The sequence below is a fragment of the Gemmatimonadota bacterium genome (assembly GCA_016712265.1).
GTDB lineage: Bacteria > Gemmatimonadota > Gemmatimonadetes > Gemmatimonadales > Gemmatimonadaceae > RBC101.
In genome coordinates, this window is sequence record JADJRJ010000031.1 from 864788 (window position 1) to 922237 (window position 57450).

The following is a 57450-nucleotide window of genomic DNA, read 5'->3' on the forward strand; positions in this document are numbered from 1 at the left end:
CAGCCATCTCGCGGATCAACCGCTCCCATCGCGAGACGCTGGCCGGGCCCGGTGTTTCATCCTGACGCGGATGTGCACCACGCGCGGGTGTTGCCGCCGAGACGAAGATCAGCTCCGCGTCGCCCAGGGCCGCGATCGTGGCCGAGAGCGAGTGCCAGGCGTCCTCGCAGATCAGCATGGCGGCGCGCCCCCACGGCGTGTCGAAGGAGCGCACCTCATGCCCACGCTCGACGAAACGCTCCTCGTCGAACAAGCCGTACGTCGGCAGGAACGCCTTACGGTGCACGTGCAGCACCCGCGGCGCACCGTCACCGATGCGTACGTAGGCCGCGCTGTTGTGGAGGGTCTCACGCCACCGTTCGTAGAATCCAACGACCACGTCGATCGGACGGGTGCCATGCGGCGCCGCCGCCCGTACCGCGGCGTCGAGGTCCCGCGCGAGCTGGCCCGCCGTCACGGCCACCTCCCGCACCCCGCCCTCCACGAAGTAGCCGGACAGGACCGTCTCCGGGAAATGCACCACCTGCGGACGCGGGGTCGCGCCGTCCAACTCGGCGATCACTTGGCCGAGTCGACGCATGTTGCCGGGGTAATCCCCCTTTCGGGGGTGCAGTTGCGCGGTGGCCAGGACGAGGGTGCGGGACATGAGCGAAAGCTGGCGTCCCCCACCCTCACCAGCAACCGGACCTACCAGCGATGCCGGAGTCCCATGAGCAGGACGTGCTGGTCGATGTTTCGCGTGGGATCGTTCGAGCGACGCCATTCCGGTTCGTAACTGAGCTCCAGCTGCACCGGTCCCATCTGCCAGCTGAACGCCGCGCCCGGCTGCAAGCGGTGGTCGCGTCGGAGGACGTCCTCGTCCTCGATCTCGACCAGTCGGTTCGAGTACGCCTGTAACCGGTACTGCATTTCGACTTCGAGTGTCGCCCCGCGCCACAGTGGCGTGGTGTAGGTCGAGTTCCAGGTGGTCCGGCGATAGTCGAACCGGGTGACGTGAGCCTGGTTGCGCTCGACGCGGAACTCGCTTTCCCACGAGGCACCATCCGGAAGGCGGTGCCGAAATTCCGCCGCCGCGTATTGGTTGATCGCATCCTGGTCCGGGCTCTCTGGATACCGCCGCCAGCGATGCGACGCCGTGAAGCGGACCCGTCGGGCATCGCCGAGCTTGAACTCGGTGCGCGGTTGCAGTGTGACCTGGTCGCTCACGTCGCGATCCTCGAACGATCCCTTGAGCGATCCCTCGGAGACCATCTCGAGGGTCCACCAGCGCGTCAGCCGGCCCCCCACCGTCAGGCGTCCGCGCTGGGAGACCCGGTTGAACCGGTTGGTGGCGGTGTAGCGGTGGAAGGCGGCGTCGTACTCGGCCACCAACCAGGGTCGCACGGGACCGCTCACGAGTTGGGCCCCAAGGCCGGAGATCACCCCGACCGACGCCACGCGCAGGGTATCCCGGTTGACGTTGTCATCCAGTCGTGAGAGGACGAAGGATTGCAGCTGCAGGTGACGGAACCCGGGCACGTCCATGCGGGACGAGGTCCGGGCCTGACCGCTGTCGGCGGCGACGGTTGCCGTTGCCGGACGAGCGGCAATGACCCGATCCTGTGCACCGCACACGGCGGCGAGACCAAACGCCAAAAAGACGACCGATTTCATCAGGCGACCTCCAGGGCCAACAGCGCCGGTGGGGTGACGCTCGCGCCGCGCGTACGCGCGGGGAGCCAGTGCAGTAGCCGCTCCAGGAACTCCGGCACACTCGGGCGGCGACTGTCATGGTGCAGGGCGATCTCGAGCAGCCGGGCAAGCGCGAGTCCCGTCCAGCGCGCCACCGCGTCGCGTTCGTCGTCGGCGGCATCCCGGGTGTAGTCATCTAGCAACGACTGAATCACCGCCGCGGCCTCGGGCCCGGGATACGCCCCGCGCCACGCTCCCTCGATCAGGTGCGCAGCGAAGTTCCCCACGTCGATCGCCGGGTCACCGCGGGCGGCGCAATCGAGGTCCAGGATCCAGGTGCGCTCGCCATCGAACAGCAGCTGGTCATGGTAGAAGTCGCGGTGGACGAGGGCGACACGCGAGCGGGTGCGCAGCGGGGTCGCCAGGGGCACCAGCCGGTGCCAGAGTCGCGCGACTCCGGCGGCCAACGCGGGGCGCGCGGCGGCGAGGGTGGTGAGTCGTCCTTCCAACATGCCGAGTTCGTCGTCAATTGTCCAACGACGCGCAACATGAACGGGCGCGCCATGCAGCACCTCGAGGGCACGCGCGATGCGCCGGCCGGCGACGGCCGGCCGGCACCCGTTGGCGAGGGCCGCATGGAGCGGGACGCCACTTACCCAGCGGTGCACCACAGTGTGGTGCGGCTCGAGGACACCGAGCAGGGCGGGTACCGAAACCCCATGTGATGATCCGCTATGGAGCCCGGCATCCCACAAGGACTGCTGGAGGGCGGCGGTGCGATGATCGGTGCCCCGGGAGCGCGCCTTCGCCAGCCATCGCTCTTCTGGCGCACCAGGGGTTGCGCGCACCAGGAATGACAGCAACGTGCGTCGCCCCGCCTTGTGCCGCTCGACCTGAACGCGCGTCACCTCGGCGGTGGGATACCCCGGCACCCCGGCCCGTACGGCGGCGGTTGCATGCCGGCAATCCAGCAACGGGGCCGCTACATCCACGACGCATGGGTGCGGCAGGGGCGTGAGCGGCGCATGACGCCGGGCGAGCAGGAATCGCACATGCTCGACCAAGGTGCGCGTCTCGCCAGCCCAATCCGGGGCGCGGTGCCGGAACGGATGATGCACAAATCCCAGCAGGTGTTCCGCCACGGAGAGGTCCAGCGATCCGCGACGGCGTCCATACCCGTCCAGGAACGCATCCTCGATCACGCGGGCCTGCGCGGCGGTGATTGTGCCACGCGCGACGTCGCGTTCGATGTGGGCCACGAACACCGCAAGGTCATCGGTCGCGTCGCCCATCGCCGCTTCATCGAAGTCCAGACAGGCGAGGCCACGCCCGGTATCGACGAGCTGCTTCACGTAGAAGTCGCCATGGGTCGGCACCGTGGGGCCGGCCGGCGGCCGCCGGCGTTCGATCTCTGCGAGCGCACTCTGGGCCGTAGCGTGAACGTCTGGCAAGATCATCGTGAGGGCGGCCACGGAGTCGCGCAGTCGCTGGTGTCGTTCCCTGGGGTCGCGGACCCCGAGGGTGAGGGCGCCTGCCGCGTGCAGGGCGGCGAGTAAGCGACCTGCCTCTTCGCCATACCCTGGCGACAGGCTGGTGTGGGTGAGGGTCGTGCCGGCAATCCAGTCGTAGGAGAGGACGCCACGCCGCGTCGATCGTCCGCGCAGGTTGGGGGTGGCGAACGGCAGTCCCCGGAAGGCGCGCGCCGTCTCCTCCGCCTGGCGCGCGGCGCCCGCCGCATGGCACTTGATGAGGGCGACCGGCGCACCGGCCACCGCGACCCGATACACGGCGCGTCGCTCCGGCTTCCACGCGAGCAGCTCCACGCCGCACGCGCTGGGGGACGGTAGCCTGAGGCGGCGGTGCGCACGATCTCGCGACGCGTCGTCCAGCAGCCAGCGCGACCCTCGCACCCTCGCATCATCGGGAAACGCCGTCACGGTGATCGCACGGGTGGCGTCAGCCACAGGGTAGGCTGCCATCGCGGGGTCGGCCGGCCGCCACGCCTTCACGAGGTACCGCGAGCCGCCGACCACGACCCCTGCCAGGCAGCTCTGCCCGGGTTTGTACTTCACATACGCCACCACCGGATCACCGAGTGCCGTCGGGGCCACCCGTCGCCACCAGTCGCTGTCCCGGGTTGGGGTGAGCACGTCGGCCAGCCCCGGGAGGGCACCATCCCGGTCGGCGAGGTCGTGATCGGCGCTATCCGGCATGGGACACCGGCAGCGGTACGACAGCCCCACTCATCCGCGCCGACTGATCGCGATACCAATTCGCGAACGCACCTCCGCGGCGCAGCAGGTCGGCCGGCGTGCCATCCTCCACGAGGCGGCCCGCCCCAAGCACCAGCACCCGGTCCGCGCGCGCCGCGAGGTGCAAGGCATGGGTCACGAGGAAGGTGGTGCGACCCCGGGCCAGTCGCAGGAGCGCTTCGCACACGTCCCGCTCGTTCTCTTCATCGAGGCCGACCGTGGGTTCGTCGAGCACCAGGACCGGCGGGTCGCGTAACACCGCGCGCGCGATCGACAAACGTTGCCGCTGCCCGTTCGACACGGTTGCGCCGCGTTCGCCGAGCACCGTGTCCAGTCCCTGCGGGAGGGCGGCGACAAACCCCGCCGCGTTGGCGAGGCGGAGGGCGGCCAGCACCTGGGCCTCACTGCGCCCCGTCGTGCCTAACGTCAGATTGTCGCGGACGGTGCCTGCAAAGAGCACGGTGTCCTGGAGCACGACCCCGACCTGGCTGCGCCAGGAGGTCAGGGTCAGCATATCGACGTCGTGATCGTCCACGACGATCCGGCCACGGCTCGGCGCGTACAGCCGCAACAGCAGGTGGACCAACGTCGACTTGCCGGCCCCCGAGGCTCCAACAATCGCGACCAGCTCACCGGGGCGGATGTGCGCCGTCACCCCGGCCAGCACGGGCGCGTCGGCGTGGTAGGCGAAGTGCAGGTCGTCCAACCGGATCTCGCCGCGCAGCGGTGGTGCGGTGATGGCCTGTGGGGGATCCACGACGCCAGGCGTGCGGTCGAGCACGTCCAGCACGCGCTCCGCCGCCGCCGAGGCCTTGCCGAGTCGGCTCGTGTACTTGGCAAACGACTGCAGCGGCTTGAACGCCGTCTTCAGGTACGCGGCGAACACCAGCAGGTCACCTGCGGTCATCTGCTGGCGTAGGACAAGGCGCGTCCCGTACCAGAGCAGGAGGGCCGTGCTCAGGGCGATCGCCACATCGACGCTGCGCTCGAGCCCCGCGGAGAGGCGCTTGGCCTTCACCCCCTGCGAGGCGGTGCGTTGGTTCTCCCGGCTGAAGCTCTCGCCGATGACCTCCGTGAGCGATAGGGCCTGCACCGTGCGAATCGCGCTGAGGGATTCGCTCGCGGTCGCCGCCATGGCCCCTTCCCGGCGTCGCTGAACACGCGCCGCGTCACGAATGCGCCGATGCGTCCCGCGCCATCGCAGGAGGAACAGGGGCATGGGGAGCAGCGCGACCAGGGTGAGGACCGGCTGCTGCCAGGCCATCAACGACACCATGCCGATGAGGATGCCGGCATCCGCGAGCAGCGGCAGGGCGGCCGTCAGCGTCACGTCCTGCAACATGCCGACGTCGCTCGTCAGGCGAACGGTCAGGTCGCCGGCGCGCGATGTCTGGTGGTAGGTCAGCGGCAGGAGCTGGAGTCGGTGGAACAGCGCGCCACGCAGTCGCGTCAGCACGCGATTCGCCGCCAGCGCGAGGGCAATCGTCTCCACGTACGCCGCGCCCGCGCGGAGTCCAACGATGGTCAGCAGGGCGGCGCCGCACACGGCGGCGAGGGCCGACGGCGTGAGCGCTATCGGGAGCCAGTCCGGACGGGCCGCCGATCCGAGCACATGGTCGATGAGCACTTTGACCGGCCACGGTTCCGCCACGCGCAGGGCTACTTCCGCGAGCAGTGCCACCACGGCCAGCGCGATGGGGCGGCGTTCACGGGCGAGGTCGGGACCTACGTGGCGTGCGAGGCGACGCCAGGAAGAGGCGCCGCTCATATGGCCACCAGCTGCTGAGGTCCGCGGGTGACCGGTCTCCGCACGGCGGCGGCCTGCGCCCGGGTGAGGATCCGGTCCACGACTGCGTCCCAGGAGCGTTCGGCCAGGACCTCCGCGCGCGCCACATTCGCCATGGTGGCGGCCTGCGCCGGCGCGGCGTGGATGGCCAGGCACGCGAGCGCCATCGCGCGCGCACTGCCGGGCGGTACCAGCCATCCCGTCTCTCGATGACGGATGAGGCTGCGCAGTTGCCCGACCTCACTGGCGACGACCGGGACTCCTGCGGCCTGACACTCGACCACCTTGAGTGGGGAGAAGTAGAACGGCCCGCGTGCGGGATATGGGGCCAGCGCCACGTGCATGCGGGCGAGCTCGGCTCCCACGTGTTCTGCCGGGACGGCTCCGGTGAACGTCACGGCCTCCGCAACGCCACGCCACACCAGCCGCGCAGTGAGCGTCTCCCGTCCGGGGCCGTCGCCAACGATCAAGAGCCGAGCCTCGGGGACCCGGCGCTTGACCAGCGCAAAGGTATCGGCCAGCTGGTCCAGGCCGTGCCAGGGCTTGAGCGTCCCGATGAACCCGACGGTGAATGGGGCGCCGGCTGCCGGGCGTTGCGCCGTAAAGCGCGCGGGGTCCACGCCGTTCGGTTCCACGACCACCGGCCCGGTCGTGCAGGGATTGGCCTTGGCCCACGCGGCCACTTCCTCCGACACGGCGATGACCTGGCTGGCCGCCGCGAGCGATCGGGCGACGGCCCGATCTGCTGTCGCGCGATCCGCCAGCCCGCGGTGTGTCACCGCCTCGTCCACGAGGGGGGCGTTCACTTCCAGGCATCCCGGGACGCCCAGGTGGCGCGCCTGCTCCATGGCCCCAAAACTCCACAGCGACAATCGTTCGTACACCAGGTCGACGGGGCCCACCTGGGTCAGGGCCGCTGCAATCGCGTGGTTGTGTGCGGTCACGGCCGTGGGATCCGGGGCGTCGCCCCCCAGGCGCGGGAGCATCGTGACGCCGAGGTCGGCCGCCCACGCGGGGGGAACGTCACCCGTCCGCGCAGCCAGGACGACCACGTCGTGCCCCGCCCGTCGCATGGCGCGCAGGACGCCCTGCACGTGGATCGACGCGCCCTTCGACCCGTAGATCGGGATGCCGGCGTCGGCGCAGACATAGGCGATCCGCATCAGGAGGCCCTCGCCAAGTGTCGCGCGGGCCGCCCGGCCGCGAAGACGTCCCGCAGCGCGGCCGCATTGGTGACGACGTCGAACGACTGCTCCATGAGCGCCCGCGCGCCCGTGGAAAGCCGCAGCCGAAGGGACGGGGTCACGAGCAGCTGGGTCAGCGCGACGGCCAGGGCGTCGGCGTCTCGCTCCGGGACCAACAGTCCCGTCTCTCCGTGGCGCACGACTTCGGGGATCCCCACCACGTCGGTCGCCACCACGGGCGTGCCTAACGCCATCGCCTCCAGCAACACCGTCGGGAGTCCGTCGCGGTCCCCGTCCTGAGCGACACGGCAGGGGGCGGCGAACACCGCCGCCTGCCCAACCATCGCGATGACCTCGGCTTGCGGCCGTGGGCCGGCAAAATGCACGGTATCGCCCAGGCCTCGCGCCTCAACCAGCGCCCGCAAGGTGGATTCGAGCGGTCCGCCCCCAACCAGCGTGCACCGGTGGTCCACGCCGCGCGCGCGCAGCACGGCACAGGCCTCGATGAGGTCGGGCAGCCCCTTCTTCTCTACGAACCGGCCCACGAAGATGATGTGCGGCGGCCCGCCAGGCGCTGGCGCCTGCCACGCGAAGCGCGCGAGGTCGATGCCGTTGTAGAGGCGGCGGACGGAGCGCGCGTCCAGCCCCACGTCGCTCGTCAGGTACTCGACGTTGTGGTCACTCACCGTCACGACGTGCGCGGCATCGCCCAGCACGCGCCGCAGCCCCACTGCGGTCACGCTCTCGTGGAAGATGTCCTTGGCGTGGGCGGTGACGGTGTAGGGTATGCCAGACCATCCCGCGGCGAGGCGCGCTACCTCGGCGGCGACCGTGGCGAAGTGGGCATGCAGGTTGGTGATTCCCCGGCGGCGCACCTCCCGTGCCAACAGCGCTCCCTGGTAGACCGCGCGTGCCTCGCTCCCGCGCGCGAGTTCGAGGCGGGACCAGAGTCCGGGGACGTCGGCACCCGCCTGCTGGATGGCGCCCCAGAGATCGGCAGCGCGCAGGCCGTCTGCGGTGAGGTAGGTGACCGGCGCGCGGACGCGGGCGATCGCATCCTGGAAGTGAGTATCGTTCGGCGGGTACAATGCGAACACCTCGAGATCCAGTCCCGCGGCCTCGTGGGCGAGGATCTCGTTCACGATGAAGGTCTCCGAGAAGCGAGGGTATCGCTTCACGACGTAGCCGATACGTGGCGACTCAGCTCGCATGGCGCACCTCGGCCGTGCCCGCGGGGACGAGTGCGTGCAGCAGGGCGCCGATCGCCGGCCCCTCGTGGAGGCGTACGGGACGCCGTGGCGGCCGCACGGGCGGCGTGCAGACCCAGGATCGCAGCGCGTCTGGGGTCAGCGCGTCCGGATGAAGCATCTCCAGCAGGCCGCGCTCGGCGAGGCGCGACGCCCGGATCAGCTGCTCCGTGCGGGGGACCACGCGCGGCACGACGAGGGCCCGGACGCCGTGCGAGAGCACATCGCACACCGTGTTGTACCCACCCATGGTGATCACCGCGCGCGCGTCCCGCATCAGTGCCGCCGGGTCGTCGACAAACTCCAGGATGCGTTTGTCCGGAGCCAGCGCGGCCAGGCGTTCGACCTCGGTGCGCGCCACCACAGACATCATCGGGCCCGTGACGAGCAGGGGTTGCCACGGCGCGGGGAAGTCGGCTTGCAGGAAGGCGCGGGCCAGCGGCAATCCGTCCTGCCCGCCGCCCAGCAGGCAAACCACGTCGTGGGACGCGCCCTCCGGCGTGGTCGCGCGCGATGGGGTACGCCGGCGCTGGTCGAGGTACCCGGTGTAATGCATCCGGCGCCGGACGTCCGCCGGCAGGTCGTATTCCAGGGCGACATCGAGTACCGACTCATCCCCGTACACCCATACCGCATCGTAGTACTGGCGAATCGTCGCCACGTTGCCGGCCCGGTTCCACTCCGCGCGCACGTGCGTGGGATCGTCGAGTATGTCGCGCAACCCAAGCACACAGCGCGTGCGTCCGTCGCGCCGCAGCATGCGCAGCGTCGGCTCCAATTCGCCCAGCGCGCCACGTGGGACGTTGTCGACGATGAACACATCGGGCGCGAAGGTCTCGATGGCGCCCTGGATGATGGCGCTTCGCAAGGCAATGATCTCGTCCAGGGCCACGTTGAGCGTCCGCGCGTGGTATTGCGACGTGGCGTCCTTGTAGAGCGCCGGCAGACTCAACAGGTCAACGCCCCGTGGCAACGAGAAGCGGGCGATCTCCCGTGTCCCGGTGATCAGGAGCGTCGAGGGGTGCGGGGCCATGGTCGCCAGCTCGCCTGCGAGAAGCAGGTTGCGACGCATGTGGCCCAATCCCATGGTATCATGGGAGTAGAACGCGACGCGGGGAACGCGGACGGAGCTGGCGGACATCGGCGACGGGTTGAGGTCTGCCGTTCCTCCAAGGCAAGCGCGGGACCGAAGGGCGCGGGCGCGGGTATATCGTCCATCTGGTTGCTGTACAACGACTTATGCGATCTTGCCGAACCTTCGCCGTTTCCGGATCGTGACACGACCTGATACAATGACCGTCATTTCGTTACAGTCCGGGCGTCGGCTGCACACGTTAGGCGCGCGGTGCCGGGGCCTCGCCCTCGCGGCCTGCACGGCGGTGGGCGGTTCTCTCGGTGCCCAGCAGGCCGTGACCCAGGTCACAAACGAACCGTGGCGGATCGTCCCTCCCGCGCAGTCGTCGCTGGTCCTTGCGCGTGATGGGGCCTACATCGGGGAAGTTGGCGCCGAGTGGCGCACGGTGGTTTCCCTCAAGGCGCTGCCGAAGTACGTCCCACAGGCATTCATCGCCGTCGAGGACCAGCGCTTCTACCAGCATGACGGGGTCGACCTGGTCGGCGTCGCGGCCGCGATCAAGGATGCCGCGCGTGGTCGCCCGCGGGGCGCCAGCACCATCACGCAGCTGCTTGTCGGCAACATGCATCCCGACATCATCGACCGCAGGGACCGGTCGATCAGCCGCAAGCTGCGCGAACAGCAGGCGGCCCGGGAAATGGAGCGTCACTACACCAAGGACCAGATCCTCGAAGCCTTCCTCAACCAGTTGCACTTCGGGCGGCGGTACTACGGAATCGAGAGCGCGGCGCGACACTACTTCGGAAAGCCCGCGGCCCGGCTGACGTTGGCCGAAGCCGCGTCGCTCGCCGCGATGCCCAAGGGGCCGGCCATCTATGATCCCGTGCGCCGACCGGATCGTAATCGGGAGCGACGGAACACCGTGCTCGCGCTCATGGCGCAGCAGGGCTACATCACCCGCGCCGAAGCGACGCGGGCGCAGGCGGAACCGCTGGTGACGGTGACCGACGAGGGCTTCGCCGCGCAGGCTCCGTGGTACGTGGATGTCGTGCGCGTACAGGCCGCACGACTGTATCCCCCGGTATCCAGTGGCCCACACCGCATCTATACCACGCTGGATCCCTTCCTGCAGCGTGCGGCGGTGGAGGCGCTTGCCGAAGGGGTCACCGCGGTCGAGCAGCGCCCGGGGTATGCGTTGCCAAAGGCCTCGACCGGGGGCAGGGACTCCACACGAATCCTGCAGGGCCTCGTGGTGGCCATGGATCCGTTCACCGGGGATGTCCGCGCCCTGGTGGGTGGACGAGACTACGCGACCTCCCCGTTCAATCGCGCTGTGAACGGAATGCGGCAGCCCGGCTCGGCCTTCAAGCCCTTTGTGTACGCCACGGCCGTCGCGGAGAGCCTGGCGGCCAACACCATGGTGGGTGACACGGCCATCGCCATCCCCCTCTCGAACCGGACGGTGTACCGGCCGAAGAACTCCGACGGCGAGTTCCTCGGCGTAGTGACGATGCGCGAGGCACTGACGCGGTCGCGCAACCCGGTGGCGGTTACCCTGGCGCAGCAGGTGGGGATGGATTCCGTCATCGCGACAGCACGCGCGTTAGGCATCACGTCGCCGATTGCCCCCTATCCATCCAGCGCGATCGGCGCCTCGGTGGTGCAGCCCCTCGACCTGGTCGCCGCGTACGCCACCTTCGCCAACCTTGGCGCACGCGTGGAGGCCCGCTTCATCACGCGCATCGAGGACGCGCAAGGCAAGGTCGTGTGGCAGAACCGGCTGCAAACACCAGTGCCAGCGCTGGATCCCCGGGTGGCGTTTATCGTGCGCGATATGCTGCGTGATGCGGTGGATCGTGGCACGGCCACGAGTGTCCGCCGGTACCTGCCCGCCTCGCTCCCGGTCGCAGGGAAGACCGGGACGACCGACGACAACACCGACGTCTGGTTTGTGGGGATGACGCCGGATCTCGTGGCGGGCGTCTGGCTCGGCACGGACAAGCCGACGAGTATCGCCCCCGGTGCTGCGGGCGGCACGTTGGCCGCACCGATCTTCGGACGGATGCTCCAACTGGCGGGAACGACCCGCGCGGCCTTGCCATGGACCCCACCCCCGGGATTGGTGATCGCCGAGCTGGATCGTGCCACCGGTCAGCTGGCCACCGCGGCGACTCCCCCCGAACGGCGCTACACGGAGTACTTCCTCGATGGCACCGAGCCTCCCGTCCTCCGGATGGACCTCTGGCGCCTGGTACGCGGTGGCGCCCCGGCGTTCTGAGAGCCTAACCCCTGGGCGGCATGCCCCCCATCAGCGTGGGACCCGCACGGCGTTCATCTGGTCGATCACCGCCTGCAGCCGCGAGGGCGGAGGATCAAGCGCCGCCGCCGCCTTGAGGTAGGCCAGCGGGTCCCCGCCTAACGGGAGGTCGAGAACCGTGCCCCGGTGGAGGGCGAACGCCTTGCCGCCCTCGATGATCAGGGCGGCCGGCGGCCCCTGGTATGCGGCCGCGAGGCCCACGTCGATCAGGACGACCTTGCCGTCAAACCTGGGAAAGATGGCCCCCGGGGAAACCGAGTGCCCGATGGCGATATGGCGCACGTTGAGGTGTGCGAGGACCTGCTCGACATGCGCCGCCAGCGAGTCCTCGGCTCCCGTGGCAAGCCCGCGGTACCAGAGCGGACCCTCGGGATCCTCCGCCATGTTCCCGTCCGGGGGAGGCTGCGTCGGGTCCAGTGCACGGCGCACGCCATCGTTCAGGGCCGCAAGGGTGTGGTCCACGTACTTCGGTCCGATCCCCCCGTGCAGGAACAGCCAGTCGTTGATTCGCACCACGGCCGGGTTGCCGCGGATCCAGCTCGCGTATTTCCCGTTTGCCTCAAAGGCCATGCGGTGCTCGACCCAGCCCAGGGGGTGGGCCGCCAACCATTCCGCTCGATACGCGGCATCCTTCCGGCGGGTCGAGTCCGATAGCACCTCAAAGGCGCGCTGCTGCAGGGACTTCGCATTGTTGGAGCGGAAGGCGGCGTACTCCCCGGGATGGACGTACCGGAGGTCACCGAGCACGTTCATGACCTCGTGGTTCCCGATGAGCGCATGGACCCTGCCGCCGGCGCGCTCCGCCTCGGGGGCCAGTGCCATCAACAGGTCCATCACCTTTCGCGAATCGGGCCCGCGATCGGGGACGTCCCCGGTCTGCACCAGGTGCGTCCGCCCCCCGATCCACCGCGCCTTGTCGTCGAGAACCCGCGCCTGGCGCAGCAGCGAAACAAACCGTTCGTAGTCACCGTGGACATCCCCCACGGCGACAATGCGATCGACCCCCGCAAACGTGTCCTGGGCGACGAGGGAACTCCCGAGCAGGAAGCCAAGGGAGGAAGCGAGGAGGCAAGGTCGCATGGAGGCGATGCGGCGGAGGATGTCGCCAAGTTACGTTTGCGGTGGCGTCCGGTGAGAGGGTACCACGATTGTCGTCCCACGTTCCCATGTCGGCGGAATTCGACTTCGTCCCGGTCACCGCGGCGGACCTCCCACTCCTCCTGCGGTGGATCTCGCAACCGCACGTGGCCGAGTGGTGGGATTGTGAGCCGACTCTCGAGGAGGTGCGTGAGGACTTCCTGCCCGAGCCCCCGGATCCCGGGGATTGTCGCTATGTCGTGCGCCATCACGGCCAGCCGATCGGCTACATCCAGTCCTATATCGCGGTCGACACGGGAGGCGGGTGGTGGACGGGGTTCACTGATCCGACGGTGCGTGGAATCGACCAGTTTATCGGGGAACCGGACCTGGTGAATCGTGGTCTGGGTACGGCGATGGTTCGCGCCTTCTGCAAGCGGCTCTTCTCCGATCCGACGGTCACGGCCATCCAGCTCGACCCCGATCCGACGAACGCCCGGGCCATTCGCTGCTACGAGAAGGCGGGATTTCTGCCGATTGGCCTCGTCGAGACGCCTGACGGCACCGCGTACCTCATGCGCCTGCCGCGCCCCCCCGCCTGAAGGACCTGCTCCCGTTACCACCGGTGGGCACCGGAGTACAGATTTCCCCCACTCTCACCGACGTCTCCGATGCGCTGCTCCCGATTCGCTGTCTGGCTCTTTTCCTTCGCCCCGCTCGCCGTTGTCGCGCAGGGAGGGAGGGGGAATGCCGGGACCCAGATCAAGCCCGGTGAGCAGTGCCCGCCGGGGATGACGGAAGTTCGTCCCCGCAACTGCCAGGCGCCGACGATGCCCGCGCCCAGCATCGTGGACTACCGGCCTCGCAACACGCTCAAGGTGCCCGAACACACGGTGCCAAAGGCGAAATTTCCGGCCATTGACTACCACGGGCACCCCACGAGTCAGCTCAACTCCGCGGAAGGCCTGGAACAGCTGCGCGCGGACCTTGATGCGATCAACGTCCGGGTCATGGTCGCGGCGAACAACACGTCTGGCGAGAACCTCAAGCGACAAGTCGAGCTGATCAAGGCGTCGCCCGGCATGAAGGACCGCGTGCGCATCCTCACCGGGATCAACTTCCAGGCGGTGGGGCCCGGGTGGGCCGCGAAGGCGATTGCCCAACTCGAGGCGGATGCGGCTGCCGGTGCCGTCGGGGTGGGCGAGATCGGGAAGGGGTTGGGCCTGTCCACCAAGAAGGCGGATGGCACACGGCTGAAGATCGATGATCCGGATCTGGATCCCGTCTGGCAGGCGGCCGCGCGGCTCAAGCTCCCGGTGTTCATCCACACCGCCGATCCGCAGGAATTTTGGCAAACGATTGACAACAACAACGAACGCTGGCTGGAATTGGCGCTGTTCCCCGGGCGGCGCTACGGGGATGACTTTCCCAGCTTCGAGATGCTGATGCAGGAGCGGGACAACATGCTCCGCCGAAACCCGAAGACCACCTTTGTCATCGCCCACCTCGGGTGGCATGCCAATGACCTCGGGCGCCTGGGCAAGATGTTCGACGAGATGCCGAACCTGCACGCCGAGGTGGGGGCGGTCCTGTACGACATTGGGCGTCAGCCACGGGCGGCGCACGACTTCTTCGTGAAGTACCAGGACCGCATCCTGTTCGGCAAGGACTCGTTTCAGCCGGAGGAATACCCGTACTACTGGCGCGTCTTCGAGACCCGAGACGACTACTTCGACTACTATCGCGACTACCACGCCTTCTGGAAGCTCTACGGGATCGACTTGCCGGACGCGGTCCTGAAGAAGGTGTACTTTGGCAATGCGCTGCGCATCACCGCCGGGATCCCGCAGTCGGGGTGGCCGCGTTAGGCATGCGCGGCTGAGCTCACCGAGTCGCGGCCACCCCGGCGGCCGCAAGTAATGCTGGCCACCGCGGGTGGCCGGTGAGTTCCCTGAACAGCGGGCTCTGCACCGGCTCACTCGCAAAGAACCCGTCGCGTTGCGCCAGCGCGGACTCCAGCGCCGCCATGGCACCGTCCCGGTCGCCGAGGGCCACCAGGATCTTGGCGATCGCGGGCTGGACCCCCGGGGCGTTCGGCGTGCGTCGCAGCTCGCCCAGCAGGGTGCGCGCGATGGCGCCCTCCCCGGAGCGGGCGTGCGCCTGCCCGAGGGTGCCAATGACCGCGAGCACCCCCGGCGCAAGGCGGCGGGCCTCGCTCAACTCCTCGATCGCTTCGCGGTGGCGACCGGCCCAGCTCAACACCGTGCCCAGCATAAAGCGCGGAACGGCTTGCGAGGGATGCGCATCGACGACCCGGCGGCCGAGCTGGACGCCCGCGTCCACGTCTCCGCCTAACGCGGCGGCAACCGCTTCGAGCGCCGCAGGGATCGGAGACGATGGGTCCAGGCGCGATGCCGCGGCGAACGTGCGGCGTGCCGCGTCCGGACGCCCCGTGAGCAGGTAGTTCTCGGCGAGCCACTGCAGGGCCGTCACGTCCGAGGAATCCATCGCCACCGCGCGCTCGAGCGAGCGGCGGCCATCCGCCCATCGCCACGCGGCGTTGTGCAGGTAGCCCTGCGCCGCGTGCGCCGGGGCGAGGGTGCTGTCGAGCGACAACGCCCGCTCCGCCGCAGCCTGCGCACGGGCCAGCAGCTCGGTGCCCCCTCCGGTGTACAGGGGAAGCACGGCGAGTGCCTGCGCGAGCTCGGCATGAGCTGGGGCAAAGGACGGGTCGCGGGCGATCGTCCGCTCAAATCGTGTGATGGCCTCCTGGATGGTGGCCGGGCTGCGCCGGGCGAGGAGGAAGTGTCCCCGCAGGTACTCGTCGTAGGCGACGGCGTCGCGCGATGCGACGGCACCGCGTGGCGCGTCCCGTACGACATCGGCGCGGACGACGGCGGCGACACTGGACGCGATCTCGCCCTGCAGGGCGTACAGCTCGTGCCCGGGTCGATCATAGGTCTCGGACCAGGTCGTGGCGCCGGTGACCGGGTCGGCGAGCTGCGCCGTGACGCGCACGCGGTCACCTCGTCGCTGCACGCTTCCCTCCAGGACCAGTGTCACGCCCGCACCCTGTGCCGCGTCCGCTGGCGTCGCGGAGGCGGCGATGGCGCGCGTCGCCAGGCGTGAGGCCACGCGGATCCCTGGCACTCGTCCGAGGGCGCCGAGCACCTCATCGGCGATGCCCTGGGCGAGGTAGGCGTCACTGGTGTCCGCTGAGGCCAGGTCGAGCGGGAGGACGGCGATCATCGGCGTCGCGGCCGGGGCGGCCTCTCGTCGGGAGACAAACCACCAGGTGCCCGCAGCGGCCAGGGCCGCGACGCCGAGGCCCGCCAGCGGGCGCCAGCGGGGGCGCGGGCGTGTGGGCGCCGCCATGGCGGCCAGGGACGGAACCGCTCCGCTGACCACGGCCGGGTCGTCGAGCAGGCGCAGAAAGGCGTCCGCCCCAGCCGGTCGTTGTGCCGGGTCCTTGGCAAGGCACTGCTGCACAATCGAGACCAGGGCCGTGGGCGTTCCAGGACGCGCGACCTCCAGACGCTCAGGCGCCTGGGTGAGGTGGGCAGACATCACCTCCTGCAGCGATCCACCGGCAAAGGGCACGCGCCCGGTCAACATCTCGAATGCGGTGATCCCCAGCGCGTACAGGTCCACCTGTTGTGAGGCGGACGGGTCCGCGACCACCTGTTCTGGTGCCATGTACGCCGGGGTGCCTAACGACATCCCGACGCGAGTCAACGTGCGCCCGGCAGGCGCTCCCGTCGGGCTTCCCGCATCCGCGACCGCCTTGGCCACGCCAAAGTCGACGACAACGGCCGCTCCACCAGTCAGGAGGATGTTGTCCGGCTTGATGTCGCGGTGGATGATCCCGCGCGCATGCGCATAGGCCAGGGCACGGCCCACATCGCGGAGCACGGCGACCGCCTCGGGGATGAGCATCGGGCCTCGCGTGACTCGGGCCCGCAGCGATTCCCCCTCGACGTATGGCATCACGAACCACGGCAAGCCCCCCGCATCCCCCGCCGCGATCACCGGCACGATGTTGGGATGTTGCAGCCCGGCTGCGAGGAGGATCTCGCGCCGGAACCGATCCACGGAGAGGCCTTCCGCCAACGCCTCCGGGAGGACCTTGATGACGACACGCCGATCCAGGGCGCGTTCGCGCGCGAGGAAGACGCGGGACATCCCGCCGCCGCCCAGCTCCCGCTCAAAGTGATACGTGCTCCCCAGTGCGTCGTAGAGTCGCTCGACCAAGGGATCCAGTACCGGCTGCGGGGAGTCGACCATGCAGGGAGTCTAGGGGTCTTGTCTCCTCTTCGACAATCCGATGGGACGTGCCGTTGCACGGACTGGTCGGGTCGCGATGCAAGCGGGCAGGTCCGGCTTGTCACCAGAGCCAGGACGATATATTCTGGTTTCCAGAAGAAATACTGAGGATCGTGTCATGGCGTTGGGCGACCTGGAACAACTGGTAATGCTGGCCCTGCTGCAACTCGGGGACGAGGGCTTCGGGGCGGCGGTGCAACGGGTGATCGCCGAGCAGGCGGGACGGGACGTGACGATGGGTGCCGTGTATACCGCGCTCGCACGACTGGAGGAGAAGGGGTTCGTCACGTCGCGCGTTGGTGAGCCGCTGCCACAGCGCGGTGGTCGCCGGCGTCGGTTGTACCTCGTAGAGCCGGCCGGCCGCGCGGCGATCGCGGAGGCGTGGCAGGCGATGCGCGCCCTCGCGCGCGGCCTTCAGGCGACCCTCGGGGGCTGACGTGATCGGGCGCGAACCTGGGCCGCCGCGGCTGGCTCTGTGGCTCCTTGAGCGGTGCGTACCGGAGGCCGAACGCGAGTTCCTCGTCGGCGACCTCCTGGAGTCGTTTGCCGAACGCGTCGCGACCGGTACGCCGCTTCGCGTCGCGCGCAGCCGTTTCTGGCGAGAAACGGTCGCGGTTGCCCTGCGCCGCAATCGCGACCTGGCATCTACCCCGTTCTCACGTGGCCTCATGACCGACCTCTCCCTGGATGTCACGTTGGCCCTCCGTCGCTTGCGACGCGCCCCCGGGTTTACCCTGGCGGCGAGCCTGACACTCGCGTTAGGCATCGGCGCGGCCAGCCTCGTGCTCGCCGTGGCGCGGCCGTCGCTGTGGGGGACGCTGCCGTTTCGGGAGGCGGATCGCATCGTGACGCTGCGTGAGCGTTTCGGGGACGGCAGCTTGGGGCGCGTCGGATTTGCCACCATCGGCGACCTTGCGCAGCGGGTGCCGGCGTTCGAGGCGGTGGCCGCATCTTCATCCGTCTACGCCACGCTCTCCCGCCCGGAGGGCGCCGTGCGACTGGCTGGCGCGGCGGTCTCGGCACCGTGGTTCCAGGTGATGGGAGTGACCGTCGCGCAGGGAAGGACCTTCCTTCCAGAGGAGGATCGACCGGAAGCAGCACGCGCGGTGATCCTGACCGACGAGACGTGGCGCCGGCACTTCGGGGCTGACTCCGGGCTCATCGGCCGAACCATTGAGCTGACGGGGACCATGCACCAGGTCGTGGGCATCCTGCCGGCCCGCTTTGAGCCGTTGCTGGATCCCGGGGCGCAATACCTGCGGCCCCTCCGATATGTGGAGACGCAGGGGTCGGCCTGCCGCGATTGCCGGCATCTGCAGGCCATGGCGCGGCTGCGCGCCGGCGCCGACCGCACCGAGGTCCAGCGACAGGTTGAGGTAGCGTTCGAGGCGATGCGCGCGGCGTATCCGCAGGTGTATGGGCAGAACGGGATGGTGGTGACGGGGTTGCGCGACCAGGTCGTGGAAGGAGTGCGGCGGCCCCTGCTTGCCCTTGTTGGCGCCGCCACGCTCTTGCTGCTGATTGCCCTCGCCAACACGACGAACCTCTTCCTCGCCCGCGCGGTGCAGCGCACGGGGGAGTTGACGGTCCGGGCGGCGTTAGGCGCCAGTACCTGGCGCCTGGCCCGTGGGCTCGCGCTGGAGGCGCTAGTCGTGGCTGCACTCGGTGTCCTCTTTGGCGTCGCCCTCGCGCACGCCGCGGTGGGGACTCTCGTGGCGATCGCGCCGGCGTCGCTTCCGCGGCTCGACCAAGTCCGCGTGGATGCACTGTCGATGGCGCTCGCGTCCGGGATGGCCCTTCTGTCGGGCCTCGTCAGCGGGTTGGTGCCCAGCGCGGTCGTCCGGGTCCGCGGCATGCGCGCGCGGCTGGCTGGTGCGTCGCGAGCCGTCGTTCGCGGAGGACACGATCGTCTGCGCCGTGCCCTGGTGGTGCTCGAGATGGCCATGGCGCTCCTGCTCCTCGGTGGGGCCGGGGTCCTCGTGCGAAGTGTGCAACGCCTGTTGTCGGTGGATGTGGGGTTTGTCGAGCAGGATCGCGTCTCGATGGCGTTAGGCGTTGGGGGACTCCGCTACGCGGAGAACGCCACGGTCTGGGCGCTCTGGCGGTCAGTCCATGAAGCGGTGCAGGCGATCCCCGGAGTCACCACCGCGTCCCTGACGAGCCAGCTGCCGCTCTCCAGTGACTTCGATGCGTATGGCCTGCGCTGGGAGTCGAAGCCGACGGTGGCGCCCGCGGAGGACGGCGATGCCTTTCGGTACGCCGTCACGCCGGACTATGCGCGCACCATGGGGTTGCGGCTGCACCGGGGACGTTTTCTGGACAGCCTGGACCGTGCCGGTGGCGACCCGGTGGTGGTCATCAGTGCAGGGCTGGCGCGCCGCACCTTCGGGGAGCAGGACCCCCTCGGCGCGCGTGTGCGTATGGGTGGAGGGGACCCGCCCCTGCGCACGGTGGTTGGTGTGGTCAACGACGTGCAACACCCGACCCTCGATGGCGCGCGCGGCGCTGCCATTTACCTGCCGCTGGACCAGAACGCGTTCGCCGATGCACACGTTCGACTCGTGGTCCAGACGGCGATGACATCGGCGGCGGCCGAAGCCGCGGTGCGCAGCGTCCTGCGTCGCATCGATCCCGCCATTTCCATCGCTGAGGTGTCCCCGCTCTCGGAGGTCGTCGCACAGGGCGCGCGCCAGCGGCTGTTCGCTCGGCTGCTGTTCCAGGTGTTCTCGGTGGCGGCCATGATCCTGGCTGCGGTCGGGATCTTCGGCGTGATGTCGGGAATGGTGAATGAGCGCACGCGCGAAATCGGGGTACGCACGGCGCTTGGTGCGACGCCGGCCCGTATCCTCACCGACTTCGTGCGCACCGGGGCGTCCCTGGCGGCGATGGGCATCATGATCGGCGCGACAGGCTCGCTCTTGTTGGCGGGAGCCCTGCGCTCCCTCGTCTTCGGCGTCTCTCCCCGGGACCCGGTGACGTTGGTTTTCGTGTCCCTTGGCGTTGGGGTGGTCGCCATCGCTGCCACCTGGTGGCCGGCTCGACGCGCCACGCGGTTGGAGGCCTCCGTCGCCTTGCGGAGCGACTAGGCGACACGGACCGGGATGCGCACCGTGCTTCCCTCTCGGGTGACAGGCGGCTACGATCACCGTACCACCCTGGCAGAGAGGAACCATGAGCACGTGGCGCGAGCGCATTGACGCGATGATGACCGAGCTCCAGCAGGAGCGTGATGAACTTCGGGTGAAGATGTCGCTGGGGAAGGCCGAGTTGCGGGACGAACTCGCCGAGCTGGACGGCAAGCTCGACGATCTCCGCTCCAAGGCCGCTGCGTGGGCCGACAAGGCCGACGACCAACTGGACGACGTGGTCGCCGATGCGAAGGAGAAGGCCGCGGATTGGTTGGGCGACCTCAAGGTCGGCTACCAGAAACTCCGCGACCGCATGACGGATGACGACGCGGCACCGCCGGCTCCGCCCGCGCCGTAAAGGAGCTGTCCGATGAAACTCGCCGCTGCTTGGATCTGCGTCACCCTGGCCCTGCCCCTGTCGGGCCAGGGCCTCCGCGCCGACGCAGATCCCCGGATCGTCAAGTTGGTCGCTGCCGTATCGCCCGATCGCCTTCGGCAGCTGTCCGAGCGCCTGGTGTCCTTCGGAACCCGGTCCACCTTGTCCGATACGTTGTCGGCGACGCGTGGCGTCGGCGCGGCGCGCCGATGGATTCACCGTGAGCTGAGCCAGTATCGGCGCCTGCAGGTCAGCTTTGACAGCCATCGCCTTGTGCCGACGGGTCGGATCACCCGCGAAGTCGAGCTGCGCAACGTGGTGGCGATCCTGCCGGGGCGCTCGCCGCGGCGGGTCTACATCAGCGGGCACTACGACACCGTGAACCTCGGCCCGGGCGGCCAGACACGGTTGAACACCGGTGGCGCGAACCCGCAGGCCAGTTCGGCGTTCAACCATGACAACGATGCGCCCGGCGCCAACGATGATGGCAGCGGGACGATCCTCACGATGGAGCTGGCCCGGGTCTTCGCCGAGAGCGACGTCGAGTTCGACGCGACCCTCGTGTTCATCCTGTGGGCGGGGGAAGAGCAGGGGTTGTTCGGGTCGATGGCGCACGCCCAGAACCTGGCGGCGGCCAAGGTCGAGGTGACGGCCAACTTCAACAACGACATTGTCGGGAACTCACTCGGCGGCAACGGCGTGATCGATGCGGAGACGGTGCGGGTGTACTCGTTAGGCCCCGAGGATTCGCCGCACCGGCAGCTGGCGCGATACATTCACCGGTTGGCGGCGACGTACGTGCCATCGCACCGGATCCGCCTGATGGCGCGCGAGGATCGGTTCGGCCGCGGGAGCGATCACTCGTCCTTCACCGCCTTCGATTTCCCGGCCGTGGTCTTCCGCGAGGCCAACGAGAACTTTGCGCGCCAGCACACGGCCGAGGACAAGATCGAGGGAGTGGACTTCCGCTACCTCGCCCAGAACGCGCGCGTGAACGCGGCGGGAGCCGCGACGGTGGCCCTCGCCCCGCCGGCACCGATCGTGGCGGGAGACCGAGGGGCGAGCGTCAGCCGGATTCCGTCGGGGTACGACGCCACCCTCACGTGGCGCGCCGCGCCCGGTGCGGCCGCGTATCGGGTCTACTGGCGCGATACGTGGACCAACGATTGGCAGCATTCGCAGGTCGTGGGCAACGTCACGACGTTCACCTTGCCGAACGTCAACATCGACGACTGGGTGTTTGGCGTGTCAGCCATCGGCGCGGACGGACACGAGAGCCTCGTGAGCGCCTATGTCTCACCGCCGCGCCGGATGCAGGAAGTGAAGGTGGTCAAGCCGTGACGAAGAGTCGGGGACAAGGGTTGCCACGCTGACCAGCGGCCGCTACTCTCCTCCCCACAACTGAACCAACCGCGCGCGGGATACGGAAACCGGTGTGATGCCGGTGCGGCCCCGCCACTGTAACAGGAGCAACACGTCGTCCACTTGCCACTGGTCCTCGCGACCGGGAAGGCGGGCAACGGTCCCTGAAGCCAGGAGACGACCCACGCGCGGTCCACTCACCATCCTCGGGGGAGGAGACGGTGGAGCCCGCGCACTTGCGCGTCGCTTCGCACGGTCCTGCCCACGGGGATTTCCGAGGGACGGCCCGTGCGCTTTTTGTTAATGCGCGAGGGCCCCCGCAACCGGACGCGCCGTGGGGCGCGTCGGGAGGTCGCTGATGCATCGCCGCCGTTCCATGCTCCTGATCGCCTCGTGCGCGTTGGGGCACCGCGCTCTCGTCGCGCAGGAGCGCGACACCACACGCCTTGTGCCGGTCGTCGTCACGGCAACGCGCACCGACCATCAACATGGACGGGGGGTCGCAAGCACCAATGTGCTCGACGCCCAGGTGCTGCGCGCCGCCGGGGTCTCGGATGTGGCGGATGCCCTGCGCGCGCTCCCCGGGCTTCACCTCGTTCGCAGCGGAGGCCCCGGGACACAGGTGTCGCTCTTCGTGCGCGGCGCCGAAAGCGACTATGTCCGCGTGTTGGTCGATGGTGTTCCCGTCAACGAGCCGGGCGGGGCGATCGACCTTTCCGCATGGACCCTCGATGGGCTCGATCGCATCGAAGTTGTCCGCGGGCCAGCGAGTGTCCTGTACGGGTCTGACGCGCTGGCCGGGGTGGTGCAGCTTTTCACTCGGCGCGCGACGGGCCGGATGCAGGGCACTGTGCGCGCGTCCGGTGGTACGTACGACACCCGGAGCGTGGAAAGTTCGTTAGGCGGTGGCTTGGCGTCGTGGAACGCGACGGTCAATGCCGGACGTCGACAGAGCGCTGGGATCCAGCCCTTCAACAGCGGGTGGTGGAATGAGGCGCTCGCCGCTCGGGCCAGCTGGACCGGAGGCCGTTCCACGTTGGCCGTCACTGCCCAGCAGCGCCGCGACGAAACGCAGGTGCCTACGGACGGCGCCGGCCGCGTCACGGACCACAACGCCTTTCGCCGCGGACGGCGCGCGACGGTTGGGATGGACGGCACGCTTCGGTTGACTGATCGAGTGCGCCTTCATGCCGGGGCAAGCGCGCTTGAAGGTCGCGGGGTAACTGACGACCGGCCGGACGGGCCGGCGGACTCGGTCGGCCTCCATACCTACCTCAACCGGGGCTCCGTGCGGCGTCGCGTGGTCGAGTCGCGGCTGGAGCTTCAGCCGCGCGAGGAGCTGCTGGCGATCGTTGGTGCTGAGTGGGCGCTAGAGGCCCAACACAGCCGCGACAGTTCCAACTTTGGGGGCAATCCCGCCTTCGGCGCTCACCGGACGACGCGCGCCGCCTGGGCACAGGTGGCCGGTGGTTCGGATCCCCTGCAGTTCACCATGGGGGCGCGGCACGACGACAACTCCGTCTTCGGAGGCTTCACGACCGCGCGTGTCGGGGTCGGGGCGCGCCTCGGCGAGGGTTGGCGCCTGCGCGGGTCGATCGGGACGTCGTTCAAGGCACCGACCTTTCTTGAGCAATTCAACACGGCCTTCACTACAGGAAATCCCAACCTGACGCCGGAGCGAGGTCGCGTGGCCGAGCTCGGCCTGGTCCACGCGCTGCGCTCGGGGCTGGGGGAGGTGAGCGCCACGGCCTTCCGGCAACGGTTCGCCAACCTGATCCAGTACGCCTATCTTGAGACCGGGCCGCACTTCTTTAATGTGGCGCGCGCGGCGTCGGATGGGGTCGAGTTGGACGGTCACCTGCGCCTGGGAGCGCAGTGGCAGCTTAACGCGGCCTCGACCTGGCTGGAGACCGAAGTGCTCGATGCCGGGCTTGAGGAAGGGGCGGGGGCGGTGTTTGTCAACGGTGAACGATTGCTGCGGCGTCCTGCGCACACCGTAACCCTTGGAGCGACGGTGACTCCGCACTCGCGTCTGGTCGTGCATGCGACGGCGGTGCGCATCGGCGATCGCACCGATCGCGATTTCAGCACCTTCCCGGCGCGTCCGGTGCGGCTTGCGCCATGGACGCGAACGGACCTCGCCCTCACGTGGGCAGCCACGGCGCCCGTGCGGCTTCTGTTGCGAGCCGACAACCTCGGGGGTGCGCGCTACGTCGAGGCGTTCGGGTTTCCGGCTCCCGGCCGGCAGCTCACGGTTGGTGCCGAATGGCGGTTCGGTGCGTCGGGAGCGCTTGCTCGGGAGTGAAGGAGCGCCGGGTCCCCCGATGTCGCGCAGTGCCCCCGCGTGGCCCTGCGCCGTGTGACGTGAGGCGGAAGAACCGAACGCGCCCTATCGTGAGCTCGCGTTCAGCGCATCCAGCAGCCGATCCGCGATGCCTCGGGCGTCCGCTCCTTCATCGTTGGTCAGCACCAGGATGGTGATCTCGCGCGAGGGAATCCGTACGAAGGCGCTGCGCCGGCCATTGGTGGTGGCGAAGGCCCGAAAACGCGCCGCACCACTGACGTCGTCAGTCTCCCAGCCCCGTGTCGCGTCGATCGGCCGACGCGGCACGCCGGGCTCGTTGGATCCGGCCCGTGCGTAGCTGCCCTGCTGGAGTGCCAAGGCCACGCGGTACAGTTCGTCGACGTTCGACTTCACCTCGCCGGACGCGGTGGCCATCGTCTTGCGCAAGCCGACCGGGGCACCCGCACGCTGCGAGACGCAACGTTGGAACGGGGTCATGGGAGCGGCCGCCGTGGTGTCAGCGCCTTGGCGGGCCGGCGGTTCGGGCAGTTGGTCACAGATGCCCTGAAAGATCCCGGCGATCGCGCCTAACGTGAATACGGGCACCGTCGTGCGTGGGGTGTACTTCGGCTGTGCGGGGATCCCGAACGCCCGGTTCACGAGCACGCGTCCCTCGTGGGCGACCAACACGGCCGCTCCTCCGGCGATGGGGTCCGCGTACTTGCGAAACAGGTCGCCCACGAACTCGGCGGTCAGGGCCGTCCCTTCGTTGGCGCGGCGCAGCACGCGTCGCGCGCCGAGGTCATAGCGGTCACCGGGATGCAGGGTGAGGAGCGGCGCATCCGCGTCGTTCGGGTCCTTGCCGCCGTAGACAAAGCCCTTGCTCTTGCCGATAATCGTTCCGGTGTCGCCGCGGATGACCCACGCGGTGCCCTCATCTTCCGAGATGCCGAGGAGGTTCGGGAACTTCGGGAGAAGCGAATCCGCGAAGTCCGCGAGTCGGTCGCGCGCGACGACATGCTGGTCGACCCCGGTGTTCTTGAGGTAGGCAAAGCCCTTCTCGTATCCCGGAAAATGCATGATGAAGTTGTTGTTCGACGGCGCGCCGCGCACCAGGAAGTCGCCGAGGATCGACGCTCCGGCGGAGGAACCTCCGACCACGCCGCCGCGGGCCAGGACCTCCCGGAACGCCACTTCGGTCTTCGTCCCGGCGTAGGCATCCACCAGACGGAACTGGCGTCCTCCCTCAAACCAGACCCCACCGGCCCGCTTGAGCACGGCGACAAAGGTATCGCTGTCGGCAACCTTCCGGTCTTTCGTGAAGTAGGTGTAAAGGTTGCGGGCTCCCGCGGCCTTCCATCCGCGCGTGCCCGGGCCGTCCTGTGGGTAGCTTTCTGCGCCGCCGGCGTTAGGCACGATCACGATCAGGGCCTCGGGGCCACCAGCCGCCGTAATGAAGGCCTGGTAGATCTCGGGACCCATCGTACCGCCGCCGACCACCACCACGGTGCCCCGAGGTGGACCGACCCGGGGTGCCTGGGCGGACAAGACAGCCGGGAGCAATGCGAACGCCAGTGCGACGCACGCAGGGGAAACTGATCGACGATGCATGGACAGGTGGGGCAGAAGGTCCCCGGGATCTTACGCTGGGGCCCGTGCATCGGTGAGGGGCGAGCCGAGGGCCTGGCAGCGAATCCGTCGGGGTCTGCGGGCTAGCCAGGCGTGAGGGATTGACGATTCGCGGTGTCCCCGTCACCTTGCACCCAACATGACGGGCCGACTGAATCTCTCGAGCTGGCGCTGGACCTGGCGCGGTATACACCGCGGTGGGTCCTCGTGCACGTGAGCTAACCACTCAGTTGCCTTGTCGAGCCCACCGCCTGTGCGGTGGGCTTTCTTGTTTTGTCGACGCCTGCCGCCGGATGGTCTCACCACTCCCCGGAGGCGTTTGTGTTATCCGTACTGCCCGAAGCTCCCGCGTCGATTATCGACGTCGAGGCGCATAACCTGCTTGACGCGCTCGCGCATCGGTCACTCCGGTGCGACGAGAGTTACCGCGCGTTCCGCGGGATCATCGCTGGCGCCTTCAGCGAAGTGGAGATCGCCGCGTTGCTCGCGGCCCTCAAGACTCGCGGTGAGTCGCCGGCGGAGATTGCGGGTGCCGCGCGTGCCATGCGCGAGTGTGCGGTTCCGTTTCCGCGGCCGGGGTACCCACTGGCCGACACCTGCGGCACCGGTGGCGACGGGGCGGGCACGATCAACATCTCGACGGCGGCGGCCTTCGTGGTCGCCGCGGCGGGCCTGCCCGTCGTCAAGCACGGCAATCGTGCGATCTCGTCGCGGTGCGGATCAGCGGACATCCTGGAAGCCGCCGGCGTGTCGATTGACGTCGAGCCTGAGCGCGCCCGAGCGTGCCTCGACGCTGTCGGTGTCTGCTTCCTCTTTGCGCCACGCTACCACCCCGGGATGCGCCATGCTGCCGGGGTCCGCCGATCGTTGCGCACGCGCACGGTCTTCAACCTGCTCGGCCCGCTGGCGAATCCGGCCGCTCCCGAGATCCAGCTGGTCGGTGTGTATGCGCCGCACCTGGTCCGCCCGGCCGCCGAAACCCTTTCCCAGCTCGGGTGCACGTCCGCGCTCGTGGTGCACGGCAGTGGGCTTGATGAGATCGCCCTGCATGGGGAGACCACGGCCGTTCGCGTGACCAACGGGCAACTGCAAATGCTGACACTGACGCCAGAAGATGCTGGCGTCGGGCGCTCCCCACGCTCGGCACTGCGTCCGACCGACGGACAACACCCTGGCGAATGGCTGCGGCACCTCCTGTCAGGTCGTGGTTCCGAGGCACACGGCGCTGCGGTCGCCGTGAACGCCGGGGCGGTGTTGTGGATCGCCGGGCTGGCCCCTACGCTGGCGGCCGGGACCGCGCATGCCCAGCGGTTGCTTAACGATGGGGAACCCGCCCGACGACTCGAGCGCATGATCGAGGTGACCCGTGGCGCTTGAACGCATCCTGGCGTGCACCCGCGCTCGACTCGAGGAACGACGCGCTCGGCGTCCGCTCGCGGACCTGTTCGAGGGGCTCGCGCCGTCGGGGCGTTCCTTCGAGCGCGCCCTGCGCCAGGCGCCGCCGGCTTTCATCCTCGAGGTCAAGCCGCGTTCACCGTCCCGAGGCGCGTTGCGCGCCACTGACCAGCTGGTGCCCGTGCTCGACGCCTACGCGCGACATGCGAGCGCCATATCGGTCCTCACGGAGCCGGAATTCTTCGGTGGATCCTACGACCTCCTGCGGCAGGTGCGTGGTGCCGTGCGGCAGCCCGTCCTGGCGAAAGACTTCATCCTGGATCCCTACCAGGTCGTGGAAGCGCGGTATCACGGGGCCGACGCGGTCCTGCTCATGCTCTCGGTTCTTGACGACGCGGCCTACGCGTCGTGTGCAGCCGTCGCCAGGGAGCTGCAGATGGGGGTGCTCACCGAGGTGCACACGGCGACGGAGATGCGACGTGCCCGCACGCATGGTGCCCAGGTCATCGGGATCAACAATCGCGACCTCGGCACGTTGAAGGTCGACGTGGCCACGACCCTCACGTTGGCCCCACTGGTTCCGCCGGGTGCCCTGTGCATCGCGGAATCCGGGATCGACACGCGCGCCACGTTCGAGCGCCTGCTCCCGCTGGTGGACGGTGCCTTGGTGGGATCCTCCCTCATGCAGGCGCAGGACGTGGATCGCGCCGTGCGCCACCTGGTCTTTGGCACCACCAAGATCTGCGGGCTCACCAGGCCAGACGACGCGCGCGCCGCTCACGGTGCCGGCGCGACGCACGGGGGGCTCGTGTTTCATGCGCCGTCACCACGCGCCGTGTCGCTGTCTCAGGCGGACACCGTCCGCCGCGCGGCACCGCTGGATTGGGTGGGCGTCTTCGTCGACGCGCATCCCGCCACGGTGGCGAAGGTCGCGGGCACCCTGTCGCTGGCCGGCGTTCAGCTGCACGGGTGCGAGCGCGCGGACGACATCGCCGAGCTCCGGGAATGCCTCGATCCCTCGTGCGAGATTTGGCAGGCTGTCACGGTGCGGGACCGCCTCCCCGACGCCGCCACGCCGGGAGTCGACCTGACCATGTTCGACGGATATGCGGAGGGGCGACGCGGGGGGACCGGGCGCACCTTCAACTGGAGCCTCCTGGAGGGGGGCGGGGTTCCCTATCCGTACGGACTCGCCGGCGGCCTCTCGCCGCAGAACGTGGCGCATGCCGCGCAGTATGGGGCACGCATCCTGGATGTCAGCAGTGGAGTGGAGTCGTCGCCCGGCTGCAAGGAGGCCGGTCTGGTCAACGCCTTTCTGCGTGCGCGACGCAGCACGATTCGCCATGCGAGCCTGAACGAGTCGAGTGACATGGAGCGCGTCGCATGATCACCAGCACACGGTTCGGCGAGTTCGGTGGAGTGTTCGTCCCCGAGATCCTCGTGCCCGCCCTCGAGGAACTCGAGGCGGCCTGGCTGGACGCCATGACCGACGAACCCTTCTGCGCCGAACTGCGCCACCTGTTGCGTCACTGGGCGGGTCGGCCGACTCCACTGTACCGCTGCGGCAGGTTTGGTGCGGCGTTGGGGGGTGAGGTGTGGCTCAAGCGCGAGGACCTGCTTCACGGTGGGGCACACAAAACCAACCAGGCACTGGGTCAGGCCCTGCTCGCCCGACGCCTCGGGAAGCGCCGGCTCATCGCCGAGACCGGCGCTGGACAACATGGCGTCGCCACGGCGATGGCCGGCGCGGCACTCGGGCTTGACGTCGTGGTCTATATGGGCGCGCGGGATATCGAGCGGCAAGCGCCCAACGTGGGACGTATGCGGTTGTTCGGTGCGACCGTGGTGGCCGTCCACACCGGGTCGGCGACGCTCAAGGACGCCATCAACGAGGCGCTGCGTGATTGGTCCGCGCGCTACGAGGACACGCACTACCTGCTGGGGACCGCTGCCGGCCCCCATCCGTTTCCGCGCATGGTCCGCGACTTCCAACGGGTCATCGGCGACGAGGCCCGGGCACAATACCTCGCTGCCGTGGAGAGCCTCCCTGACGCCGTTGTCGCCTGCGTCGGGGGAGGCTCGAACGCCATCGGGATGTTCACGGCATTCCTCGACGACCCCGTGCCCCTCGTCGGCGTGGAGCCGGCGGGGCGCGGCCTCGACTCCGGGGCGCACGGGGCCACGCTGCAACGTGGGCGACCAGGCATTCTCCACGGCGCCCACACCATGATCCTTGAGGACGAGGACGGGTTGGTGATTGAGTCGCACTCCATCTCCGCCGGGCTGGACTATCCTGCGGTAGGGCCTGAACACGCATGGTTGCAGGCCACCGGACGGGCGCGGTATGTGGGTTGCACGGACGCCGATGCGATCGCAGCGGCCCTGGAGCTCGCGCGCTGTGAGGGGATCCTCCCCGCGTTGGAGTCTGCCCACGCCCTGGCCGCCGCATGCGTGCTCCTCCGCGATGGCGAGGCGCGGTCGGTGCTGGTGAACCTGTCGGGCCGCGGGGACAAGGACCTCGCCACCCTGGCGGCAGGCACCAGCACCCGCGGAGGCGCCCCATGACGGCGCGATACGCGGCGATGTTCGAGCGCCTGTCCCTCCGCGGCGAAAGCGCGCTGATCCCCTTCGTCACGTTAGGCGACCCCGATCGCGCGCGCTCGCGGGACGTCCTGGCGGCGATGGTCGAGCAGCCGATTGACGGTGTGGAGCTGGGGGTGCCGTTCAGTGACCCCGTGGCCGACGGTCCCGTCCTCCAGGCCGCCGCGACCCGTGCGGTCGCCTCGGGCATCCGCGTGCGCGAGTGCCTGGACCTCGTCCACGAGCTCCGCGAGCTGGCGCCACACCTGCCGATCGGGTTGCTCGTGTATGCGAACACGGTCACCGCACGTGGGGTCGCCCGCTTCTATCGCGAGGCGGCCGCGGTCGGTGTCGACTCGGTCCTGGTCGCTGACCTGCCGCTCGACGAGGGTGGCCCGTTCGACGTGGCGGCGGTGGCCGCGGGGGTATCGCCGATCTACGTCGCGGCACCCAACCTTTCGGAAGCGCGGGTTGCCGAACTGGCACGGCGAACGCGAGGCTACACCTATGTCACGAGTCGCCCCGGCGTGACCGGCGATGACCGCCACGCGGACGGGGCCGCACTCGCCGGTCGCATCGCCGCCCTGCAGCGCTCGGCTGCTCCACCCGCCGTGGTCGGTTTTGGCATCTCAACGCCCTCCGATGTACGGCGGGCATGCGACGCCGGTGCGCGTGGCGTCATCGTGGGGTCCGCCCTGGTCCGCCGGATCCACGAGGACGGCACGGTCCCGTCCTCGTACCTGTGGGAGCTGAAGGCTGCTACCGCCGGAGTGCGCTGAGACGGTCGCGGAGGGCCGCGTTGCCGGCGTTCAGCCGCAGACTCTCCTCCCACGCGCGTCGAGCCCCCACCGTGTCCTTCGCTGCGAGGGCGGCCACCCCAAGGTTGTCCCAGGCGCGCCAGCTCCGCGGGTACAGTTCCGTCGCCATCCGATGGAACTCGGCGGACTTCGTCGCGTCCTGGCCCATGGCCACTGAACCCAGGAGGCGCAGGGCGCCCTCGGATGGTGTGAACGTCACCCCAAGTTTGGCGGAGACGTCCTGGAAATGCGTCACGACCGTGCGCGGCGCGGCCAGGGTACGCGGCAGGTTGAGCTTGTACCCGTCAAAGATAAAGCGCAGGGCATCGTATTCCGCCACCAGCGGAACCGAGCCATGGTCGTCGTGCTCATAGTACTTGAAGGCGTAGCGAAACCCGGCCGGCTTGTATGCCTTGAGCTGCGCATCGAACTGGGTGATCGCGCCAAAATGCGGGTTGGTCACGGAGTCATCGGGGCTCAACGTGTTGGCCTGCGCCACGTACAGGGCACGGCCGGCCCAGTTGGCCGCAGCCATCCGGGCCTTGGCCTGGCGCAGCAGGAGGGTGTTGTCCCACCACAGGCTGGGATCGATCGCGACGTACGCGTGAAACAGCTCCGGCATGGTGTACAGCGCCTGGATCGCCGTGATCCCTCCCAGCGAGTGTCCGACAAAGACCCGGAACGGGAGGGTGCGATAGCCGCGCTCCACCTGGGGGATCAGCTCATCGCGGATGAACGACAGGAAGGCCGGCATTCCGCCGCTGGTCTCGAGCCCGGGCATCGCGGTGCCGCCGAACCCGACCGTCGTGCGCGTGGGCGTCATGTCGCGCAGGCGGTCCCGCGTATTGGGAATCGCCACGACGATCATCTCCGGAAGGACATAGGTCCCATTTACCCCCGTGCCGAGGATCTGGATCAGCCCGGTCACGGAATGGAAGTGTGCGTCGCCGTCGAGCAGGTACAGCACCGGGTAGTGCTGCGGGGTTGCGGTAGTGTCGCTGTAGGAGGGCGGCGTGTACACAAGGTACGGGCGCTGCTCCTTCAGGTGAGCCGAGTGCAGTGAGTCCACGCGACCGATCCTCGTCGCGTGGTCAAACCGTGACTGCGCCGAGGTCGACCAGGGCAGGGCGGCGGCGATCGCGATGGCCAGGGAACGCAGGGAAGGCATGGGGCTGAGGTTGAGAGTGACGCATCGTATCCGATGGCGCGTGGGCACGCGAGGGCCCCGGGACAGCCAGTGAAGGACGGGATCGCCGTGCGGGTGCCGACCGACACCTATCCCCGTGCCCAGGCGTAGGTGGGGACGTGCGGCGCTCGGCAGCAACCCGGACGCCGGAACGGTTGTCCAACTCCTCGACCCCATGGCCGACATCCGCACCCTCCTGCGCGAGCACCTCGGCGCCGACTATCGCATTGAGCGCGAACTGAGCGGTGGGGGCATGTCGCAAGTGGTGCTCGCCACGGACCTGCGACATCAGCGTCGGGTGGTGGTCAAGCTCCTCCCAGCGGGATTGACCGCCGCGATTTCGGCGGAGCGCTTTGAGCGGGAGATCCTGCTTAGCGCGTCCCTGCAGCATCCGAACATCGTGCCGGTGTTGTCGTCCGGGCGCATGCACGGCCTGCCGTATTTCATCATGCCGTTCATCGAGGGCGAGTCCGTGCGCGCCCGGGTGCGTCGTGGTCCCATGTCCGTTCGCGAGACCGTGAACGTGTTGAAGGACGTGTCGCGTGCGCTGGTGTTCGCTCACGCGCAGGGCGTGGTGCATCGCGACATCAAGCCGGACAACGTGCTGTTGTCGACCGGGGCTGGTGCCGCGGTGGTCACGGACTTTGGCGTAGCGAAGGCACTCAGCGCCTCGCGCCATGGGGCGCACGTCGGACCGCACGCCCCGGGGATGACCGGGGCCGGGATGACCATCGGGACGCCAGCCTACATGGCACCCGAGCAGGCCGCGGCGGATCCCTCGGTGGATCACCGGGCCGACTTGTATGCGTTAGGCATCCTCGGGTATGAGATGCTGGCCGGCGCGCCGCCGTTCCACGGGCGGACCCCACAGGAACTGCTGGCGGCCCAGATGACCGAGGCCCCCGCCCCGCTGTACACGCGCCGCTACGACGTCCCGCGCGCGTTGAATGAGCTGCTCATGCGGTGCCTCGAGAAGCAGCCGTCGCGACGCCCGGACTCGGCGTCCGTTCTCCTGCGGCTCCTCGAAGATCCGGAAGTCGTGAGCGGCGTCTTCGCGGTCCAGGTGCCGACGCGCGCGAAGCGTTGGCGCGCGGCCGGGCTCGGGACGGCGGCGGTGTTCGCTGTCCTCGCCGCCGCAGGCTGGTACCAGTCGCGCGCGGGAGCGACGCCGGGAGTGTCTGTGGCGCTCGTGCCGGACACGACCGGCCTCTCCGTCGCCGTCGTGCCGCTGCAGGTCGTTGGGAACGACGCCCAGGCGCGCGACGTGGCCGCGGCGCTGGCGCCGATCCTCGCCCAGACCCTCACTCAGCTGCCACGCGTACGGGTGGTCTCGGACGCCTCGGTGCGCGCGCTCCGGGACTCCGTCATGGCGAGCCCAGCGGCCGGGCGTCGACTGGGAGTCTCGCACCTGCTGGAGGGGAGTATTCAGCGGGAGCGCGAGCAGGTGCGGGTGACCCTCCGGCTCGTCTTCGCCGCGACTGACTCCACTGCGTGGAGCACAATCCTCACCGGGCGTGTGGACAGCGCATTCGCCTTCCAGGACCGGGTGGCTCGCGCCATGCGCGAGGGGCTCACGCCGCTTCGTCCGGCACCGCGCCCCTGAGTGGGGAACCGCGGCACACCCGGTAAGGGTCAGGCCTGGGGTCCCACGGCGACGGCGTGTCGTGCCTTGCGGGGGCCTCGTCACGGGTCGCGCGGGTGGTCGAGGGCTGGTAGCTTGCCGCGCCGGAAATCGCTGGAGGGGAGATGCGTCGCTGTGCCGTCGGACATGTCGTCATGCTGTTTGGGGTCGTCGCGTGTGGGGATGCAGCCACCGCGTCCAGCGTCACCCCGGCCAGCATCGCGAGCACGAGCGAGGCGCCATCCGCAGTGGTTGGACTGGCGCTGACGCCGTCGCCATCGTTCCAGGTCCTCGGCACCAATGGCCAGCCCGTGGTGGGCCTGGCGGTCACCGTCTCGGTGGTCGAAGGCGGTGGAACGCTCGTCGCTGCGCCGACGCGCACCTCCGCCGGGCGGACATCCGTTGGGCAGTGGATACTGGGCACGAGGGCTGGCCGCAACGCGCTCCAGGTGAAGGTGGACGGCCTCGCGCCACTGCTGATTGTCGCGACAGGAGTGGCCGGCCCGCCCTCGCAAATCATCAGCATCTCGGGGAACGGCAAGCGGACGTTAGCCGGTACCGCCATGGTCGAACCGCTGGTGTTGCAGGTAGCGGACCAGTATGGCAACCCCGTCGCCGGCGAACGCGTGAATCTCACGTTGGACGCTGCGGGCGCGACGCTGCTCCCCGCGCAGGTGACATCGGACGCGGAGGGCGCCACCAGTCCGGCGGTGTGGCGATTGGGCCTCAAGAAGCGCAACATCACGGGGCGCGCCGTCCTTGCGGCACATCCCGCCGTGGCGACCGCGCTCCGCGCGGAGTTCCAGTCCGACTACCACATTGACGTCCGGTTCTCGGGGACGGCCAGTGACGCCATTCGACAGGCCTTCGAGACGGCCGCGGATCGCATCGCGGGGGTGATCGTGGGCGATGTCGCCGACCAGCTCCTCACGAGTTTTGATCCGTCGCGGTGCGGCGGCCCGGCCGGTGTCGTGACCGAGACGGTCGACGACGTGGTGATCTACGCCGAGGTGAGCGAGATCGACGGGCCCGGCAAGGTGCTCGGACGAGCGGGACCGTGCGTGACGCGCTCTACCTCGCGGCACACCGTCGTCGGCCTCATGCAGTTTGATGTAGCCGATGCCCAGAACCTGCTGGCGTCGGGGCGATTCGAGGCTGTCGTCATGCACGAGATGCTGCATGTCATTGGCGTGGGCTCCCTGTGGCGCGCGAAGAACCTGCTCGAAGGCGATGTCGCCGTGGATCCGCGCTTCATCGGTGCCCGCGGGACCGAGGGGTGTGTCGCCAGTGGCTTCACCGTTGCTTGCGGTCCGGGGAGTGTGCCCGTCGAGAACTCCGGGGGATCTGGCACCCAGGGGTCGCATTGGCGCGAGTCCGTGTTCGACGCGGAATTGATGACCGGGTTCGCCGAAGCCAACGCGACGATGCCGCTCAGTGCGATGACGATCGGATCGCTCGAAGACTTCGGGTACCTCGTGCATACAGGCGCCGCCGATCCCTTTGTCGCCACCACGGCACTCGCGCGGCAGGCGTTCCCCGCGGCTTCGGCACGCGTCGCCATGGATGTCGTGCTGGCGCCGCGCCTTGAGGTGAGTCCCGCCGGGTGGCTCCGTCCCTGGCGTTAGGCGCCGCGCACACTCGCGAGGAAGCGATCCACCTCGCTGCGCAGCAGCTCGGCCATGCGAGACAACTCGGCGGCGGCGCCTTGCATCTGGCCCGCCGCGTCGCTCGTGTCCCGGACGGCACTGGCCACCAGCTGGATGCCGCTCGCCACTTGCCGCGTGCCCTCGCCGGCTTCGCGAATGTTGTGATTGATCGCCGTCGTGGCCTGCCGCTGCCCGCGCACGGCATCCGTCACCTCGCCGGACATCTGGTGCATCTGCCGAATCGCCCCCGTGATCCCGTCGATGGCATCGATCGCTTCGCCCGTCGCGTCCTGGATCGCCTGCACCTGGGCTCCGATCACCCCCGTGGCCTCGCCCGTCTTGGACGCGAGGGACTTTACCTCGGCGGCGACCACGGCGAACCCGCGTCCCACCTCGCCGGCGTGTGCCGCCTCGATCGCAGCGTTCAGCGCGAGCAACCGCGTCTGGCCGGCGATGTCGTTGATCAACTTCACGACCCGAGAGATCTGGGCGGTCGCATCGGCCAGCCCGAACACGGTCGTGTTGGCTCGTTCGGCTGCGGTGACCGCCGACGAGGCCTGGTGTTGCGCACGCGTCGACTGCTCCTCGATCTGGCTTACGCCCATCTCCACCTGCTCGGCGGCCTGGGCGACTGTGTCCAACGACACCGATGCTTCCTCGGAAGCGGCGGCGACGGTCACGGACTGCGAATTGGTTGCCCGCGCCGTGTCGGACAGGCCCTCTGCGGTTGCCCGTGCTTCCGTGGCCGCTGCGGCGACGCTGTCGACCACCGACTTGATGACCCCCTCAAAGTCGTCGGCAAGCCGCAGTCGCTCCACGCGTGCCGTGTCGAGGGCTGCGGCTTGGGCGGCCATCTGGGCCGTCGCTCCGTTGATCAGGCGTGCCGCGTCGCGGTACGTGCCAAGCAACCCGCGTTCCAGGACCAGCCGATAGTACTTGCGTTCGCTCGCGTGCTGCAGCGAGGCCTGTGACTCGCGGATGAAGGCGTCGGTCAGGTCCAGCAGGTGGTTGATGCTTCGCGCCAGGTCGCCTAACGGGCCGTCCCTCCGGATGCCCAGGACACGGACCTCCAGGTCACCCTCGGCACTCTGCCGGCAGGCGTCGGCGATGGCGCGGATCCCCTCGCGGATGTCCAGTAGCTCGGTGTCTGCGGCGGACGGTGCACTGCGTCGCGCGATCGGTGTGTGCAGTGTCATGGGGCTAGAGGCTCCAGATCCACTCTTCATAACTCTTCCCGGTGCTGGCGAGGGTTTCTTCGAGCAGGGCATGGGAGGCCGCCAGCCCGGTCTGGCGGTCCGGGTGAGCGCGCTCCGTGTCCCGGAGGACGGTATAGATGCCGGCGATGGCGTCGACGCATCGCCGCTCCGGCACGCGCCGGTTGGAGTGATACCCGGTGATGCGTCCTGCGCGATCACGCGAGGGGGTCACATGGGCGAGCACCCAGTAGTTGGAGCCGTCCCGCGCGAGGTTGTTGACATACGCAAAGATCTCACGACCCTGCGCCAGGGTGTCCCACAGGAGCTTGAACACGGCGCGCGGCATGTCCGGATGCCGGATCAGGCTGTGCGGCGCGCCGATCAGCTCGGCTTCCTCGTACCCCGACACCGCAATGAACACGTCGTTGGCATACGTGATCCGGCCCTGGAGGTCGGTCTTCGATACGATGATCTGGTCTTCGCCGAACGTCCGTTCACGGCCGGTCGGGGTGGCGCGGTCTCGAGTGGCGAGCATGCGGGGCCTGCAAGCGAGTGGTCGCCTTGGGGTATCGACCACCCGCGCCCCCGCAATATCAGGGTCTCCCTGACGATGCGACGCTCGTGTCAACGCAAACGGGCCACCCAAGGTGGGTGGCCCGCGTGCGTCTTGCCATCGCGGTGATCAGGCCGCCTTCACGTCAGGTCGTGGTTCACCCACCAGCGCGATCGCCAGGACCTCCGACAGCGTGTCGACCGCATGAAAGGTCAGTTGCGCGCGGACTTCGGCGGGCACGTCCTCGAGATCCGCCTCGTTCCGCCGCGGGATGATGATGGTGGTGATGCCGGCGCGGTGCGCGCCGAGCACCTTCTCCTTGACCCCACCGATCGGCAGCGCGCGGCCGCGCAACGTGATCTCGCCGGTCATCGCCACGTCGCGACGCACCGGGATGCCGGAGAGTTCCGACACGATGGCCGTGGCGATCGCCAGGCCGGCCGACGGGCCGTCCTTGGGAATGGCTCCCGCCGGCACGTGAATATGTGCCTCCGATGCCCCGGCCAACTTGTCGGCCGGGATGCCTAACGCCGCCGCATTGTTGGTGGCGTACGTCAACGCCGCACGGGCGCTCTCCTTCATTACGTCGCCGAGCTGGCCGGTGAGAATCAGCGCCATCGGCCCGCTCCGTCGAGCTTCGTCGTCCGTTGGTCGCGCGGCGCCGTCACGCCGGATGGACGCCTCCACGAACATGATGTCGCCCCCCTGGGGCGTAGTACATGCCGGTCGCCATCCCGACCTGGTGCGTCTCCTGGACGCGCTCCGGGTGCACCTTGGGTCGACCGAGCAGCTCGCGCACCTCGACCGCGTCGATCACGCTGTCGGCGATGTCGCTCTCGTCCCCCGCGGCAATCTTGCGTGCCACCTTGCGGGCGGCCCGCCCGATCTCCCGTTCGAGCTGGCGAACACCGCTCTCGCGCGTGTACTGCGACACCACGGACATCACGGCGTCGTCGGAGAACGTCACGTGCCGGTCCCCAAGGCCGGACTCCTCCAGCTGGCGTGGAATCAAGTACTTCTTCGCGATCTCCGCCTTCTCCCGCTCGGTGTAACCGCTGAACTCCACGACTTCCATGCGGTCGAGCAACGGGCCCGGAATGTTCTGGATGAAGTTGGCCGTCGCGATGAACAGCACCTCGCTCAGGTCGAAGGGCACGCCCAGGTAGTGATCCGTGAATGAGTCGTTCTGTGCCGGGTCCAGGACTTCGAGCAGGGCGGACGCCGGGTCACCCTGGAACGACTGGCCGAGCTTGTCGACTTCGTCCAGCAGGAACACGGGATTCTTGGTCCCCGCCTGTTTCATCCCCTGGATGACCCGACCCGGCATCGCACCCACATAGGTACGACGGTGCCCGCGGATGTCCGCCTCGTCGCGGGCACCCCCCAGGGCGACGCGCACGTACTGCCGCCCGAGGGAACGCGCGATCGATTTCGCGATCGACGTCTTGCCAACGCCCGGCGGGCCGGCAAACAACAAGATGGGCCCCTTGGCCATCGCACGCGCCTTCGCTTCGGCGGCGTCCGTGATTCGTTCCTCGACTTCGTTGGGATGCAACGTCGGTGTAGCATCCTCGCGTGCCCCCCGGAGCCGCGACGCCGGAAACTCGCCGGTCTTGGTGACCTCCTCCGCCACCTGGCGTGCACGAAGCTGCCGCACGGCAAGGAACTCGAGCACGCGGTCCTTCACGTCCTGCAGCCCGTAGTGATCCTCATCGAGCACGGTGCCGGCGTTGTTCAGGTCGAGCTGGTCGTCGGATCGCTTGCCCCACGGCAATTCGGCGATCCACTCCAGGTAGGTGCGAATCACCTGAGCCTCCATGGACTCACGTCCAGAACGCTCCAAGCGCCCGAGTTCACGCTCGACCTCGGTCCGAGCCTCCTTGGGAAGGTCCAATTTGGAGAGCTTCTCCCGCAGCTCCGAGACCTCCTTCGATTGGTCGTCGTCGCCGAGCTCCTTCTGGATGGCCTTGAGCTGCTCGCGCAGGAACATCTCCCGCTGACGTTCGCCGAGTTCCTCCTGCACCTGAGACTTGATCTCCTCCTGCGCCTCGAGCATCCCGATCTGCCGCTGCACGTGCACCAGCACGCGGCGGAGCCGCTCCTCAACGCTCAGCGTCTCGAGGAGTCCCTGCTTCTCGGGCACGGGCAGTTCGATGTAGCCGGCGACCAGGTCGGCGAACTTGCCGGGGTCCTCGACGGAGTCGAGCACCTGGTGCACGACCTCCTCGGGCAGCCCGCGCTTTTCGCCGAGTTCCTGGGCGCGTTCCCTGGTCTCTTTGTGGAGGGCCTCAAAGGCCGCATCGTTTTCGTCCAGCGGCCGCATCTCCTCGGTGGGGAGGACGACAGCTGTCAGGTATCCTTCGGTGGTGCTGTACTGGAGGGCGGTCGCCCGCTGTTCGCCCTGCAGCAGGAGCTGAACACCCCCAAGCCCGCGCTGGATTTGCCCGATGCGGGCCAGGACTCCCATGGAGTACAGGATATCCGGCGTCGGTTCATCGGTGTTGTCCTTCTGGGCCACCGCGAAGACCAGCCGGTCCCCCTTGAGCGCGGCCTCGATGGCGCGCAGGGTGCCCGGCCGCCCAGCGGCGATCGGGTTCGTGACCCCTGGGAGGATCACGGTGCCGCGGAGTGGAAGGACGGGAAGCGTCTGCCGTTGCGTCATGAGATGTCTGGAGTTCGGGCGATCCGGGTCGGGCCACCACGATTGGGTCCTCCTCTCGCAAGGACCTGCGCGCGTGAATTACGCCACCCTGACCGGCTTTGCAACTTTCACCAGCCATACTGACGTAGGAGAGCTGCCGAAAAGCGGGTCCGCGGGCGTGCGCACGAGCGTCGGCGGTTACCGGTCTGGCCCCCCGGACGGAGAATGTCTCTACCCCGACCTTCCGGTCAGTGATACACTTCGCACGCGCCTGCTGGCGTTTCTCCCACACCTCCACCTGGTGCCCGACCCCCTGATTCCGGCGTCCGACTCCGACTTGCGGGCGCATGTTGAGCGCGTGCTGCAGGAGGGGTACGAGGTCGACCGGGAGATCGGTCGCGGCGGCATGGGGATTGTCTACCTCGCCCGGGACCGTCGGCTCAAGCGCGCGGTGGCCATCAAGCTGCTCCCGCCCGAGCTGGCGTTCCGAGGAGAGATTCGGACCCGGTTCTTGAGAGAGGCGGAGACCGCTGCCCAGCTCGGCCACCCCAACATTGTTCCGATCTTCTCCGTCGACGAGCGCGAAGGGCTGGTCTTCTTTGTCATGGCGTTTGTCGACGGCGAGAACCTCGCCGTTCGGCTCCATCGCGAGGGGGCGATGCGCGAGGAGGAGGTGCGGAAGATCCTCGTGGACACGGCGCGGGCCCTCGCCTACGCGCACGAACGCGGGGTCGTCCACCGGGACATCAAGCCGGACAACATCCTGATTGATCGCGACGGCCGGGTGATGGTCACGGACTTCGGGATCGCGCGCGCGATCACGGAAGGCGCCGATGCCCGCTTGACCGCGACGGGGACGGCGATCGGGACGCCGGCGTACATGTCGCCGGAGCAGTCGATGGGAGAGCGCGAGGTCGATGGGCGGAGCGACCTGTATTCGTTAGGCATTGTCGGCTACCAGATGTTGACGGGCGACCTCCCGTTCAACGCCTCCAGCACGCCCGCCCTCCTCGTCAAGCACCTCTCCGAGGCCCCACCGCCGATCACGGATCGCTGTCCCAGCCTGTCGCCGGACCTGGCGAGCGCGATCATGATCATGCTCGAGAAGGATCCCGCCGATCGCTTCGCGAGTGCGACGGCGTTGGCCAACGCCCTCGAAAGCCGCAATGTGCCGCAGGCCAGGGCCCTGGCCCCGGCGGCACGGCCGGTGGCACCGCAGCCGCTCGCGGCGCCGGCGTCGGCGGACGTGGCCTCGCTGATCTCCGACGCCGAAGTGGCCAAGTGGCACGACGGACGCGTCGTCCAGTTCCGCAAGTCCGCAGGGCCGTGGGCGTTCTTCGGTGTGGCCGCGATCATCCTCAACATCTTCGGCATCGTCGACTTTGTCGGAGTCTGGGGACTGTGGACCATCTTCATCGCCTGGAAGTACGCCAAACTCTGGACCGACGGCTTCGATTGGCGCCACGTCCTGAAGGAACCCCACGATCGAATGTTCTTCGACGTGGTCGCGGAATGGGCGGACTCGGTGCGCGCGCTCTGGGATCCCCGGAAGCGCCACGACGTCCGGGAGCGGGACCGGCTGCGCCGCGAGCGGGATGGTGCCCTCCTCGGCGGGGCCATGTCGCGCCCACTCATTGCACGTTCCGGCGGAGCCGCGGCGCCGGTTTCCGCGTTTGGCACGCATGCGGCCCTCGTGCAGGAATCGCTGCGCAACCGCGAGGACATCGTCCGGCTGATGCAAACCCTCACAAAACGGGAACAGCAGCAGCTCAAGGACGTCCCCTCGAGCGCGGCGGCCCTGTACAGCAAGGTGGAAGCCCTCGCGATCAGCCTCGCCGATCTCGAGCGCCACCAACCGGACGCCCCGCGAGCGGAGGTCGATGCCGAGATCGCCCGCCTCGAGGCCGAAGCCAACCCGCTCGATGTCGCGGCCAGTGAGGATCGGGTGCGGCGCCTCGCCATGCTCAAGCGGCAACGGCGCGCGTGGGCCGACGTCGGGTCGCGGGCCACGACGCTCCGCGAAAAGCTCGAAAGCTGTGCGATCGCCCTGCAGAACATGCGGCTCGACATCATCCGGCTCAAGGCGGGGTCGCAGACCTTCGACCACATCACCAGCGTGGCCGAGCAGGCCGCCGTCCTGGCGCGAGAGGTCGACACCGCCATGTACGTCAAGGACGAAATGGCGAAACTGGACGGACGCCGGGCCGGTAGGGCCAGACGCCCGTAGTCGCTGCGGCGCCGGCCCCTTCCTCGTTCCCCTCATGTCCGACGTCCTCCGCGAACGCGTCACTGCCGCCCTGAGCGACGCCTACGACGTCGGTCGCGAGGTGGGGCGCGGGGGCATGGGCGTCGTGTATCGCGCCACGGATCGCAAGCTGCGCCGCGAGGTCGCCATCAAGGTCCTCCCGCCAGAACTCGCATACCGGGAAGACGTGAAGCAGCGCTTCCTCCGTGAAGCCCAGACCGCGGCGCAGCTCAGCCATGCCAACATCGTCCCGATCTACGCCGTCGAGGAACGCGATGGCCTGGTCTGCTTTGTGATGGCCCTGGTGGATGGCGAGAGCCTCGCGAGTCGCATTGCGCGCGAACGCCACCTCAGCCCGGAGTTCACGGCCGACACCCTCCGCGCGGTCGCGGATGCCCTCGGTTACGCGCACGGCCGCGGGATTGTGCACCGGGACATTAAGCCAGACAATATCCTGCTCGACCGCCACTCGGGTCGGCCTATGGTCACCGACTTCGGGATCGCTCGCGCGGCCGAGGGCGACGCCAGATTGACCGTCACCGGCATTGCCGTGGGTACGCCTGCCTACATGTCACCCGAGCAAGCCATGGGTGAGAAGGAGATCGACGGGCGATCCGACCTGTATTCGCTCGCGGTGGTTGGGTACCACATGTTGTGCGGCGAGCTGCCGTTCCACGCGTCCAACACCCCGGCCATGCTGATGAAGCACATCAGTGAGACGCCGCGGCCGATTCGCGCGCAGCGCCCTGACGCCCCCGCCTGGCTGACCGGCATCCTCGAATGCGCGATGGCCAAGAAGCCGGCGGATCGTTTCGCCAGCGCCCACGCGTTTCGCGACGCCCTCGTGCGGCGCGAAGGGCCGGCACCCGCGGACGCTCCCGAAGCTCCCGCCCCCCCCCCGGCGCCATGGAAACACGCGGTGCCGCGTGATGCGGTCGAGGTGGCACGCGTCCGCCTGCCACGCGTCTCGCGACAGGCCACCGAGCAACCGCCGGCGCGCAGTGCGATCGAAGCGGCGAATCCCGGATGGAGCACGAGGGACGGTGGCCCCGCGCGCCCGCCGGTGCCTGCCTGGATGCCCGCCTCGTGGCGCGATGCGCGGCAAGGGTGGCAGGGGCCGGCCGCCAAGGGGCGGCAGGGCAGGGGCGAGGCGCTCGACCAGCTCCCGGTGATCGAGAAGATCCGTCGCTTTCGTCGGCGGGCGACAAGCACCGTGACCACGCTCGCCTTCCTCACGGTCATCAACCTGGTGTTCTCTCCGGGGTTCTTCTGGGTAATGTTCCCGGCATTCGGCATGTTGATGGGGCTACTCCGCCATTGGGGTTCGCTTCGCGATGATGGGGTCCAGTGGGCTGACGTCTATGGGCCGAAGGCGCGGGAGGCCCTGGCGCGGAATGCCGAACAGCGGGGGCGACTCCGGGCGGGGGTGCCGGCGGACGGCGCGTCATCACTGGCACCGCCCGACGTGTTGGCCGGGCCGCACGGTACGGCCATTCGGCGCGCGGCCGACGACCGCGAGACCCTGCGCGACGCCGTGGCGCGGCTCGGAAAGGCCGATCGGGAGCTGATCCCCGACGTGTTGCCGACGGTCGACGCGCTGGTCGAGCGGATTGCTTCCCTCGCCGGTGCGCTGCATCGCATTGATGCTGACACACAGCCCCATGCGATGGCCGAGGCGGCGGCGCGCATAGAGGCTGCACGCGCGCTACCGGAAGGACGAGACCGGGACCAGAGGGTGCAGCTGCTGGAACGACAGCTCGTCACCATGAAGGACCTCGCCTCGCGTCGCGAGACGCTGGCATCTCAACTTGAGAGCGCCTCCCTCATGCTGCAAGGCATGCGGCTCGACCTGGTCGCCCTGCGCTCGGCCGGCGTCCAGTCGGCCATGAATGATGTGAGCTCCGCGACCCAGGAAGCCCGGGCCCTCAGTCGGGAGATCGCCAACGTCCTCGACGCCGCCAAGGAAGTCCGTTAGCGGGCGGGTCCACCGCCGCGCGTGCGCGCCGCGACGGCCGCCTGAATCGCTACCGCGGAACCTCTGCCGGCAGCCACCGCTCGCCGCCTAACGCGTACCCAACACCGGCACCCACCACGAGGCCCGCCGCCAGGCCCTTGGGGGCGCCATTCAGGAAGTCCTGGAACGAGGGATTCACTTCGGGGGCCTGGCCAAAGCCGATCAACGCCGCGCCGAGCAGTCCGCCGATGATGGCGCCCTTGATCGTCGCCGAGCGGGTCGTACGCCCCCCGCTGACCTCGATCCGCTCAATGGCGCCCGTGCGGATGCGTACCCGCCGGTATTGCTCGACCAGGACGGGTCCCATCTCGAAGCCCAGCCGACGTCGCACGCCGGCGGTATCCAGCACCATCTCACCCGCTTCGAGCGAGTCCACACGGCCCACAAAGCGGTCGCGGCGAATCGTCGTGGCGACGACCCGTACCCGTGTGCCGACCGAAATCGAGGCGACGGGCGCAGCTTGTTGCGCACCGGCGTCGACGGCCACGAGCGCGGCGATGAGGCAAGCACTCCGACGGAACAGCTTCATGCGCGGCCCTCCAGGGCGTCAAGTCGATCGGTGAGTTCAGTCGCCATCCCCGGATGCCCGAAGCGGTGCGCGGCATCGATCCCCAGGCGTAACGCGGTCTTGGCCTCCTCGAACCGCTCAAGGGCCTCGAGCACCTCGGCATGGCGGCCAAAGCCGTTGCCTTCGTCGTCATACGAGCCGAGGTAGGCGCGCAGGTGTTCTTCGGCCTCTGCGTGTAACCCCGCTTTCATGGCCTCGTTCGCCAGCCCAAACCGCGCCAACGGGTTGGATGGATTGCGGGCGACCATCGAACGAAAGGTGTCGAGCCGGGAGACCGTCATGGCGCCAGGTGTGATGCGAGGATCTTGGCGAGTTGTTCTGGCGCTTCTTCCGGCAGGAAGTGTCCCGCGGCAGGCACCTCGTGCAATGTTGCCCCGGGAATGGCTGCCGCGAAAGCCGCGGCCACGCGGCGGTCATGGCGACACTCACGGCCGCACACAATAGACGCGCGTGCCGGCGATTCCCCCATGTCGGGCTCGGCACACGGCCGGGCGAGCGCGCGCAGGTGACCGGTCAGGACCGCCGGCCCGCTCGGCCCGGCAAATGGCCGCGCATACAGGTCGGCGCTGTGGACCGCGCGTGACTTGTCAAAGAAACGCTTCACCATCGCACCGTGGAGCAAGCTCGCGCCCACGGTAGGCGCGGCCCATCGCACGACGCCGGTCAGCCACCGCAGGGTTCCCCAGCCATGCAGCGGAGCACTCGCTCGTGCCGGGTTCACCAGGAGGAGGTCCGAGACGCGACCGCGCGCTTGACGAGCCAGCTCCGTCGCGATCAGCGCGCCAATGCCGTGCGTCACCAGGCTGGCGCACTCGATCCGCAGGGCATCCAGGAGCCGCAGCGTGCGACGAGCCTGGGATGCAATCCCGAGATCCGCACCGGGTGCAGCCACGCTTCGCCCACACCCGAGCTGGTCCATGACGACCACCCTGCGCCCGGGCGGCACCAGGGGAACGACCTCCTGCCACAGGTGGGACGTCGTGGGAAATCCGTGAATGAAGACCACCGGACACCCCTGGCCTCGGGTACCCGCCGCGAAGTAGTAGAGGCGGTCCCCATCGAGTTCCACAAACTCCCCTCGCATGTCACCTCGCGCCTGGTCTGGCAAGAAATTACTACCGCAGGGAGGGCTAGCGCCGGGCGGTCAAAATGCTATCGTTACGGCCGTTTGGGGGATGACGGGCACTGTTGGCTGTTTAACTCCATATGGCACAAGAACTTAACCAACAAACAGCGGGCAAGATCCTCTCGTTCGACGAGGACGGGGAGTTCACGTCGGCCCCACCATCGCCCCCACCCCCACCCCCGCCACCTCCTCCGCCGCCGCCGGTGGAGTTTTCGGGGGTGCCACTGCTCGACGCTGCCGGTCGAGTGCTGCGCTATCGCGCCCTCCGGGAGCTGCTGCCGGCGGACGTCGGTTCGGCTCTCACTGATGCCGTGTGGCTCACGCAACGAGAGGGGATCCGCCTGGCGGTGGCCCAGCGTGTCGATGGGATCTGGAACAACCTGATGTTGGGTGTTCCCAAGGTCGGAGCACGTGACGCCGCCTCACAGGTCGGGACGGTGATGGCCGTACACCGACTGCTGGAGCTTGGCTGGGACCCGGGGGCGCCGCCCTTCCTCGCCGCCCGCCGTCCCTTGTTTCGCCTGCTCGCCGAGGATGCGGACCACGCCTTCACGTACGAATTCGCCGGCATGGGCAGGGACACCGAAACCGTGCAGTTTGCCCGCAGCATTCTCCGCGCGGCGGCCGCCAGCGCGCTCGCCCATGCGGGGTACGAAATGGATCCGCGCCTGCGTGGCGCGGCCATGCGCCTGCTTGAGCGCGTGGATGAGTTCCTCGCTTCCGAACTCGCGGATGATCCCTGGGTCAAGCAAGGAGGCGAGGTCGCACTGCATCCCGACGCATTTCCGCCGTCGTTTCATTTCCTCCTCATGCTGTCGTTCATGCCGACGTTCCTGAACGAACATGACGATTTTCTGGATCGACTCGCGACCTGGCTTCAACGCCCAATCCCGAAACATCCGGCTCGGCAGTGGGTCGGGGCTCGGCCCTTGGAGCATCCGGCGCTTCTGCTGGGCGATCCACTTGGGGCGCGTGGCGCGGTGGATGCCGATGTGCCTTTTGCGGCCTTCTGGCTCGAGCTCGCGGCGCGCTGCCGTTTGTTGGGGAGGCATCCCGGATGGATGCAGGCCTGGGAGCGGCTGCTCAACGCGAGGGATCGGGAATTGATCTGGCGTCCGTCGCGAGGGCAGGGACTGGTCAGCCAGATGCCCATGGCATGGCCGTTCGTCGACCTGGCTGGCGACGGGGAAGCGGGTGTACCGGGGGAAGTCACCTTCCGACTCGCCCTCATCGCCAGGCACCTCGAGCGCGGTCCGGAGTTCACCTAAGGAGACGTGTTCCGCGGCCGGTCCGGCGCCAGGGTTCCGGTCGGGACCCGGCACCCCCGGAGCCGGCCGCACGGCGATGTGCTCCCGGCCGTTTCCCGGCGCCCCACGAGGAAGCTACGTTCGGTGTGGAGCCAGGCACGGTGTGTGGCTCCACCCCGCCCTTGCTGATCCGACCGCATGCTGGAGACGTTTCGCGGGCACCTGCCCGAGTCCGATTGGTACCCGGCGCACACGCCGGATGTCAGCGCGCATTTGCTGGAATTGCCTGATGGCGAACGTGCCCGCGTGGTTGAGGCGGGCCCGACCGACGGGGCGCCGGTGGTCCTGGTGCACGGCTGGGCGTGTTCCGCGTACTTCTTCCGCCGTTTGATGGCTCCCCTGGCTGCCGCGGGGTACCGCGCGGTCGCCCTCGACCTTCGTGGACACGGGGGGTCGTCGCGCCCAACAGCCATCGAACCTTACACCGCGCCGGCGATGCGTGCCTTCGTCGTCGCCGCGCTGGATGCCGTGGGGATTCCGCGTGCGCACGTCGTGGCACATTCGTTAGGCGGCGGCGTCTCTCTGGATCTGGCGGCGTTTGCCCCGGCCCGGGTGCGGTCGCTCACCTTGCTGGCCCCGGTTGGCCTCGCCCCCGTGCGATTCGTGACGTGGGCGCGCCTGTTCACCCCGGTGGTGGTCGCGCCGCTGGTCCCGTATGCCGTCCCCCGCTGGAGCATGCCGCTCCTGCTACGGGCCGTGTATGGACGGGAGGGACGATGGGCCTCGCGAGACGTCGACGAGTACTGGGCCCCGACGGCCGACCCGGCGTTTGCGCGCGCCCTTCATGCGTTGCTGCATCACTATCGCTTCGCCCCGCGCGCGGACAGCGAACTCGCCGCTATCCAGGCCCCGACCCTGGTTTTGCTTGGAGACCGCGACCTCCTCGTGCGTTCACGCGCGAGCGCTCAGCGTGCTCAGGCCGTCGGCTGGCCCGCGGTGACCTTTCCCGGGGCAGGTCATGTGCTGGCGGAAGAGGTGCCTGACCAGGTGCTCGACCACCTGCTGCCGCATCTTGCGCGCTGCGGAGGCCCGGGGTCGGTACATTCCCCCGCATGAGACGAGCTGAGTAGCAGATGATCAAGCGCAGCACACCACGGGGACGGGGGCGGGCCCCGTCAAGGAAGAATCCGGACGAAGCGGTGCCGCACGAGGAGACGGCCCTGCCCACCGCCGTTCCCGCCGAACCGGAAGCGGCTCCTACTCCAGCTGCCGACGCGTCAGCGTTTGCGGCACTGGGGCTCCTCCCGGAACTCGTCTCCGCCGTGGCTGCGGCCGGGTACGTGGCACCCACTCCCATCCAGACCGAGGCGATCCCGCTCTGCCTGCGCGGACGCGACGTGATGGGACTGGCTCAGACCGGCACCGGCAAGACGGCGGCCTTCACCCTGCCGATCATCCACCGCCTCCATGGGGGGCCACGGCGCACCCGCGCGCTGATCCTCACGCCCACCCGCGAACTCTGCCAGCAAGTCGAGGGGTCGTTCCGGAAGTACGGCCAGTTCTCCGGCCTGGACGTCATCCCGGTGTTTGGCGGCGTCTCGTATGAACCGCAGGAGCAGGCGCTGCGAAACGGCGTTGACGTGATCGTGGCCACTCCGGGGCGCCTTATCGACCACATGGAAAAGCGAAATGTGGCCCTGGATGAGCTCGAGATCCTGGTCCTCGATGAGGCAGACCGCATGTTGGACATGGGGTTCGCTCCGCAGATCAACCGGATCGTGAGCGGCATCTCGCCCTATCGCCAAACGCTCCTGTTCAGCGCGACCATGCCCCCCGAAGTCGAGGCACTGGCGCGCAAGTACCTGCGACGTCCCCTCGTGGTTCAGGTGGGGCGGCGGTCGCAAGCCGCGCACACGGTCCGCCACGCGGTGTACCCGGTGCCGGGCACCCGCAAGACGGCCCTGCTCGTGTCGCTCTTGAGCAGCCACGACATGGAATCGACCCTGGTCTTCACGCGAACCAAGCATGGAGCGGACCGGGTCGTGCGCGCCCTGCACGAAGCGGGGGTCGAGGCGACGGCCATGCATGCCGACAAGACGCAGGCGCAACGCAATGCGGCCCTGGAGGCATTTCGCCGCGGCGACATCAAGGTGTTGGTGGCCACGGATATCGCCCAGCGTGGACTCGATATCTCGGGGATCAGCCACGTCATCAACTACGACGTGCCGGGCCAGGCCGAGGACTACATCCACCGGATCGGGCGCACCGGGCGGGCCGCGCAATCCGGCGACGCCTTCACGTTCATGGCACCGGACGAAATTGCGATGGTCCGCACGATCGAGCGCGTCCTCGGACAACCCATCGAACGCATCTCGATTCCCGGGTTCGATTTCGGGACGTCGGGATAGGCGCGGCGGAGCAGGGCCCACAGGCGCCTGAGGTCGCGCGCGCGTTCGTCGGGATCATCCGAGACGTCACTCATCGCCGGACGCGCCCCAGCCGGCTGACCGTGATCGTCTCGGCTGCCTGTCCGCGAGCGACGATGAGTCGGGCGTTGGCGGCACCATAGCCGAGCCCCAGCGGGCTCCAGGCGATGGAGTCACGCGTCGTGGACAGGGTCACGCCGAACACGGCGCCGAGGTCGTGCACGGCCACGGTCTCTGGACCAGCGACAATCGACAAACGCGCGCTGGCCGTGTCCATCCGCAGGGCGGTGCGTTCGCTGCGCCGAACGGCGTGGTCTCGCCCATCCATCAGGGAACGGACGGCCTGGGCGGCGGCCCCTTCGGCGGCGAGTCGGTCCTGTGCGGACCGAAACGGCGGGAGTGCGACGAGGGCGGCCAGGCCGAGTACGACCATGGCGAGGAGCAACTCGATGAGCGAGCCGCCGTGGCGACCTAACGAACGGGATGTGCGCGACATGCGCCCAAACCTGATGAGCGCGCCGAGGAAGTCGTGCCCGGTTCACCGCGACCGGTGCCGAATCGTGGCATCGGAGGGCACTTCCCGCCTTCTCGGGCTGCCAGTAGCGTTGAGGGATGCGACGCTCCCTTCGTGCCGCGTTCGGCGTGTGGCTTCCGTCCGCCCTCGCCTGTGGCCTACCCCGCCAGGACGACCTCAACCTGGCCCAGCAGGTGTCAGAAACGACCGAGGTACTCCTGTCCATGCAGGAAGCACAGCTCGACCTGAACGACCGCATCGACTCACTCGCGCGCGTGGTCCAGGCCCAGGACTCCCTGATCCGGATGATTGCCAACCTGAGCGGCAACCCCCTTCCCCCCCGATGATGTACGTAACCATCGAATACTGCGTGATGTGAAGCTACGAACCTCGGGCCGCCAGTCTGGCGGTCGAGATTCGCACGACCTACCCTGCCGCGCTCGTCGAGCTGTTGCCCTCGTCGGGTGGCCGCTTCGAGGTGACCCGCGACGGGATCCCGGTCTTCCAGAAGTCGGTCGTCCGTCGACATGCGCACCCGGGGGAGGTCGTGAATCTCCTCGGCGCGGTCGATACTCCTCTCTAGTTCCTGCGTCGTGCTCGCGCTCCCGCCCTACGACCTCCCAACATGCGCATAGCAATCTCAACGGGTGGCGGTGACGCGCCCGGGCTCAACGCCGTGATCCGCGCGGCTGTCCTCAGTGCCACCAGCCGTGGATGGGACGTGTTGGGTATTTGTCGCGGGTACTTCGGGTTGCTGGGCGAGGACGAGATCATTCCGCTGAACCGTGATCGGGTCCGCGGCATCGCGCACCTCGGGGGCACCATCCTCCGGACGACCAATCGCGGGAACCCGTTCGCCTTCCCCGTACGGCAACCCGACGGCAGCTGGGTGGAGATCGACCGTTCAGCCGAGTTGCTGTCGACCATCGAGCGACTCGGCATCGACGCCATCATCACGATTGGTGGAGATGGATCCCTGCGCATAGGCCAGCAACTGCACGAGCGCGGCGTCCATATCGTCGGCGTGCCCAAGACGATTGACAACGACGTGGCCGGGACGATTACGACGTTCGGGTTCGATACGGCGGTCAACACGGCCATCGAAGCCATCGACAAGTTGCACACCACTGCGGAGTCGCACGAACGGGTGATTGTGATGGAGGTAATGGGGCGGCATGCCGGTTTTATCGCCCTCCATGCAGGGGTGGCCGCGACGGCCGATGTCATCCTCATGCCGGAAGTTCCGTTCGACATTGAGAAGGTCTGCGCGAAAGTGCGCTCGCGCGATCGTTCCGGACAACGTTTTTCCATCGTGGTCGTCGCCGAGGGCGCCTACCCCATCGGCGGCCAGGAAGCGATCATGGGATCCTCGCTCCCCGGGCAGGACAAGCGCGTGGGGGGCATCGCGGGCCGGATCGCCTGGGAAATCCAGGAGCGCACGGGAAAGGAGGCGCGATCCCTGGTCCTCGGCCACCTTCAGCGTGGCGGCTCCCCGACCGGTTACGACCGCCTGCTCGCGACCCGATTTGGCGGCGCGGCCGTCGAAGCAGTCGAGCAGCAGAAGTGGGGGCACATGGTCGCGCTGCAGTCGCCGCACATCGTCGCGATCCCGATCACCGACGCGATTGGGGCGCCCCGTCGTGTCGAGCTGACCCACGACATCGTCCGAACCGCTCGTGCGGCCGGGATTTCCTTTGGCGACTAGGGAACCACGGCACATCGGCGGGCGGCGAGGGTATCGCTGCGTACCGGTGTCCAGATGTCCACGCCGGGACGTCCCCCACGGGTGACGCCGGGTCGGGGCGGTGCGCATGGGGAGTTGACAAGCGGTTCTGGCACATATGTTTAGCCCCACCCAGCAGGCGAGGGCTCGCGCGGCACGAGCGGTGCGTCTGGTCGGGTGAGCCGTGGCCCCGGAGGGCAACAGGATGGCGCGTTGGACGGTGGGTTCATTGGTGGTTGGCGGATTTCTGCTCGCGGCATCGCCGTGGGCGGCGGGCGCACAGCAGTTGCGCTCGCTGGTGCCGACGCGCCGTGAACAGGCCCCTGAGATCCCGCGCGAATATCGTCCGCCCCGCGGGATGTGCCGCATCTGGATTGATGGCGTGCCGCCCGACAAGCAGCCCGCCCCCGTCGATTGTGCGACCGCGGTGAAGCACAAGCCGCGGAACGGGCGGGTGATCTTCGGGGAAGATGCGAAAGGGGAGCCGGAGTCCGGGAAGAAGGACAAGGACAAGCCGAAGAAGCCGTAGCGAAACCGCGCTGCGTTAGGTTGACGCATGCGCAGCAACGTCCGCGATCGCTCGCTCCCCCCGGACCACGAGGCGTTCCTCGCGGCCAAGCCGCCGACCGGGCGCGTCATCATCATCGCCCCGACCCGGGCGGCCTGCGAGACCATCGAACTCGCGCTTGGCCTGCACATCGACACGGTGCTGGAGCGGGAGCACGGTGAGGAAGTCCGGGCCCTGGCGCGCGGCGGACGCGGGTTCGGGATTGTGGCCGGAACCGGCACGGGGAAGACGCTGTCCGTGCGCCCCATCGCCGAGGTGATCCTCGGCACCAGCGACCTGCGCGTAGGCGTGGTGAACCGGGAGCGTGAGGCGACGCCGGAGACGCCGACATGGAACGTCATCATTGTCACCACCGGGATCGCGCGCCGGTGGTTCATGGACGGCGACATCCTGGCCGGCGACACCCTGGTCATCGACGAGATCCACCAGACGTCCGCCGAGTTGGAGTTGTGTCTCGCGTTAGGCAAGCGCGTGGGTTGCCGGTTCATCTGGTTGTCCGCGACGGTCGACCCGAGTTTCTACGCGCGGTACCTGGAAGCGGCGGACATCGTCCACAGCACGGCGTTCGATCCGTCGCGTGCGGCCGATGTGCGCGTGGTGCGGCGGGACCCGGCCGAGTTCCTTGACGACAAGTTCCTGCAGCAGGTGATGCGCGAGCGTCGCGGGGTCGGCATGTTCCTGCCGACGCGCGCCGCGGTGGAGCAGGTGGCGGCCGTCGTGGGGGACCGGTTCCGCCGGATCACGAGCGCCTTTTACCATGGCGGCGAGCCCATTCGCGTGATTCGGCCGTTCCTCGAGGAGGGCGCGCCGAAGCCGTTCTTCCTGGCCATGACCGCTGCTGGACAAAGCGCCTTGAACATCAAGGGGCTCGACACGGTGATCATCGATGACACCCGGTTCGCCAATGTCGTGGAACGCGGCAAGAACGTGCTCACACGCCTCCACTTGGGCACCAACGAGATCCTGCAGATGGCTGGCCGGGTCCACGGCCGGGTCGAGGGGGGGCGGGTCTACCTGCTCACCGACCGCGACATCGTGTTCTCGGCACTCCGGCCAACTGCTCCCGAGTTCCAGTTGGGGGGGGATTCGGAGCGCGTCGCCCTGACGTGTGCTGGGTTGGGGGTGCGCGCGGACACGCTGGACCTGCCGGTGCAACTGGACCGGATCGCGTACCGCAAGGCACTGGCGCGCCTCGAGGCGCGCGGCCTGGTCGAGAACGGGCGGCTCTCGCGGTATGGCAAGATCGTCGAGTCGCTGCCGGTGGAGCGTCCGTGGGCGGAGCTGATCGCCCATGGCGAGGACCGGCTGATGCCCTATCTCGCCGTGATGGCGAGCATCGAGAGCCTGCACCGGATGACACGAGAGCAGCGCGACCTCGAGGGGTTGGTCGTGGCCGGGAGCGACCACCTCACCGCCTACAACGTGTATGCTGAGGCCTTTCGCAAGGCGGGCTACCTCGGCGAGGTGTACGGCCTGCCGCGGCACCTGTTTGACGAGACGATGATCGCCGCCTGGGCCGACCGCCGTGGCGTGCTGGTCAAGGCGGTGGAGGATGCGGCGTTGGCGATGGCGAGCGTCTGTCGCGCCGTCGGGGTGCCGCTGCCGGAGGCCATGCCGCCAGCCGACGACGCCGTGCGACGGGCCTTCGGCGACCTGATCGCCCGCATCATGCCGTTTGACCTCGTGATTGACGAGACGACCGTGGACGGGCAGGAAGCCCGCGTCTCCAAGACGAGCGTCTGTGGATCCTGGGGCGCCGTGGCGGGATCGCTGCGGTACTTCGCCGATCGGTTCGGAAACCCGCGCGCGTCGATCGAAGGCACGCAACTGCCCAAGGACCTCGTGCACCAGTACGCCGTCCGAGGTGCCGCGGAAGTGGTGTACGCCGGAGATGAACGACGAGACGCCGTGATCCGTCGCGAACGCGTGACGTATTTCGGCTTTGAGCTGGAGCGCGAAGAGACCTTCCTGGACGAGTTCCACGACGCGGAAGGGGACGCGGCTCGTCTCGCGCTCGCCGAGGCACTGGCCAGGGAGGAGGCACGGCATCCGGCGGTGCGGGCCAATCGGCGCGATATCGACGAGGTGCGCGACTGCTATCGCCGCAGCGGGGGCGCCACGCCGCGCCTCGGCCTGCCCGAACTGCGGGGGCGCTACCTTGAGGCGCTGGCCGGCGTCCAGTCGGTGCGCGCCTACCGGGCCGCCACGCTCCGCCTGGACCTCCGAGGGTTGGTGGACACCGAGACGCGGGCACGTCTGAACGAGCTTCCGGGTGAGGCGCTGGTTCGCGAACAAGTGGTGGGCATCGAGTACGACGTCGAGGAACCGTCGGACGGCCCGGCCGTCGGTGTCGCGCGACTTGTGCTTCCGGAGAAGCTGGCTCGCTCGCTTGCCGCCGAGGAGGTGCCGGTGCTGGATCGCCCGGTGCGCTTCGTTGTGCATCGCGGGCAGCGCGGGAGTGTGCGCGCCGCGACCCTCGACGAGCTGCAGGAGTTGCTCGATCGGCCCTGGTCTCCCGAGGAAACCAGCCGGCGTCGCCAACGCGAGGAGGAGGGGCGTCGGAAGCAACGCGACCGCGATACGGCGCGCACCCGTGGAGAGCTGGATCGGTTCCGCCGATCGCGGGACCGGTCGCGCGTCTCGCCGAAACGACGCGGGAAGCGTTAGGCGTCGGGGACCTCCACGGTGTACGTCTCGGTGCGCACAACGGAAAAGCCACGCGCCAGGTAGTTGGGGAGGGCCGCGGGGGCGTCCAGCGTGCAGGTGTGAAGCCAGACGCGCTCCGCGCCCATTGCCTGGGCCTCGGCGATCGCGCGCTCCAACATCCAGCGGCCCAATCCGCGGCCCTGCGCAAAACCCTTCAGGCCGAAATACGCGATCTCGATGGCGCGGCCGACGGTCGAGAGCTCCGCGTATCCGCCGGGCCGCTCGTCCACATCCAGCACGAACACGCGCGTGGAGGGCGACGCGACCAGCTCAGCCCACTGCGCCTCGGACCATGGCAGCCGATCGCGCCACGCATAGTCCGCTCCCACTTCTGTGTAGAGCAGGCGAGTCTCGTCCCACGCCGTCGCATCGAGCACCCGCCATGATGTGCCCGGCGGAGGCGGCGTGATCGCCGGCGTGATGCTCGCTGTGAGCTCCAGGTACGTCCGCGTGACGGCAATGGGTGGCATGAGGGGCGCCGGGGGTGCGTCGGAAGAAAGTTGCCAAGCAAGGGCTGGGCAATTGTACTGAACAGTCCTATTTTGATGGTTCCGTAACCATATGCTAAATAACACTTTACGGTAGCTATTGAGGAGATAGCTGTCTCAGTGGGCTTGCTTTTTTGGACTCGCCAGTCCTAATTAGTGTGCATGAAGGACACCCGGGGGAGAATCGTGGGAGCGGCCGCCTCGCTCATCGCCGAGAAAGGGTTCAAGCGAACCTCAGTCGATGACGTGATCGAACGAGCGGATCTCAGCGGAAAGAGCCACTTCTACCACTATTTCAAGTCCAAGGAAGAGCTCGGGCTCGAGGTGCTGGGGCGCCAATTCGAGTCGTTCGCTGAGCGGGGCTTGGTGATCCTGCGCGAGCCGCTGATTCACCCGCTGGAACGACTGCACCTGTTCATCGACTCACTGGTCGCCCTGCAGACCGAGCGTGGATTCCGCGTGGGGAGTCCGTTCGGCACTCTCGCGACTGAAATGGCCGACCTGCATGAGGGGTTCCGCGAGCGGCTGGTTCAGGTGTTCGATCGGTGGGCGGCGCAGATCGAGGCTCTCTTGTGGGAGGCGCGTCCCCTGCTCAACCCCGAAGTGGACACGCGACGGCTGGCGCGCTTCCTCATCGCCACCCTCGAAGGAGCCCTGATGATGTCGAAAGTCAATCGCGATGCGGAGATGCTGCGCGCCATTGCCGCCGACCTGAAGCGATTTATTTCCACCCACCTCCGCGAGGGCGTACCCGCATGACGGCTGTCCTGGAGTTCGAGCGTACCGACGTGCCGGCGGTGGGTGATGTGCCCTCTGCCGCCGATTGGGCTCGCGAGGGGTTCGAGGCGGCGGCACAGCGACAGCTGCCCCCGCTGTACTCCTTTGCGCTGAAGCTGTCGCGCAATCCTGACGATGCGGAGGATCTCGTCTCTGACACCTACCTGCGTGCCCTGGAGCGTTGGCATCAGTTCCGTCCGGGGACCAACATGCGCGCCTGGCTTTTCACGATCCTCTACCACGTGTTTGTCAGCCGCAAGCGACGGATCAGTGCGCGGGAAGTGCTGTCCACGGACGATCCCGAAAGCCCCGTGGGGCCGGAGACGTTGGTTGGCGACGCGGACCCCGAGGGGGCGTTCTACGACTCATTCATCGATGAGGAGATCGTCGCCTCCATCGAGGCCTTGCCCTCGGAATACCGGACCGCCGTCCTCATGAGTGACGTGCATGGGATGCGGTACGCGGAGATTGCTGAGGTGTTGGGTGTCCCGGAGGGTACGGTCAAGTCCCGCCTGTTTCGGGGACGGCGGATCCTGCAGCGGCGGCTCCGCGACTACGCCGTGTCCGGTGGTTACGTTCGCGGAGCGCCGCTCGAGCCCGCCGGCGCGTCGTGACGCTCGCGCCAGCGGGCCGCCTTGGCGCGGTTGCCGCACGTGGACATTTCACACCATCGGCGCCGTCCGTTGCGAGTGTCGTCGAAAAACACGCGGGTGCACCGCGGGTCGCCGCATCGTCGCACGCGCGGTAGTTCACCCTCGATCATCGCGTCCGCTGCCGATTCGATCACCGGGATGAGGAGCGCCGCGAATGCGTCGCCCACAGGCACCAGGGTATGGGCAAAGGTACCATCTTCACGGAGGTCGATGCGGCGGGTCACGGCCGACCGCCCCAGCACGCGATTGATCTCGGCGAGGGCATCCAGCCGGACCCGTTCCGATTGCGCGCCACGTTCGGCCAGCTGCCGCAGGGCGGCGCGACTTCGTCTGGCCTCGACAAGGGCGGCGGTCGCGCCGGCAGGCTGTTGGTGCGCACGGCGGCGCATGCCACTCGCGCGTTCGGCATCGAGGACGGCGGCATCCACCAGGAATTCGACCAACGCATCGAAGTCGCGGAGCAGGTCGATGCGGTGTCCACGTCGGGCCTCGTCCGTGTTCACGAAGTCAAGCCAGAGTCGCTCCCCCACACGGGAGAACTCTGTGCTGCGCGGCACCCCATGCGCGTCGCGGCCCGCCGGTGAGAGGAGCACCTCCATGCCCTACGTTACCGCCAATGAGGCGCGGCGCAAGGATAGTGGGCCACGATGGGTGCGGCGACTACATTATCCGCGTGCCACCCACGCCACGTCCTGCCACATGCCGATGATCGCGGTCGGGTCCGCAAACCCCGTCAAGGTGCGCGCGGTGGAGAGTGTCGTTAGGCGCTGGGGTGCCGGATGGGAGGTGGAGGGCGTCGGCGTGTCGTCCGGCGTGCCGGACCAGCCGTGGGGCGACGAACAGACCATCGCCGGCGCGCGTGCCCGCGCCGAGCGCGCCCGCGAGGCGCTCGGTGCCGACGTGGGGCTCGGGCTGGAGGGCGGTGTGGTGGCCGCAGCGGAGGGTTTGCGGACCTGTGCGTGGGCGGTGGCCGCGTTCGCCGACGGCGCCACGTCTATCGGCGGCTCCCTGTCGATGCCGCTGCCTCCCGCCGTCGCCACCCTGGTGCGGCAGGGCATGGAGCTCGGGC

Annotated in this window: 45 protein-coding genes, 2 pseudogenes and 1 riboswitch (2 of these 48 only partly in view); of the genes and pseudogenes, 27 read left to right on the plus strand and 20 right to left on the minus strand. The window is 68.6% G+C overall.

What is annotated here, in order from left to right; genetic code table 11:
* The 7 genes in view from IPK85_24565 to IPK85_24595 are tightly spaced (at most 41 nt apart) and all read right to left on the minus strand, a layout consistent with a single transcriptional unit that may run on beyond the window.
* A protein-coding gene (locus tag IPK85_24565; protein ID MBK8250542.1) for an NAD+ synthase crosses the window boundary here: on the minus strand, positions 1-646 show its 5' portion. The gene continues 1265 nt to the left of window position 1, outside the view; the window shows 646 of its 1911 coding nt (coding positions 1-646); the start codon lies at positions 644-646; its stop codon lies off the left edge, out of view.
* Between the two features lie 41 nt (positions 647-687).
* Positions 688-1653, minus strand: coding sequence for a hypothetical protein (locus tag IPK85_24570; GenBank protein ID MBK8250543.1), 966 nt, complete (start codon positions 1651-1653; stop codon positions 688-690).
* Positions 1653-3884, minus strand: coding sequence for a phosphotransferase (locus IPK85_24575; protein MBK8250544.1), 2232 nt, complete (start codon positions 3882-3884; stop codon positions 1653-1655). Before IPK85_24575 ends, IPK85_24570 begins: the two co-directional genes overlap by 1 nt.
* The gene (locus tag IPK85_24580; GenBank protein ID MBK8250545.1) at positions 3874-5691 is read right to left on the minus strand and encodes an ABC transporter ATP-binding protein; all 1818 of its coding nucleotides are present in this window, start codon (positions 5689-5691) and stop codon (positions 3874-3876) included. Before IPK85_24580 ends, IPK85_24575 begins: the two co-directional genes overlap by 11 nt.
* Positions 5688-6872: a glycosyltransferase family 4 protein gene (locus tag IPK85_24585; GenBank protein ID MBK8250546.1), complete on the minus strand. Its 1185-nt coding sequence runs from the start codon at positions 6870-6872 to the stop codon at positions 5688-5690. The genes IPK85_24580 and IPK85_24585 overlap by 4 nt, the downstream gene beginning before the upstream one ends.
* Positions 6872-8104, minus strand: a complete 1233-nt coding sequence (locus tag IPK85_24590) for a glycosyltransferase (GenBank protein ID MBK8250547.1) — start codon at positions 8102-8104, stop codon at positions 6872-6874. The genes IPK85_24585 and IPK85_24590 overlap by 1 nt, the downstream gene beginning before the upstream one ends.
* A complete protein-coding gene (locus IPK85_24595) occupies positions 8094-9212 on the minus strand; it encodes a glycosyltransferase (GenBank protein ID MBK8250548.1) in 1119 nt (372 codons plus the stop codon). Before IPK85_24595 ends, IPK85_24590 begins: the two co-directional genes overlap by 11 nt.
* Before the next feature lie 220 nt (positions 9213-9432).
* Here IPK85_24595 and IPK85_24600 point away from each other — a divergent pair, with 220 nt between their 5' ends.
* On the plus strand, positions 9433-11493 hold the full coding sequence (locus IPK85_24600; GenBank protein MBK8250549.1) for a PBP1A family penicillin-binding protein: 2061 nt from the start codon (positions 9433-9435) through the stop codon (positions 11491-11493).
* Between the two features lie 30 nt (positions 11494-11523).
* Here IPK85_24600 and IPK85_24605 read toward each other — a convergent pair whose 3' ends face one another.
* Positions 11524-12612 (minus strand): metallophosphoesterase, encoded by a 1089-nt coding sequence (locus IPK85_24605; GenBank protein MBK8250550.1) that lies wholly within the window; start codon positions 12610-12612, stop codon positions 11524-11526.
* An 86-nt stretch (positions 12613-12698) separates the two neighbouring features.
* On the opposite strand from IPK85_24605, the gene IPK85_24610 reads away from it, so the two are divergent.
* Complete coding sequence (locus tag IPK85_24610; GenBank protein ID MBK8250551.1) at positions 12699-13211, plus strand: GNAT family N-acetyltransferase; 513 nt, start codon at positions 12699-12701, stop codon at positions 13209-13211.
* Between the two features lie 69 nt (positions 13212-13280).
* Complete coding sequence (locus IPK85_24615) at positions 13281-14477, plus strand: amidohydrolase family protein (GenBank protein ID MBK8250552.1); 1197 nt, start codon at positions 13281-13283, stop codon at positions 14475-14477.
* Between the two features lie 16 nt (positions 14478-14493).
* Here the strand turns inward: IPK85_24615 and IPK85_24620 are convergent, their stop codons facing one another.
* Positions 14494-16893 carry a protein kinase gene (locus IPK85_24620; protein MBK8250553.1) on the minus strand — a complete coding sequence of 800 codons (2400 nt, stop codon included), beginning with the start codon at positions 16891-16893 and terminating at the stop codon, positions 14494-14496.
* 157 nt (positions 16894-17050) lie between these two features.
* Between IPK85_24620 and IPK85_24625 the strand changes: the two genes are divergently transcribed.
* From IPK85_24625 to IPK85_24645, 5 genes are all read left to right on the plus strand, one after another.
* Complete coding sequence (locus tag IPK85_24625) at positions 17051-17368, plus strand: helix-turn-helix transcriptional regulator (protein ID MBK8250554.1); 318 nt, start codon at positions 17051-17053, stop codon at positions 17366-17368.
* 1 nt (position 17369) lies between these two features.
* Entirely contained in the window at positions 17370-20018 is a 2649-nt protein-coding gene (locus IPK85_24630; protein ID MBK8250555.1) for an ABC transporter permease, read from the plus strand.
* Positions 20019-20103: 85 nt separating this feature from the next.
* Positions 20104-20418, plus strand: a complete 315-nt coding sequence (locus tag IPK85_24635; GenBank protein ID MBK8250556.1) for a hypothetical protein — start codon at positions 20104-20106, stop codon at positions 20416-20418.
* Between the two features lie 12 nt (positions 20419-20430).
* Positions 20431-21777, plus strand: a complete 1347-nt coding sequence (locus tag IPK85_24640; GenBank protein MBK8250557.1) for a M20/M25/M40 family metallo-hydrolase — start codon at positions 20431-20433, stop codon at positions 21775-21777.
* Positions 21778-21861: 84 nt separating this feature from the next.
* A riboswitch (cobalamin riboswitch) is annotated at positions 21862-21977 on the plus strand.
* Between the two features lie 179 nt (positions 21978-22156).
* On the plus strand, positions 22157-24103 hold the full coding sequence (locus IPK85_24645; GenBank protein ID MBK8250558.1) for a TonB-dependent receptor: 1947 nt from the start codon (positions 22157-22159) through the stop codon (positions 24101-24103).
* Between the two features lie 84 nt (positions 24104-24187).
* Here the strand turns inward: IPK85_24645 and IPK85_24650 are convergent, their stop codons facing one another.
* Complete coding sequence (locus IPK85_24650) at positions 24188-25693, minus strand: Type 1 glutamine amidotransferase-like domain-containing protein (protein MBK8250559.1); 1506 nt, start codon at positions 25691-25693, stop codon at positions 24188-24190.
* A 396-nt stretch (positions 25694-26089) separates the two neighbouring features.
* On the opposite strand from IPK85_24650, the gene trpD reads away from it, so the two are divergent.
* From trpD to trpA, 4 genes are read left to right on the plus strand one after another with little or no spacing between them, the layout of a single operon-like run.
* Complete coding sequence (gene trpD, locus IPK85_24655; GenBank protein ID MBK8250560.1) at positions 26090-27088, plus strand: anthranilate phosphoribosyltransferase; 999 nt, start codon at positions 26090-26092, stop codon at positions 27086-27088.
* Positions 27078-28493: a bifunctional indole-3-glycerol-phosphate synthase TrpC/phosphoribosylanthranilate isomerase TrpF gene (gene trpCF / locus IPK85_24660; GenBank protein MBK8250561.1), complete on the plus strand. Its 1416-nt coding sequence runs from the start codon at positions 27078-27080 to the stop codon at positions 28491-28493. The genes trpD and trpCF overlap by 11 nt, the downstream gene beginning before the upstream one ends.
* A complete protein-coding gene (gene trpB / locus IPK85_24665; protein MBK8250562.1) occupies positions 28490-29671 on the plus strand; it encodes a tryptophan synthase subunit beta in 1182 nt (393 codons plus the stop codon). Before trpCF ends, trpB begins: the two co-directional genes overlap by 4 nt.
* Complete coding sequence (trpA, locus tag IPK85_24670) at positions 29668-30465, plus strand: tryptophan synthase subunit alpha (GenBank protein MBK8250563.1); 798 nt, start codon at positions 29668-29670, stop codon at positions 30463-30465. The genes trpB and trpA overlap by 4 nt, the downstream gene beginning before the upstream one ends.
* On the opposite strand, the gene IPK85_24675 is transcribed toward trpA, so the two are convergent.
* Entirely contained in the window at positions 30446-31651 is a 1206-nt protein-coding gene (locus IPK85_24675; GenBank protein ID MBK8250564.1) for an alpha/beta hydrolase, read from the minus strand. The genes trpA and IPK85_24675 overlap by 20 nt on opposite strands.
* 193 nt (positions 31652-31844) lie before the next feature.
* Between IPK85_24675 and IPK85_24680 the strand changes: the two genes are divergently transcribed.
* Both IPK85_24680 and IPK85_24685 read left to right on the plus strand, forming a co-directional pair.
* Positions 31845-33272: a protein kinase gene (locus IPK85_24680; GenBank protein MBK8250565.1), complete on the plus strand. Its 1428-nt coding sequence runs from the start codon at positions 31845-31847 to the stop codon at positions 33270-33272.
* A gap of 143 nt (positions 33273-33415) precedes the next feature.
* Entirely contained in the window at positions 33416-34915 is a 1500-nt protein-coding gene (locus IPK85_24685) for a hypothetical protein (protein MBK8250566.1), read from the plus strand.
* On the opposite strand, the gene IPK85_24690 is transcribed toward IPK85_24685, so the two are convergent.
* From IPK85_24690 to lon, 3 genes and pseudogenes are all read right to left on the minus strand, one after another.
* Positions 34912-36132: a methyl-accepting chemotaxis protein gene (locus IPK85_24690; protein MBK8250567.1), complete on the minus strand. Its 1221-nt coding sequence runs from the start codon at positions 36130-36132 to the stop codon at positions 34912-34914. The genes IPK85_24685 and IPK85_24690 overlap by 4 nt on opposite strands.
* Before the next feature lie 4 nt (positions 36133-36136).
* Positions 36137-36667, minus strand: a complete 531-nt coding sequence (locus IPK85_24695) for a PAS domain S-box protein (GenBank protein ID MBK8250568.1) — start codon at positions 36665-36667, stop codon at positions 36137-36139.
* 147 nt (positions 36668-36814) lie between these two features.
* Positions 36815-39347 (minus strand): annotated as a pseudogene (gene lon, locus IPK85_24700) (endopeptidase La).
* Positions 39348-39627: 280 nt separating this feature from the next.
* On the opposite strand from lon, the gene IPK85_24705 reads away from it, so the two are divergent.
* Positions 39628-41553, plus strand: coding sequence for a protein kinase (locus IPK85_24705; protein MBK8250569.1), 1926 nt, complete (start codon positions 39628-39630; stop codon positions 41551-41553).
* Between the two features lie 34 nt (positions 41554-41587).
* The gene (locus IPK85_24710; protein MBK8250570.1) at positions 41588-43546 is read left to right on the plus strand and encodes a protein kinase; all 1959 of its coding nucleotides are present in this window, start codon (positions 41588-41590) and stop codon (positions 43544-43546) included.
* A 49-nt stretch (positions 43547-43595) separates the two neighbouring features.
* Here the strand turns inward: IPK85_24710 and IPK85_24715 are convergent, their stop codons facing one another.
* From IPK85_24715 to IPK85_24725, 3 genes are read right to left on the minus strand one after another with little or no spacing between them, the layout of a single operon-like run.
* Entirely contained in the window at positions 43596-44114 is a 519-nt protein-coding gene (locus IPK85_24715; GenBank protein ID MBK8250571.1) for a hypothetical protein, read from the minus strand.
* Entirely contained in the window at positions 44111-44434 is a 324-nt protein-coding gene (locus tag IPK85_24720) for a hypothetical protein (GenBank protein MBK8250572.1), read from the minus strand. Before IPK85_24720 ends, IPK85_24715 begins: the two co-directional genes overlap by 4 nt.
* Positions 44431-45237 (minus strand): alpha/beta hydrolase, encoded by an 807-nt coding sequence (locus tag IPK85_24725; GenBank protein MBK8250573.1) that lies wholly within the window; start codon positions 45235-45237, stop codon positions 44431-44433. The genes IPK85_24720 and IPK85_24725 overlap by 4 nt, the downstream gene beginning before the upstream one ends.
* A 170-nt stretch (positions 45238-45407) precedes the next feature.
* Between IPK85_24725 and IPK85_24730 the strand changes: the two are divergent.
* From IPK85_24730 to IPK85_24740, 3 genes and pseudogenes are all read left to right on the plus strand, one after another.
* Positions 45408-45482, plus strand: a pseudogene (locus IPK85_24730) (DUF2497 domain-containing protein).
* Positions 45483-46724: 1242 nt separating this feature from the next.
* The gene (locus tag IPK85_24735) at positions 46725-47642 is read left to right on the plus strand and encodes an alpha/beta fold hydrolase (protein MBK8250574.1); all 918 of its coding nucleotides are present in this window, start codon (positions 46725-46727) and stop codon (positions 47640-47642) included.
* Between the two features lie 17 nt (positions 47643-47659).
* Positions 47660-48934, plus strand: coding sequence for a DEAD/DEAH box helicase (locus tag IPK85_24740; protein ID MBK8250575.1), 1275 nt, complete (start codon positions 47660-47662; stop codon positions 48932-48934).
* Positions 48935-49004: 70 nt separating this feature from the next.
* Here IPK85_24740 and IPK85_24745 read toward each other — a convergent pair whose 3' ends face one another.
* On the minus strand, positions 49005-49448 hold the full coding sequence (locus IPK85_24745) for a type II secretion system protein (protein ID MBK8250576.1): 444 nt from the start codon (positions 49446-49448) through the stop codon (positions 49005-49007).
* 116 nt (positions 49449-49564) lie between these two features.
* Between IPK85_24745 and IPK85_24750 the strand changes: the two genes are divergently transcribed.
* The 5 genes from IPK85_24750 to IPK85_24770 all read left to right on the plus strand — a co-directional run bounded on the left by IPK85_24750 (position 49565) and on the right by IPK85_24770 (position 54424).
* Positions 49565-49813 (plus strand): hypothetical protein, encoded by a 249-nt coding sequence (locus IPK85_24750; protein ID MBK8250577.1) that lies wholly within the window; start codon positions 49565-49567, stop codon positions 49811-49813.
* Positions 49810-50049: an Rdx family protein gene (locus IPK85_24755; protein ID MBK8250578.1), complete on the plus strand. Its 240-nt coding sequence runs from the start codon at positions 49810-49812 to the stop codon at positions 50047-50049. The genes IPK85_24750 and IPK85_24755 overlap by 4 nt, the downstream gene beginning before the upstream one ends.
* Positions 50050-50091: 42 nt before the next feature.
* A complete protein-coding gene (locus tag IPK85_24760; GenBank protein ID MBK8250579.1) occupies positions 50092-51171 on the plus strand; it encodes an ATP-dependent 6-phosphofructokinase in 1080 nt (359 codons plus the stop codon).
* 223 nt (positions 51172-51394) lie between these two features.
* A complete protein-coding gene (locus IPK85_24765) occupies positions 51395-51718 on the plus strand; it encodes a hypothetical protein (GenBank protein ID MBK8250580.1) in 324 nt (107 codons plus the stop codon).
* A 108-nt stretch (positions 51719-51826) separates the two neighbouring features.
* Positions 51827-54424 (plus strand): DEAD/DEAH box helicase, encoded by a 2598-nt coding sequence (locus tag IPK85_24770; GenBank protein MBK8250581.1) that lies wholly within the window; start codon positions 51827-51829, stop codon positions 54422-54424.
* Here IPK85_24770 and IPK85_24775 read toward each other — a convergent pair.
* Positions 54421-54933, minus strand: coding sequence for a GNAT family N-acetyltransferase (locus tag IPK85_24775; protein ID MBK8250582.1), 513 nt, complete (start codon positions 54931-54933; stop codon positions 54421-54423). The two genes, IPK85_24770 and IPK85_24775, sit on opposite strands and share 4 nt — an antisense overlap.
* Before the next feature lie 180 nt (positions 54934-55113).
* On the opposite strand from IPK85_24775, the gene IPK85_24780 reads away from it, so the two are divergent.
* Together IPK85_24780 and IPK85_24785 are read left to right on the plus strand one after the other, a co-directional pair.
* Positions 55114-55710 (plus strand): TetR family transcriptional regulator C-terminal domain-containing protein, encoded by a 597-nt coding sequence (locus IPK85_24780; GenBank protein MBK8250583.1) that lies wholly within the window; start codon positions 55114-55116, stop codon positions 55708-55710.
* Entirely contained in the window at positions 55707-56342 is a 636-nt protein-coding gene (locus IPK85_24785; protein ID MBK8250584.1) for a sigma-70 family RNA polymerase sigma factor, read from the plus strand. The genes IPK85_24780 and IPK85_24785 overlap by 4 nt, the downstream gene beginning before the upstream one ends.
* Here IPK85_24785 and IPK85_24790 read toward each other — a convergent pair.
* Complete coding sequence (locus tag IPK85_24790) at positions 56300-56980, minus strand: CGNR zinc finger domain-containing protein (protein ID MBK8250585.1); 681 nt, start codon at positions 56978-56980, stop codon at positions 56300-56302. The genes IPK85_24785 and IPK85_24790 overlap by 43 nt on opposite strands.
* Positions 56981-57080: 100 nt before the next feature.
* Here IPK85_24790 and IPK85_24795 point away from each other — a divergent pair, with 100 nt between their 5' ends.
* Positions 57081-57450, plus strand: the 5' portion of a protein-coding gene (locus IPK85_24795) for a DUF84 family protein (GenBank protein MBK8250586.1). Its footprint extends 167 nt past the window's final position; 370 of the gene's 537 nt are visible here — the first part of the coding sequence; it begins with the start codon at positions 57081-57083; its stop codon lies off the right edge, out of view.

What these genes read in the sequence shown, in the direction of transcription:
- IPK85_24570 (MBK8250543.1), bottom strand. Translation starts at nt 1,653, where the DNA reads ATGAAATCGGTCGTCTTTTTGGCGTTTGGTCTCGCCGCCGTGTGCGGT.
- IPK85_24575 (MBK8250544.1), bottom strand. Translation starts at nt 3,884, where the DNA reads ATGCCGGATAGCGCCGATCACGACCTCGCCGACCGGGATGGTGCCCTC.
- IPK85_24580 (MBK8250545.1), bottom strand. Translation starts at nt 5,691, where the DNA reads ATGAGCGGCGCCTCTTCCTGGCGTCGCCTCGCACGCCACGTAGGTCCC.
- IPK85_24585 (MBK8250546.1), bottom strand. Translation starts at nt 6,872, where the DNA reads ATGCGGATCGCCTATGTCTGCGCCGACGCCGGCATCCCGATCTACGGG.
- IPK85_24590 (MBK8250547.1), bottom strand. Translation starts at nt 8,104, where the DNA reads ATGCGAGCTGAGTCGCCACGTATCGGCTACGTCGTGAAGCGATACCCT.
- IPK85_24595 (MBK8250548.1), bottom strand. Translation starts at nt 9,212, where the DNA reads ATGCGTCGCAACCTGCTTCTCGCAGGCGAGCTGGCGACCATGGCCCCG.
- IPK85_24600 (MBK8250549.1), top strand. Translation starts at nt 9,433, where the DNA reads ATGACCGTCATTTCGTTACAGTCCGGGCGTCGGCTGCACACGTTAGGC.
- IPK85_24605 (MBK8250550.1), bottom strand. Translation starts at nt 12,612, where the DNA reads ATGCGACCTTGCCTCCTCGCTTCCTCCCTTGGCTTCCTGCTCGGGAGT.
- IPK85_24610 (MBK8250551.1), top strand. Translation starts at nt 12,699, where the DNA reads ATGTCGGCGGAATTCGACTTCGTCCCGGTCACCGCGGCGGACCTCCCA.
- IPK85_24615 (MBK8250552.1), top strand. Translation starts at nt 13,281, where the DNA reads ATGCGCTGCTCCCGATTCGCTGTCTGGCTCTTTTCCTTCGCCCCGCTC.
- IPK85_24620 (MBK8250553.1), bottom strand. Translation starts at nt 16,893, where the DNA reads ATGGTCGACTCCCCGCAGCCGGTACTGGATCCCTTGGTCGAGCGACTC.
- IPK85_24625 (MBK8250554.1), top strand. Translation starts at nt 17,051, where the DNA reads ATGGCGTTGGGCGACCTGGAACAACTGGTAATGCTGGCCCTGCTGCAA.
- IPK85_24635 (MBK8250556.1), top strand. Translation starts at nt 20,104, where the DNA reads ATGAGCACGTGGCGCGAGCGCATTGACGCGATGATGACCGAGCTCCAG.
- IPK85_24640 (MBK8250557.1), top strand. Translation starts at nt 20,431, where the DNA reads ATGAAACTCGCCGCTGCTTGGATCTGCGTCACCCTGGCCCTGCCCCTG.
- IPK85_24645 (MBK8250558.1), top strand. Translation starts at nt 22,157, where the DNA reads ATGCATCGCCGCCGTTCCATGCTCCTGATCGCCTCGTGCGCGTTGGGG.
- IPK85_24650 (MBK8250559.1), bottom strand. Translation starts at nt 25,693, where the DNA reads ATGCATCGTCGATCAGTTTCCCCTGCGTGCGTCGCACTGGCGTTCGCA.
- trpB (MBK8250562.1), top strand. Translation starts at nt 28,490, where the DNA reads ATGATCACCAGCACACGGTTCGGCGAGTTCGGTGGAGTGTTCGTCCCC.
- trpA (MBK8250563.1), top strand. Translation starts at nt 29,668, where the DNA reads ATGACGGCGCGATACGCGGCGATGTTCGAGCGCCTGTCCCTCCGCGGC.
- IPK85_24675 (MBK8250564.1), bottom strand. Translation starts at nt 31,651, where the DNA reads ATGCCTTCCCTGCGTTCCCTGGCCATCGCGATCGCCGCCGCCCTGCCC.
- IPK85_24680 (MBK8250565.1), top strand. Translation starts at nt 31,845, where the DNA reads ATGGCCGACATCCGCACCCTCCTGCGCGAGCACCTCGGCGCCGACTAT.
- IPK85_24685 (MBK8250566.1), top strand. Translation starts at nt 33,416, where the DNA reads ATGCGTCGCTGTGCCGTCGGACATGTCGTCATGCTGTTTGGGGTCGTC.
- IPK85_24690 (MBK8250567.1), bottom strand. Translation starts at nt 36,132, where the DNA reads ATGACACTGCACACACCGATCGCGCGACGCAGTGCACCGTCCGCCGCA.
- IPK85_24695 (MBK8250568.1), bottom strand. Translation starts at nt 36,667, where the DNA reads ATGCTCGCCACTCGAGACCGCGCCACCCCGACCGGCCGTGAACGGACG.
- IPK85_24710 (MBK8250570.1), top strand. Translation starts at nt 41,588, where the DNA reads ATGTCCGACGTCCTCCGCGAACGCGTCACTGCCGCCCTGAGCGACGCC.
- IPK85_24715 (MBK8250571.1), bottom strand. Translation starts at nt 44,114, where the DNA reads ATGAAGCTGTTCCGTCGGAGTGCTTGCCTCATCGCCGCGCTCGTGGCC.
- IPK85_24720 (MBK8250572.1), bottom strand. Translation starts at nt 44,434, where the DNA reads ATGACGGTCTCCCGGCTCGACACCTTTCGTTCGATGGTCGCCCGCAAT.
- IPK85_24725 (MBK8250573.1), bottom strand. Translation starts at nt 45,237, where the DNA reads ATGCGAGGGGAGTTTGTGGAACTCGATGGGGACCGCCTCTACTACTTC.
- IPK85_24735 (MBK8250574.1), top strand. Translation starts at nt 46,725, where the DNA reads ATGCTGGAGACGTTTCGCGGGCACCTGCCCGAGTCCGATTGGTACCCG.
- IPK85_24740 (MBK8250575.1), top strand. Translation starts at nt 47,660, where the DNA reads ATGATCAAGCGCAGCACACCACGGGGACGGGGGCGGGCCCCGTCAAGG.
- IPK85_24745 (MBK8250576.1), bottom strand. Translation starts at nt 49,448, where the DNA reads ATGTCGCGCACATCCCGTTCGTTAGGTCGCCACGGCGGCTCGCTCATC.
- IPK85_24750 (MBK8250577.1), top strand. Translation starts at nt 49,565, where the DNA reads ATGCGACGCTCCCTTCGTGCCGCGTTCGGCGTGTGGCTTCCGTCCGCC.
- IPK85_24760 (MBK8250579.1), top strand. Translation starts at nt 50,092, where the DNA reads ATGCGCATAGCAATCTCAACGGGTGGCGGTGACGCGCCCGGGCTCAAC.
- IPK85_24765 (MBK8250580.1), top strand. Translation starts at nt 51,395, where the DNA reads ATGGCGCGTTGGACGGTGGGTTCATTGGTGGTTGGCGGATTTCTGCTC.
- IPK85_24775 (MBK8250582.1), bottom strand. Translation starts at nt 54,933, where the DNA reads ATGCCACCCATTGCCGTCACGCGGACGTACCTGGAGCTCACAGCGAGC.
- IPK85_24780 (MBK8250583.1), top strand. Translation starts at nt 55,114, where the DNA reads ATGAAGGACACCCGGGGGAGAATCGTGGGAGCGGCCGCCTCGCTCATC.
- IPK85_24785 (MBK8250584.1), top strand. Translation starts at nt 55,707, where the DNA reads ATGACGGCTGTCCTGGAGTTCGAGCGTACCGACGTGCCGGCGGTGGGT.
- IPK85_24790 (MBK8250585.1), bottom strand. Translation starts at nt 56,980, where the DNA reads ATGGAGGTGCTCCTCTCACCGGCGGGCCGCGACGCGCATGGGGTGCCG.